This is a genomic window from Streptomyces sp. NPDC041970 (assembly GCF_055588985.1).
This window is the reverse complement of sequence record NZ_JBVJCD010000032.1, coordinates 1-55,467: the sequence shown is the minus strand read 5'-3', so window position 1 is coordinate 55,467 and position 55,467 is coordinate 1. Positions and strand designations below refer to the sequence as shown.

The window sequence follows — 55,467 nt, the reverse complement described above, 5'->3', positions numbered from 1 at the left end:
CGACCACGTGCTCGGGGGTGAAGCCGAACTCCCGGAAGAGCACCTTCGCGTCGGCCGAGGCCCCGAAGTGCTCCAGCGAGACGATCCGCCCGGCGTCGCCCACGTACCGGTACCAGGTCAGGCCGATGCCCGCCTCCACGGCGACCCGCGCCGTGACCGACGGCGGGAGCACACTCTCCTTGTACGCCGGGTCCTGCTCTTCAAACCACTCGACCGAGGGCATCGAGACGACCCGCGTCGGCACGCCGGCCTCCTGGAGCCGCTCGCGCGCCTCGACGGCGAGGTGGACCTCGGAGCCGGTCGCGATGAGCAGCACCTGCGGCTCGCCGCCCTCGGCCTCGAACAGGACGTACCCGCCCTTGGCGGCGTCCTCGTTCGCCTCGTACGTCGGCACGCCCTGCCGGGTGAGCGCCAGGCCGTGCGGAGCGCCCTCGCCGAACACCTTGGTGTGGCGGCGCAGGATCTCGCGCCAGGCGATGGCGGTCTCGTTGGCGTCGGCCGGGCGCACGACGTTCAGGCCCGGAATGGCGCGCAGCGAGGCCAGGTGCTCGACCGGCTGGTGGGTCGGGCCGTCCTCGCCGAGGCCGATCGAGTCGTGCGTCCACACGTACGTCACCGGCAGGTGCATCAGCGCGGAGAGCCGCACCGCGTTGCGCATGTAGTCGGAGAACACCAGGAAGGTGCCGCCGTAGACGCGGGTGTTGCCGTGCAGCGCGATGCCGTTCATCGCGGCGGCCATGGCGTGCTCGCGGATGCCGAAGTGGATCGTCCGGCCGTACGGGTCGGCCTCCGGCAGCGGGTTGCCCGCCGGGAGGAACGACGACGTCTTGTCGATCGTCGTGTTGTTCGAGCCCGCGAGGTCGGCGGAGCCGCCCCACAGCTCGGGCACGACCTCGCCCAGCGCCTGGAGGACCTTGCCGGAGGCCGCGCGGGTGGCCAGGCTCGTGCCCGGCTCGAAGACCGGCAGCTTCTCCTCCCAGCCCTCGGGCAGCTCGCCCGCGGAGATCCGGTCGAAGGCGGCGGCGCGCTCCGGGTTGGCCGTGCGCCACGCGGCGAACGACTTGTCCCACGCGGCGCGGGCCTCGCGGCCCCGGTCCAGGGCCTGGCGGGTGTGGCCGATGACCTCGTCGGAGACCTCGAAGGACCGCTCCGGGTCGAAGCCGAGGACCCGCTTGGTCGCCGCGACCTCGTCGGCGCCGAGCGCCGAGCCGTGCGCCGCCTCGGTGTTCTGGGCGTTCGGGGCGGGCCAGGCGATGATGGAGCGGGCCGCGATGAAGGAGGGGCGCTCGGTCTCGGCCTTGGCCGCCTGGAGCGCCGCGTACAGACCGGCCGGGTCCAGGTCGCCGTTGGGGAGCTGGTCGACGCGCTGGACGTGCCAGCCGTACGCCTCGTACCGCTTGACGGTGTCCTCGGAGACCGCGGTCTCCGTGTCGCCCTCGATGGAGATGTGGTTGTCGTCCCAGAGCAGGACCAGGTTGCCCAGCTTCTGGTGGCCGGCCAGCGACGACGCCTCGGCCGAGATGCCCTCCTGGAGGCAGCCGTCACCCGCGACGACCCACACCATGTGGTCGAAGGGGGAGGCGCCGGGGGCCGCGTCCGGGTCGAAGAGGCCGCGCTCGTAGCGGGCGGCCATCGCCATGCCCACCGCGTTGGCGACGCCCTGGCCCAGCGGGCCGGTCGTCGTCTCGACACCGGTGGTGTGGCCGTACTCGGGGTGGCCCGGAGTCTTGGAACCCCAGCTCCGGAAGGCCTTGAGATCGTCGAGCTCCAGGCCGTAGCCGGCCAGGTAGAGCTGGATGTAGAGCGTCAGGCTGGAGTGGCCCGCGGACAGGACGAACCGGTCGCGGCCGGTCCACTCCGCGTCCGCCGGATCGTGCCGCATCACCTTCTGGAAGAGCGTGTACGCGGCAGGAGCCAGGCTCATCGCCGTGCCCGGATGGCCGTTCCCGACGTTCTGCACGGCGTCGGCGGCGAGGACGCGGGCGGTGTCCACGGCCCGCTGGTCCACCTCGGTCCACTGGAGGTCTGTGGTGGTCGGCTTGGTGCTCACCCTGAGTCAGGGCTCCTCTCCACTGTCGTAAACCGGTGACCGTCACGGCACCGGGCGCTGTCGAGCCTACCTCCGTCGCCAGGTGCGCTTTCCGCGTACTTTCCAGGGTGCGGGCGAGCCGGGAAGTTCGCCTCCCGACGGAAACCTCACGGCCGCACAGCCACCCCCAACACGACCCACCCCCGCGAAGGGCGGCGTATCCCCAACGTCTACAGTGGTCGGGTTCGCGCAAGTCTTCACCGGGCCTCCAGCCCGGAGCTTGCTGGGATTTCTCTGTCAGGGGTGTGCGTGACGGCCGTCGAGTCCCGACCCGCAGGGGTCGCCTTGACTCCCAGCCCAGGGGGCCAACGCCCGTTCGGGGCCCGTGTCAAGGCGTTCGTGGCGCTGACCAAGCCGCGGATCATCGAGCTGTTGCTCATCACCACGGTCCCGGTGATGTTCCTCGCCGCCCAGGGCGTGCCCGACCTGTGGCTCGTCCTGACCACCACCATCGGGGGATACCTCTCCGCCGGCGGCGCCAACGCGCTCAACATGTACATCGACCGGGACATCGACGCGCTGATGGACCGCACGTCGCAGCGCCCGCTCGTCACCGGCATGGTCAGCCCCCGCGAGTGCCTCGTCTTCGGCATCGCCCTCGGGGTCGTCTCGACCGTCTGGTTCGGACTGCTCGTCAACTGGCTCTCCGCGGCCCTCGCGCTGGGCGCGCTCCTCTTCTACGTCGTCGTCTACACGATGCTGCTGAAGCGGCGCACCTCGCAGAACATCGTCTGGGGCGGCATCGCGGGCTGTATGCCGGTGCTCATCGGCTGGTCCGCCGTGACGAACTCGCTCTCCTGGGCCGCCGTCATCCTCTTCGCGGTCATCTTCTTCTGGACGCCGCCGCACTACTGGCCGCTGTCGATGAAGGTCAAGGACGACTACGCCAGGGTCGGCGTCCCGATGCTCCCGGTCATCGCGTCCAACCGGGTGGTCGCCCGCCAGATCGTCCTCTACAGCTGGGTGATGGTCGCGGTCTCGCTGCTGCTCACCCCGCTCGGCTACACCGGCTGGTTCTACACCGCCGTGGCGCTGCTGGCCGGCGGCTTCTGGCTCTGGGAGGCCCACGGGCTGCAGAGCCGGGCCAAGGCCGGGGTGACGGGCGGCAAGCTCAAGGAGATGCGGCTGTTCCACTGGTCGATCAGTTACGTCTCCCTCCTCTTCGTCGCCGTCGCGGTGGATCCCTTCCTCCACTAGCGACGCGGGTGCGCACGCCGACGGGCGGGGCGCGTGGTCCAGGCCACGCTCCCCGCCCGTCGCCCGTTGGTCTACCCGTCGGTAGCATCCTGTCCATGGCAGAGACGGCAGCAGACGCAGCGCAGACGGAACAGACCCCGCGGACGGACGCCAGGAAGACCGCGCGAGCGGAGCGCAGGGCGGCGAGGCTCGCCCGCGAGATCCGCGCCTTCGCCAAGGAGCACGGCGGGGCGGAGGGGCAGGTCGCCTACCTCGGGCAGGCGGGCGCCCGGATCGTCCTGGTCGGCGAGGACGGCGCCTGGGGGGACCTCGTCGCCCCGACGTACGCGGTCGCCGAGAGCGCGGCGCGCACCTCCGGCATCACGGTGCACGAGTCGTTCGACGGGGACTTCGCGGCCAAGGTCCGCACCGGCCCGTACGAGTGGTCCCGGATGGCCGGAATCCAGGTCGGCGGCCCCTCCAACGACCGCTGAACCGGGGAGCGGCGGGCGTACGGAACAGGCCGAGGGGGGGGGGGGGGGGGGCCCCCGCCCCCCCCCCCCCTCCTCTCCTTCCCCTTCCTCTTGGGCCGGCTCCCCCCGCCCCCCCCCCGTCTCTCTTGCCGGTTCCGGGGTGGGGGGACTCCGGGTGGGCCCCCCCCCCAACGACCGCGACCAGGGGGGAGGGCGGGCGGAGGAACCACCCGGAGGGGCGGCGGCCCCCCCCCCCCCCCCCCTCGGCGTGTTCCGCGCGTCCTCGCGCCGGTCAGGCGGCCGCCACCGGCGCCGCCCGCGTCTCGGCGGCGGGGCCGGGCGGCGGGGCGCTCGGGTCGCCGGTGCGCTCGCGCGTACTGAGGACCAGGCGGATGACGGCGATCCACAGCACGGCCGAGCCGAGCATGTGGACGCCGACCAGGATCTCGGGGACGTCGCTGAAGTACTGCACGTACCCGATCGCGCCCTGGGCGAGCAGCACGACCAGCAGGTCGCGGGCGCGGGCACGGGTGTCGCCGGGGGCGTCCACCGCCCGCAGGGCCAGCCACATGGCGATGGCCAGGGCGCAGACCAGCCAGGCGGCGACGGCGTGCACGTGCGCGGCCGCCGACCAGTCCCACGGCATCCGCGGCACGTCGCTGCTGTCCCCGGCGTGCTTGCCGGAGCCGGTCACCGAGGTGCCGAGCACGATCAGCACCACCGAGGCCGCCACGATCGCCCAGGCCAGCCGGCGCACCGGCAGCGGGACCCGCGGCCGGGGCGGTCCGTCGCCCTCGCCGACCCGCACCCAGGTCACCACGGTGAGCGCGAGGAGCGCGTTGGCGAGCAGGAAGTGCCCGGCCACCGTCCACGGGTTCAGGCCCGCCCAGACCGTGATCCCGCCGAGGACCGCGTTCCCCAGCACGACCCAGAACTGGGCCCAGGCCAGCCGGGCCACCTGGCGGCGGCGCGGCTTGAGGCAGCTCACGGCGACGATCGTCCAGCCGACCGCGGCCGACAGCACGTAGGTCAACATGCGGTTGCCGAACTCGATCGCGCCGTGCAGGCCCTGCTCGGGCGTGGCGAACAGGCTGTCGTCGGTGCACTTGGGCCAGGTGTCGCACCCGAGCCCCGAACCGGTGAGCCGGACGGCCCCGCCCGTGACGATGATGAAGACGCTCATCAGGACGGCGGAGAGTGCGGCGCGCTTGACCACCTTGGTGGAGGGCGTCCAGCGCTTGGCGATGGAGGAGATGGGGGTTTCCACGCGGACCATCGTAGGACGGGGCTTGTGCATGATTTCACGAGGGGTGGGTTTCGTACGGGTCGCGGCGAACGTCCCGGCGTGTCCGCCCCGCCGCCTCACTCCCAGCGGAAGAGGCGGGCCGCGGCCCCCAGGCCCAGGACCGCCCAGGCCGCCAGGACCGCGGCGTCTCCCCACGGCAGCGACGCGCCGTGCTGGAGCACGTCGCGCAGGCCCTCGGAGAGCGCGCTGATGGGCAGCAGCCCGAGCACCGACCGCACGGCGTCCGGGAACTTCTCCAGCGGCACGACGACCCCGCCGCCGACCAGCAGCAGCAGGAAGACCAGGTTGGCGGCGGCCAGCGTCGCCTCCGCCTTCAGCGTCCCGGCCATCAGCAGCCCGAGCCCGGAGAAGGCCGCGGTGCCCAGCACCAGCAGCACCAGCACGCTCAGCGGTCCGCCCTGCGGCGACCAGCCCAGCGCGAAGGCGATCGCCGTCAGCAGCGCGATCTGGAGCACCTCGGTGACCAGCACCGACAGCGTCTTCGCCGCCATCAGGGCCCAGCGCGGCAGCGGGGAGGCCCACAGCCGCTTGAGGACCCCGTAGCGGCGCTCGAAACCGGTGGCGATCGCCTGGCCCGTGAAGGCCGTCGACATCACGGCGAGCGCCAGGACGCCGGGCGCGAGGAAGTCCACCGACGCGCCCGCGCCGGTGTCCACGATGTCGACCGCGCTGAACAGCACCAGCAGCAGCGCCGGGATGACCACCGTCAGCAGCAGTTGCTCGCCGTTGCGCAGGAGCATCCGCGTCTCCAGCGACGTCTGCGCGGCGATCATCCGCAGGAGGGGGGCGGCGCCGGGGCGCGGGGCGTACGTACCGGCGCTCATGCGCGCAGCTCCTTGCCGGTCAGTTCGAGGAAGACGTCCTCCAAAGTGCGCCGCTCCACGGAGATGCCCTCGGGCATCACGCCGTGCTGGGCGCACCAGGAGGTCACGGTGGCCAGCAGGTGCGGGTCGATCCGCCCGGTGACGCGGTACGTGCCGGGGAGCGGCTCGGCGGCCTGGGAGCCGTCCGGCAGCGCCCTGGCCAGCGAGTCGAGGTCGAGCCCCGTGGGGCCGGTGAAGCGCAGGGTGTTCTCGGCGCCGCCCCGGCACAGCTCCTCCGGGGCGCCCCGGGCGACGAGCCGGCCCGCGTCGATGATGGCGACGTCGTCGGCGAGGGCTTCGGCCTCGTCCATGAAGTGGGTGGTGAGGACGGTGGAGACCCCGTCGGCGCGCAGCTCGCGCACCAGGTCCCAGGTGGAGCGGCGGGCCTGCGGGTCCAGGCCGGCGGTCGGCTCGTCGAGGAAGACCAGCTCGGGGCGGCCCACCACCGCCAGGGCGAGGGCGAGCCGCTGCTGCTGGCCGCCGGAGAGCCGCCGGTAGGGGGTGCGGCCGCAGCCGCCGAGTCCGAGGCGTTCGATCAGGGCGTCCACGTCCAAGGGGTGGGCGTGCAGCTTCGCCATGTGGCGGAGCATCTCCTCGGCCCGCGCGCCGGAGTAGATCCCACCCGACTGGAGCATCACGCCGACGCGCGGCCGCAGCCGCTCCGCGTCGGCGACCGGGTCGAGCCCGAGGACCCGTACGGCGCCCGCGTCGGGGCGGCGGTAGCCCTCGCACATCTCGACGGTGGTGGTCTTCCCGGCGCCGTTGGGGCCGAGGACGGCGCTGACCGTGCCGGCCCGGACCTCCAGGTCGAGGCCGTCCACCGCGGTCTTGGCGCCGTACCGCTTGACCAGGCCCATGACCTGGACGACGGGCTCGTTCTCCATGGCCGGTAAGTCTAGGCAGCGGCCGCGGAGCGGCGGGGGCCGGGGCCAGATTAGGTGACCCTAAGTGATGAACCGCACCGTAGATCGTTCCGGACCGTGGTTGTCAGAGGCGAACGAATTACGCAACAATGGTGTTGTGAAATACGGCGGACAGGCTCCTCAGGAGGACCTCGCGACCGGTGAGCGCTCGACGCGCAACCGGGTCGCGCGCTCCATCCTGGACCACGGCCCCTCCACCGCCGCCGACCTCGCGGCCCGTGTGGGCCTCACCCAGGCGGCCGTCCGGCGCCACCTGGACGCCCTCCTCGCGGACGACGTCGTGGAGGCCCGCGAGCAGCGGGTCTACGGGACGCGGACGCGCGGCAGGCCCGCCAAGGTGTTCGCCCTGACGGACTGCGGCCGGGACGCCTTCGACCAGTCCTACGACAAGCTCGCCGCCGACGCGCTGCGCTTCATCGCCGACTCCGGCGGGGACGAGGCGGTCGCCGCCTTCGCCCGCGCCCGGATGGCGGCGATGGGCGAGGCGTACCGCTCGGCGGTGGAGGCGGCGGAGCCCGAGGGCCGCACCGAGGCGCTGGCGAGGGCCCTGACCGCCGACGGGTACGCTGCTACGGCCCGCAGCGCGCCGGGCCCGCAGCGGGGCGAGCAGCTCTGCCAGCACCACTGCCCGGTGGCGCATGTCGCCGAGCAGTTCCCACAGCTCTGCGAGGCGGAGACGGAGTTCTTCTCCAGCCTCCTCGGGACCCATGTGCAGCGTCTGGCCACCCTCGCCCACGGCGACGGCGTGTGCACGACGTACGTACCGCGCAGCGGCCCCGCGGCACCCCCCAAGACCACCCATTCAGCATCTGCAAGCACGGCCGGGAGGAACCCCGAATGACGCTCCCCACGGAGACTGCCCACCCTGAGCTCGAGGGTCTGGGTACGTACGAATTCGGCTGGGCCGACTCCGACGCGGCAGGCGCGGCGGCGAAGCGCGGCCTGTCCGAGGCTGTCGTCCGCGACATCTCGGAGAAGAAGAACGAGCCCGAGTGGATGCTGAAGCTGCGGCTCAAGGGCCTCAAGCTCTTCGCCAAGAAGCCCATGCCGAGCTGGGGCTCGGACCTCTCCGGCATCGACTTCGACAACATCAAGTACTTCGTGCGCTCCACGGAGAAGCAGGCGGAGTCCTGGGAGGACCTGCCCGAGGACATCAAGAACACGTACGACAAGCTCGGCATCCCCGAGGCGGAGAAGCAGCGCCTGGTCGCCGGCGTCGCCGCGCAGTACGAGTCCGAGGTCGTGTACCACCAGATCAACGAGGAGCTGGAGGCGCAGGGTGTCATCTTCATGGACACCGACACCGCGCTGAAGGAGCACCCGGAGCTCTTCAAGGAGTACTTCGGCACCGTCATCCCGGTCGGCGACAACAAGTTCGCGTCGCTGAACTCGGCCGTGTGGTCCGGCGGCTCGTTCATCTACGTGCCCAAGGGCGTCCACGTGGAGATCCCGCTCCAGGCCTACTTCCGTATCAACACGGAGAACATGGGCCAGTTCGAGCGGACGCTGATCATCGTCGACGAGGACGCCTACGTCCACTACGTCGAGGGCTGCACCGCCCCGATCTACTCCTCGGACTCGCTGCACAGCGCCGTGGTCGAGATCATCGTGAAGAAGGGCGGCCGCTGCCGCTACACGACGATCCAGAACTGGTCGAACAACGTCTACAACCTGGTCACCAAGCGGGCCGTGGCCTACGAGGGCGCGACCATGGAGTGGGTCGACGGCAACATCGGCTCCAAGGTGACCATGAAGTACCCGGCCGTCTACCTGATGGGCGAGCACGCCAAGGGCGAGACCCTCTCCATCGCCTTCGCGGGCGAGGGCCAGCACCAGGACGCCGGCGCCAAGATGGTCCACATGGCCCCGAACACCTCCTCCAACATCGTCTCCAAGTCGGTGGCGCGAGGCGGCGGCCGCACCTCCTACCGCGGCCTGATCGAGATCGGCGAGGGCGCGCCGGGCGCGAAGTCCAACGTGCTCTGCGACGCGCTGCTCGTCGACACGATCTCGCGCTCGGACACCTACCCGTACGTCGACGTCCGCGAGGACGACGTGTCGATGGGCCACGAGGCGACCGTCTCCAAGGTCTCCGAGGACCAGCTCTTCTACCTCATGAGCCGCGGCCTCACCGAGTTCGAGGCCATGGCGATGATCGTGCGCGGCTTCGTCGAGCCGATCGCGAAGGAGCTGCCCATGGAGTACGCCCTGGAGCTGAACCGGCTGATCGAGCTGCAGATGGAGGGCTCGGTGGGCTGAGGGGCGTCCGGCGGATCCTCACCGGGTCCGCGGCCCGGCACGGCGCCTCGCGGCGTTGCCGGAACGCCCGGATCGCTCCGCGACGAGGGCATTCCAGCGCCCTGCGACGCACCGCACCCGACACCGCGGCCTGTCCGGCCCTGATCCGCCGGACACCCCCAGGGCCCACCCACAGGCCCTCGGGGACGGCCGTCCGCGGCCGTCCCCGCCCCCCGTCCCCGACCTCTCGACCTAAGAAAGCGAGCACTACGACAGCCATGGCTGAGGCTCAGAACACTCCGGCGGGCTCCACCACCGCCGGCTCCATCGCGGTGGCCGCCGAGTCGACCGTCGCCACCCGCATGAGCGCACCCCCCTCCTTCGACGTCGCGGACTTCCCCGTCCCGCACGGCCGCGAGGAGGAGTGGCGCTTCACGCCGCTGGAGCGGCTGCGCGGGCTGCACGACGGCACCGCCGTCGCCACGGGGACCGGCGTCAAGGTCGCGGTCGAGGCGCCCGAGGGCGTCACCGTCGAGACCGTCGGTCGCGACGACGCCCGGCTCGGCCGGGCCGGCGTCCCGGTGGACCGGGTCGCCGCCCAGGCGTACTCCTCCTTCGACCGGGCCTCGGTCGTCACCGTCGCCAAGGAGGCCGTGCTCGCCGAGCCGATCCGGATCGCCGTGCACGGCGAGGGCGGCGTCGCCTACGGCCACCAGGTCATCGAGCTGGGCGCCTTCGCCGAGGCCGTCGTCGTCATCGACCACACCGGTGACGCGGTGCTCGCCGCCAACGTCGACTACGTCCTGGGCGACGGCGCGAAGCTGACCGTCGTCTCCGTGCAGGACTGGGACGACACCGCCGTCCACGTCGCCCAGCACAACGCGCTGGTCGGCCGGGACGCCTCCTTCAAGTCGGTCGTCGTCACCTTCGGCGGCGACCTGGTCCGCCTGCACCCGCGGGTCGCCTACGCGGCCCCCGGCGGCGAGGCGGAGCTGTTCGGCCTGTACTTCACCGACAAGGGCCAGCACCAGGAGCACCGCCTCCTGGTCGACCACAACACCCCGCACTGCACGTCCAACGCGGTGTACAAGGGCGCCCTCCAGGGCGACGGCGCCCACGCCGTCTGGATCGGCGACGTCCTCATCCAGGCCGCGGCCGAGGGCACCGACACCTACGAGATGAACCGGAACCTCGTCCTCACCGACGGCGCGCGGGTCGACTCCGTGCCGAACCTGGAGATCGAGACCGGCGAGATCGTCGGCGCCGGCCACGCCTCGGCGACCGGCCGCTTCGACGACGAGCAGCTCTTCTACCTCCAGTCCCGCGGCATCCCCGCCGAGGAGGCCCGCCGCCTCGTCGTGCGCGGCTTCTTCGCCGAGCTGGTCCAGCAGATCGGCCTGCCGGACGTGGAGGAGCGCCTCATCGAGAAGATCGAGGCCGAGCTGAAGGCGTCGGTCTGATGGCCTTCGTCCGCGCCTGTGCGCTGAGTGAGCTGGAGGACGACACCCCCAAGCGGGTGGAGCTCGACGGCACACCCGTCTCCGTCGTCCGCACCGAGGGCGAGGTGTTCGCGATCAACGACATCTGCTCGCACGCGAACGTCTCCCTCGCCGAGGGCGAGGTGGAGGACTGCGCGATCGAGTGCTGGCTGCACGGATCGTCGTTCGACCTCCGCACCGGCAAGCCGTCCGGACTGCCCGCGACGCGCCCCGTCCCCGTATACCCCGTAAAGATCCAAGGGGACGATGTGCTCGTCTCCGTCACCCAGGAGTCCTGAGTCACCCATGGCAACGCTTGAAATCCGCGACCTGCACGTCACCGTCGAGGCGGACAACGCCACGAAGGAGATCCTCAAGGGCGTCGACCTGACCGTGAAGCAGGGCGAGACCCACGCCATCATGGGCCCCAACGGGTCCGGCAAGTCCACCCTCGCGTACTCGCTCGCGGGCCACCCCAAGTACACGATCACCGGTGGCTCGGTCACCCTGGACGGCGAGGACGTCCTGGAGATGTCCGTCGACGAGCGGGCCCGCGCCGGCCTGTTCCTCGCCATGCAGTACCCGGTCGAGATCCCCGGCGTCTCGGTCTCCAACTTCCTGCGCACCTCCGCCACCGCCGTCCGCGGCGAGGCCCCCAAGCTGCGCACGTGGGTCAAGGAGGTCAAGGAGACGATGGCCGGGCTCCAGATGGACCCCTCCTTCGCCGAGCGCAACGTCAACGAGGGCTTCTCCGGCGGTGAGAAGAAGCGCCACGAGATCCTCCAGCTGGAGCTGCTCAAGCCGAAGATCGCCGTCCTGGACGAGACCGACTCCGGCCTGGACGTCGACGCGCTGAAGACCGTCTCCGAGGGCGTCAACCGCGTCCGCGCGACCGGCGAGGTCGGCACCCTGCTGATCACGCACTACACGCGCATCCTGAAGTACATCAAGCCCGACTTCGTGCACGTCTTCGCGGCCGGCCGCATCGCCGCCTCCGGCGGTGCCGAGCTGGCCGACCAGCTCGAGAACGAGGGCTACGAGGCCTACACGAAGGGCGGCGCTTCCGCGTGACTGACGCCCGACAGGGGCTCACCGGCCTCCTCGACACCGAGGCGATCCGCAAGGACTTCCCCATCCTGGACCGCACGGTCCACGACGGGAAGAAGATCGTTTACCTGGACTCCGCGGCGACCTCGCAGAAGCCGCGTCAGGTCCTCGACGCGCTCAACGAGTACTACGAGCGGCACAACGCGAACGTTCACCGCGGCGTCTACACCATCGCCGAGGAGGCCACCGCGCTGTACGAGGGCGCCCGCGACAAGGTCGCCGCCTTCATCAACGCACCCAGCCGCGACGAGGTGATCTTCACCAAGAACGCCTCCGAGTCGCTGAACCTCGTGGCCAACATGCTCGGCTGGGCGGACGAGCCCTACCGGGTGGACCGCGAGACCGAGATCGTCACCACGGAGATGGAGCACCACTCCAACATCGTGCCGTGGCAGCTCCTCTCCCAGCGCACGGGCGCGAAGCTGAAGTGGTTCGGCATCACCGACGACGGCCGGCTCGACCTGTCGAACATCGACGAGATCATCACGGAGAAGACGAAGATCGTCTCCTTCACGCTGGTCTCCAACATCCTGGGCACCGTCAACCCGGTCGAGCAGATCATCCGGCGCGCCCAGCAGGTCGGCGCGCTGGTCTGCATCGACGCCTCCCAGGCGGCCCCGCACATGGTGCTCGACGTGCAGGCGCTCCAGGCCGACTTCGTGGCCTTCACCGGCCACAAGATGGTCGGCCCGACGGGCATCGGCGTGCTGTGGGGGCGGCAGGAACTCCTGGAGGACCTGCCCCCCTTCCTCGGCGGCGGCGAGATGATCGAGACGGTGTCGATGCACTCCTCGACGTACGCCCCCGCGCCGCACAAGTTCGAGGCCGGCACGCCCCCGATCGCCCAGGCCGTCGGCCTCGGCGCGGCCGTGGACTACCTCTCGGCGATCGGCATGGAGAAGATCCACCTCCACGAGAAGGCGATCACCGAGTACGCGGTGCGGCGCCTGCTGGACGTCCCCGACCTGCGGATCATCGGTCCGGCGACGGCCGAGGACCGGGGGGCGGCGATCTCCTTCACGCTCGGCGACATCCACCCTCACGACGTGGGACAGGTCCTCGACGAGCAGGGCATCGCCGTCCGGGTCGGCCACCACTGCGCGCGGCCGGTCTGCCTGCGGTACGGAATTCCCGCGACGACGCGAGCGTCGTTCTATCTGTACTCCACGCCCGCCGAGGTCGACGCCTTGGTGGACGGTCTGGAGCACGTCCGGAACTTCTTCGGCTGAGGGCTGACTGGTGAAGCTTGATTCGATGTACCAGGAAGTGATCCTGGACCACTACAAGCACCCCCACGGGCGCGGCCTGCGGGACGGCGACGCCGAGGTGCACCACACCAATCCGACGTGCGGCGACGAGATCACGCTCCGCGTGCGGTACGACGGCGAGACCGTCGCCGACGTGAGCTACGAGGGCCAGGGCTGCTCCATCAGCCAGGCCAGCGCCTCCGTGCTCAACGACCTCCTCGTCGGCAAGGAGCTGTCCCAGGCGCAGCGGATCCAGGGCGCGTTCCTGGAGCTGATGCAGTCCAAGGGCCAGGTGGAGCCCGACGAGACGATGGAGGAGCTGCTGGAGGACGCCGTCGCGTTCGCCGGCGTCTCCAAGTACCCCGCGCGGGTCAAGTGCGCGCTGCTGAGTTGGATGGCGTGGAAGGACGCGACGGCCAAGGCGCTGTCCGAAGGGAAGACCGCATGAGCGAGAACGAGACCGCGACCATGAAGCCGGCCTCCGAGGAGGAGGTCCGCGAGGCGCTGTACGACGTCGTCGACCCCGAGCTGGGCATCGACGTCGTCAACCTGGGCCTGATCTACGGCATCCACGTCGACGACGCCAACATCGCCACCCTCGACATGACCCTCACGTCCGCGGCCTGCCCGCTGACCGACGTCATCGAGGACCAGGCGAAGTCCGCCACGGACGGCATCGTCAACGAGCTGCGCATCAACTGGGTCTGGATGCCGCCGTGGGGCCCGGACAAGATCACCGACGACGGCCGCGAGCAACTGCGGGCGCTCGGGTTCAACGTCTGACCCCGCTGTCCCCGGCACGACGCCGAAGGCCGTGCCCGCCAGGATGCCTGGCGGGCACGGCCTTCGGCGCTGTACGGGGCGCTCCTAGACGTGCGCGGGCGGCGGGCCGTACTGCTCGGGCAGCGTCAGCGCCGCCGCCTCGGCGAGGACCGGGCCCAGGTTCTCCGTGCGCATCCGCAGGTCCACGTAGAGCAGGCCGACCACCAGCGGCGGGAAGACCGCCGAGAACAACTGGGCGATCATCTGGCTGATCAGCGACAGGACCATCAAGCCGCCGAACGCCGCGACCACCTCGCCGCCGGTCGGCTCCGCGCCCAGCTCCGCGGGGTCGAACACGCCGGGAAGCATCCCGATCATCTGGAACGGCATCTGGACCGTGTAGCCGATCACCGACGCCAGCAGGTAGGCGAGCATCGTGACGCCGAGGACCCGCCACCAGCTTCCGCGCACCAGGCGGGCGGAGCGGCGCAGCGCCGCGACCGGCCGCTGCCCCTCGAAGACCACCACGGTCGGGGCCAGGGAGAACTTCACCCAGAGCCAGACGGCCACCGGCCCCAGGACCAGCGCGCCGGCGAAGCCGACCCAGATCAGCGGCAGTGCGCCCTCCGCCTCCCCCGTCGAGGCGAAGTAGAACGCCGTGCCGGCGACGGCGGCCATGAAGAGGGCCACCGGCACGACCGCGATCAGCGCCACCAGCAACACCGTGCCGAGCATGGCCCACACCCGTGCCCAGGAGCGCTTCCAGACCGCGCCGAAGCCGATCGGGCGGCCCAGGACGGCCTCCTGGAGGACCACCGGGGCCGCCGCCTGTACGACCGCCGAGGCCAGCAGGTAGAGCAGGATGCCGACGATCAGCAGCACGCCGAACGCCACGCCCAGGGACACGACCTCGGTGGCGTCCGGGGTGCCGGGACCCGTCAGCCGGTCCCATTGGGAGGCCACCGCGGCGATGGCGACGGCCACCGCGGCGCCCATCACCAGCGTCGCCGCGCCGAACAGCGTGACCGCCATGCCGATCAGCGGCTTCCAGTAGCGCCCGATCGCCGAGAAGGCGCCGCTGAGCATGTCCGAGACCCTCAGCGGCGCCAGGGGTATCACCCCCGGCCTGGGCGGTGCGGCCCATCCGCCGCTCCATCCGCCGCCCGGCTCCTGCGCTCCCCCGTGGAAGGGGCCCCCGCCCCGGGGCGCGCCCCCGTACGGGCCGCCGCCCCACCCTGCGTCCTGCGCCACTGCGTCTCCGTCGTCTCGTCGGCCCGCGGTCACGGGCCGTGCCATCGGTCGGGCCACCGTAACGCCCCCCGTCCGAACGATGATATGTACGGTTGTCCGCACCGTTGTGTACGGTCGTCCGCATGGGATACGCATACGGGCTGCTCGCCGCCGCCATCGCCGCGGAGGTGGCCGGGACGACGGCCATGAAGTACAGCGAGGGCTTCACCCGGCTCTGGCCCTCGCTCGGCACCGCGGCGGGGTACCTCATCGCCTTCACCCTGCTCGCGCAGACCCTGAAGACCCTCTCGGTGGGCACCGCGTACGCCATCTGGGCCGGCGTCGGCACCGCGGCCGTCGCCCTGATCGGCGTCCTCTTCCTCGGCGAGTCCGGCAGCCCGGTCAAGGTCGCGGGCGTCGCCCTGATCGTCGCCGGGGTCGTCGTGCTCAACCTGGGAGGGGCCCACTGATGGCCCGGCGGTACGACCCCGAGCGGCGGACGCGGATCATCGACGCGGCGCTGCGCGTGGTCGCGGACCACGGCATCGACGGGCTCAGCCACCGCGCCGTCGCGGCCGAGGCGGACGTGCCGCTGGGCTCGACCACGTACCACTTCCGCTCGCTCGACGAACTGCTGGTCGCCGCCCTGCGCCGGTCCGACCGGAACCTCGCCGAGACCCTGCGCGCCGGGATAGGGCCGGGCCCCGGCCCCCGGGGGCTCCCCGACGAGCTGACCCGCGTGCTGGGCCGGTGGTTCGCGGGCGAGCGCGGCGCGGTCGAGCTGGAGTGCGAGCTGTACCTGGCGGCCCTGCGCCGCCCCGCCCTGCGCCCGGTCGCCGCCGAGTGGACCGAGGACGCCGTCGAGCTGCTGTCCCGGCGCACCGACCCGGCGACCGCGCGGGCGCTCGTCGCGCTGCTGGACGGCGTCTGCCTGCGCACCCTGCTGACCGGCGGCGCGTTCGACGCCGCCCACACCCGCGAGATGCTGGCCCGGATCACCGGGGCCGCGCCCGACCGGCCGCCGGGAGCGGAGGCGGTCCGCGGGACGGGACCGGTTCGCCCGAGCGGGTTCCGGCCGGTTAGGTTGCTGTGCATGACCGACACGACTTCCCAGGGCCCTGCCCGCACCACCGGCGCCGTCGCCGCCGGCCTCGCCACCGTCGCCGGTGACGGCACCGTCCTCGACACCTGGTTCCCCGCCCCCGAGCTGACCTCGGAACCCGGCCCCGCCGGCACGCAGCGCCTCGGACCCGACGAGGCCGTGAACCGGCTCGGCCAGGGAGCCGCCAAGGCCCTCGGCGTGGACGCTCGGCGCGGCGTCGAGGTCGTCGCCGTGTCCACGGTCATCTCCTCGCTCGACGACAAGCCGCTCGACGCCCACGACGCCTACCTGCGCCTGCACCTGCTCTCGCACCGGCTCGTCCAGCCGCACGGCCAGAACCTCGACGGCCTCTTCGGGCTGCTGGCCAACGTCGCCTGGACCTCGCTCGGCCCGGTCGCCGTCGACGACCTGGAGCGGGTCCGGCTCAACGCCCGCGCGGAGGGCCTGCACCTCCAGGTGACCTCGGTCGACAAGTTCCCGCGGATGACGGACTACGTCGCCCCCAAGGGCGTGCGCATCGCGGACGCCGACCGGGTCCGCCTCGGCGCGCACCTCGCCGCCGGGACCACCGTCATGCACGAGGGCTTCGTCAACTTCAACGCGGGCACGCTCGGCACCTCCATGGTCGAGGGCCGGATCTCCGCGGGCGTCGTCGTCGGCGACGGCTCCGACATCGGCGGCGGCGCCTCCACCATGGGCACCCTCTCCGGCGGCGGCAAGGAGCGCATCATCATCGGCGAGCGCTGCCTGATCGGCGCCGAGGCGGGCATCGGCATCGCGCTCGGCGACGAGTGCGTCGTCGAGGCCGGCCTCTACGTCACCGCCGGCACGCGCGTCACGCTGCCGGACGGCCAGACGGTCAAGGCGCGCGAACTCTCCGGCGCCTCCAACATCCTCTTCCGCCGCAACTCGGTCACCGGCGCCGTCGAGGCCCGCCCGAACAACGCGTCGTGGGGCGGCCTGAACGACGTCCTCCACGCCCACAACTGACGCACCGGCTTCAGGAGGCCGCGAGGAGTTCCTCGTACGCCTCGCGCAGCCCGTCGGCCGCATCGCGCCCGGCGGGCTGCAGCGGTTCGCGGACCGGTCCGGCGTCCAGGAGGGCCTTGACCGCCACCGTGCCGGGCAGCCCGCCCGCCATCACCCGCTCGACCAGGCGGACGGTGAGCCGGTTGAGCCGGGCCGCCTCGTCCGTGCGGCCGGCGTCGAACGCGTCCAGCGGGGCCCGCATGTGGCGCGGGACCACGTTGGCGACCGTGCTGACGAAGCCCGTGCCCCCGAGCGCGTACAGCGGCAGGTTCAGCTCCTCGCAGCCCGAGTAGTACGCCAGCGAGGTCCGGGCCATCACCTTCGTCGAGCCGAGCAGGTCGTACGCGCAGTCCTTCACGGCGACGACGCGCGGGTGCCCCGCCAGCCGCACCAGGGTCTCCGGCTCGATCCGCGTGCCGGTGCGGCCGGGGATGTCGTACAGCATCACCGGCAGGCCCGTGGCGTCCGCCACCCGCAGGAAGTGCGCCTCGACCGCGGCCTGCGGCGGACGGCTGTAGTACGGGGTGACCACCAGCAGCCCGTCCGCCCCCGCCTCCTCGGCCTCCCGCGCGAGCCGCACGGTGTGCGCGGTGTCCGCGCTGCCGACGCCCGTGAGCAGCCGCACGCCCCCGCCCACTTCCGCGCGGACGGCCCGCACCAGCGCGGCCTTCTCGGCGTCCGTGGTGGTGGGGGACTCGCCGGTGGTGCCGTTGAGGACGAGCCCGTCGCACCCCTCGGCCGCCAGGCGGGCGGCGTGCGCGCGGGCGGCCGGCAGGTCCAGCGCGCCGGTGGCGGTGAAGGGAGTGATCATGGCGCAGAGCGTGCGGCCGAAAGGGGGCCGTGCGGAAGGGGTCATGCCCGCAGTCTCGGCGCGGCCGACCGTGAAGGTCCACTTAGATCTGCTTGCGCTCACCGGCAAGAGGAGCTGAAACGTCCCCGGCGCGAGGCGTCGGCGGCCCTGGCGCGATCGGCCGCACGGACGGCGGACGCGGCGCAAGGGGCGGACGGGATGGGGACACGCGTGCGGGCGCCGGGGCGGAGCCCGGCCCCTCCTGCCGGCGGCGGCCCTGGCCGCGTCGACCGGCTGCTCCTCCACCCCGGAGGGCGGCGGCCTCGTCGAGGGCGACGCCCTGGCGGTCTCCGCCGCCCCGGCCTCGCCGCGCGGACCTTCCCGCCGGAGGGCCACGACATCCGGCTGACGGACGAACTCGACATGACCGCCCGGCGCGCCGGACGGGCGACCTGGCGCGGGCTCGCACCCCGCGACGGCGTACCCGCGGCGGGGTTTGACCTCAAGCGCGCCTGAGGTGTGACGGTGGGGGAGTGCCGCACCGGACGGGGCGGCGAGAGAGGGGAACACCACCGTGACCGCACACCTCACCGACCGCCCGGACCCGGCCCGCGCCGACGCCCGGACCATCAAGGTCAGCACCTGGAACGTCGGCACCCCCCAGCGGCAGCGGCAGACCGTCGCCGCCGTCCGCGCGGCCTGGACGAGCCGCCCGTGGCCGCACCCCGGACTGCTCTCCTACAGCGTGTACGCGGGGGAGGACGGCGCGACCCTGCTCCACTACTCCCAGTGGACCGGCGAACAGCCCTACCGCGCCTTCGTACGGGAGGGCCGCGACGTCCGCAACGGCGAGATCGACGCCGCCGTCCCCGGCATCGAACGCCTCGGACTGCACACCTACGAGCTGTACCGCTCCGGGCTCCGGACCGAGGGCGACACCCAGGCGCCGGGGACCGTCGTCATCGTGGACGCCCTCTTCGACGGCCCCGACCCGGCCCGCCAACGCGCCTGGGTGGACGCGGTGTTCGAGGCGCTCGGGGACGAGCCCCGCGTCCCGGAGGGCGGCATCGCCGCGCACTTCCACGTCAGCACCGACGGGACCCGCGTCCTCAACTACGCCGAGTGGGTAAGCGCCGACCACCACATCGCCGCCCTCGCCGCCCCGGGCGACGGCATCGGCTCCCCGACGCCGCTGTGGGAACGCGTCCAGAACTATCCGGGCATGACCGGCGGCGCCGTCAACCGCTACACGCCCGCGCTCAGCCTGGAACCGGCCGCGCGCGCGTAGCGGCGTCCGGCGGTCCCCGAGGCGTGCGGGGCGGTCGTCGACAAGCCCCGCGCCCCCGGCCCCGCCCCGCCCGCCGGAGCCGGACGGCGCGGGACCGATTGCGTCTAGGCTTGGGCGGCTGAACCGCGTACACACGCCGTACGCCCCCGAGCACGCACCGAGGAGAATCCCCGATGTCCGCAGAGCGCCCCTCCCTGCCGCCGGTGCGGCTGCCCTCCGAGGCCGAACTGGCGCGGGACGCGCTCGCCGCTCCGCTGTTCGTCCGCGCCGTCCGGCTCGCCCGCTGGGCCGGGCCGGACGTCCGCGTCGGGGCCGGCGGCGAGCTGGCCGAGCAGCACCTCCCCGCCGCGGCCGAACATCTGGGGCTCCCGGCCGACGAGGAGGGCGCCGCGTACGCGGGGGAGGCCTGGCGGCTCGCCGTGGACACCGGCCTCGTCGACGTCACGGACCCGGAGGAGGAGGACGGGGAGGGCGCCGCCGCGGCCGGCGAGAACCTGGCGCTGCTCACCTCGGGTTCCCCGCAGGACGTCCTGGCCATCTGGCTCGACGGCCTGGACGCCGTGCACGCCGACGCCACCGCGCCCGTCCTGGACGACTTCGCGGACCTGGTCGGCGAGGACGGCTCGATCGACTTCGACGCCCTGGACTGGGACCCGGAGGCCGAGACGGAGTTCCTCGACGGCGTCCTCGGCAACCTCTACCTGCTCACCCTCGCGGACAACGGCGCGGGCGACGGACCGGTGCCGCTGCCCGCCCTCGCCGCCTCGGTGATCGTCCCCGACGACATGGGCGAGCCCACCGACGACGTCCTGGAGCAGGTCTCGGAGGCGATGATGCGCCTCGACGACCAGTTCCGGCTCCTGGAACCCATCGGCATCGTCGAGTACCGGCCGGTGGACGAGGCGCTGATGGTCGAGGAGGGCGACGCGATGGTGGACGCCTCCGTCGCCGACGCCGAGGAGGACATCACCCGGTACGGCATGGTCAGGCTCACCCCCCTCGGCCTCTACGGCGTCCGGGCCCGGATGGTGGAGGCCGGGGTGGACGCCCCCGTCGTCGGCGACCTCGCGGGCAAGGGCGCCGACGCGCTGCTCGACGGCGTCGCCCACTACCCGGAGTCCGCAGCCCGCGCCGAGATCACGCTCTGGCTCGCGGGGCACGGCGCCGACGGAGCGGTGGCGGCCGCGGCCGAGCTGCTCGCCGCGGCGCGCGGCACGGACGAGGGCGCCCCGCTGCGCCGCCTCCACTGCCAGCAGGCCCTCGCCCTGGCCGGCCCCGAGGCGGAGCCCGCCGTACGCGCGGTGCTCGACGACCCCGAACTGGGCGGCCTGGCCCGCGTCTGGCTCGCCGAGCACGGCGCGGCCGACGTCCCCGCCCCGCCGCAGGACATGATCTTCTGGCTGGCCATCGACACCATCGCCGCCCAACTGGAGGCGGAAGGCGAGCTGGAGGAGCTCCAGGGGCTGGTGGAGGGGCTCTCCGCGCAGCACAGCGGCTTCTTCGACGAGGTCTGGCGCGTGGACCACCCGGCCACCGCCGACGTGCTGGAGGCCATGGGCCGGCTGCACAGCGACAAGAAGGCCGCCAAGGAGGCCCGCAAGGCGGCCTACAAGGCCCGCTCCCGCACGAGCGACTGACCCGGCCGCCGCGCGCGGCGCGGGCGGGGTTCCCCCGGTGGCGGGACACGCCCCGTGCCGGGGGAGGGCCACACGTTCGGGGGGCTTTCCGCCGCCGCCTCCGGCCGCCGGGGGCGGCCGGAGCCCCAGGCGGGCCCCGGTCGGCGCTCATTACGAATGCGGCACTTCTGGGGCCCCGGAGCGGGCGGGCATGGCGTCGGGCCTTAACAGGGCGCATACTCGACGTAATGAAACAGTCAGCCGGTTCCCGGCGTCACCTGCCTTCCAGTCCCTTCAACCGCCCGGCTCAGGAGGCCCCACCGGTCGAATGCTTCGATGTGGGCGACAGGGTGTCGCACGACCAGTTCGGGCTCGGCAGGATTCTCGCTGTCGAGGGTGACAACGACGCGGTCCTCATCGACTTCTCGGGGCGACAGGGGCGAATCCTGAGCCCCTACTCCAAACTGACCAAGCTCTGAGGAGCACGGCGAGCACGAGCAGCGTCCGCCTCCTCCGGACGATCCGGGGCGCCTGAACCACTTCAGGCGCCCCGGACTCCGTTGCGCCCCCGGCCGGGGCGCCCGGCGTCTACAGGGACTTCGCGGCGGGCTTCACCATGCCGCGCACGGTGCGCGACTTCACGAACTCGCCCATCGCGGTCATCTCCCACTCGCCGCTGAACTGCTTGATGAGCTTGGCCATCATGACGCCGGTCTGCGGCTCGGCCCCGGTCAGGTCGAAGCGGACCAGCTCCTCGCCGGTCGCGTCGTCGATCAGCCGGCAGTAGGCCTTGGCCACCTCGTTGAACTTTTGGCCGGTGAAGGAGTTCACCGTGAAGACCAGGCCCGTCGCCTCCGCCGGGACCCGGCCGAGGTCGACCGTGATCACCTCGTCGTCGCCCGAGCCGTCCCCGGTGAGGTTGTCCCCGGAGTGGGTGATCGCCCCGTGCAGGATGGACAGCTTGCCGAAGTAGCAGCTGTCCAGGTGGTTGCGGTCGGGGCCGTAGGCGATGACCGACGCGTCCAGGTCGATGTCCTTGCCGCGGAAGGCGGGCTCCCAGCCCAGGCCCATCCGGACCCGCGAGAGCAGCGGAGCACCGCCCTTGACCAGGGACACGGTCTGGTTCTTCTGGAGGCTGACCCGGCCCTTGTCCAGGTTGACCTTGCCCGACGGGCCCGCGGGCGCGGGGGGAGCCGGGGCGGCCGAGGGGGCGGGCGGCGCGAGCCGCGGATCGACGGGGGCGGCCGGAGCGGGGGACGCGGCGGCCGGGGCCGGGGCGGACGGGGCGGGGGCGGACGGGGCGGCGGGCTCCTCGACCGAGACGCCGAAGTCCGTAGCGATCCCGGCCAGCCCGTCGGCGTACCCCTGGCCGACCGCGCGGGCCTTCCAGACCCCGTTGCGCAGGTAGACCTCGATGACCAGGAGCGCCGTCTCGGAGCCCAGCCGGGGCGGGGTGAAGGTGGCCAGCGCGGTGCCGTCGTCCGCGTTGCGCACGGTGGCGGTCGGCTCGACGCCCTGGAACGTCCGGCCCGCGGCGTCCGGGCTCGCGGTGATGACGATCTTCTCGATGCCGGGCGGGACCGCGGCGGTGTCCACCACGATGGCGTCGGGCGCGGAACCCCCGCCGGAGCGGTAGGTCACACCGGGGCCCGAGGGCTGGTTGTAGAAGATGAAGTCGTCGTCGGAGCGCACCTTGCCGTCGGCGGTGAGCAGCAGGCCCGAGACGTCGAGCCGCACCGGTGCGGCGACGTCCACCGCCACACGGGCGGCGGAGAGAGGGATGTTCGAGCCGGGGGTCATTACGGTCATGCACCGGGTAACGAACGACCCCGCTTTGCCGTTCCCTTACCTTCGCGCGGCCCGCGGCCACCCGCTCGCGCGGCCGTCCCGCCGGCGGCTCCGCCCGCCCCGCGCCCCCGTTCGCGTCACCGGCGGTTGCGCGGGTGGTCGCGGGCCGCGCGCTCGTTGCCGTGCTTGTACGCGCCGGTCCAGCGGGCCATCACCATCTGGGCGTCGCCCGCCGCCACCTCGGCGAGGAACCGCACGGCCCGGTCGCCGCGCAGGACGCCCGCGCGGCGGCCGTGGTGGGTGATGGCGACCTCGGCGTCGCCGTGCTGCTCGTAGTGGAATCCTGTAGGTCTCGGCATGGCCCGTATCCTGCTCGGCCGCCCGCCCCCTGTCACCTGTGTTTCGCGCGGGCGCGCGCCGGGCGACCGGCGCGTGGGCCGCGCCTCCTCGGGCGTCTTCTCGACCCGGCGGGCCCGCCCGCCTACGCTGGTGCCCGACAGCGCCCCGCGGAACCGGGGCGCGCGCCATGGAACGCGCGGGAGGAGAGGGATGTGCGCCGCTTGACCCGTCGCCGCCACATCGACCTCGGCCGCGCCTCCAGCGCCTTCTGTCGCCGCGAAGTCTGAGGAGAGCCGCCCTCCTTCGCGCCCGCGCGGGACGCCCCGTGCGCCGGCCGCCCGACGAGCGCCCCCGCCGCCGCGCCCTCCTGGCACGGCCGCTCATGCCACCGCCTGCCCCGCACCGCCCCTCGCCCCCTTGTGCGCCCGCCCGATCGGAGAGACGCGACGATGCCCCTGACCTTCCACTGGTTCCTCCCCACCAACGGCGACAGCCGCCACGTCGTGGGCGGCGGCCACGGCACACCGGTCACGGCGGCCGGCGGCGACCGCCCGCCCACGGTCCGCTACCTCGCCCAGATCGCCCGCGCGGCGGAGGACCTGGGCTTCGGCGGCGTGCTCACGCCCACCGGGGCCTGGTGCGAGGACGCCTGGCTCACCACCGCGATGGTCAGCCAGCACACCGAGCGGCTGGCGTTCCTCGTCGCCTTCCGCCCCGGCTTCCTCTCCCCGACCCTCGCCGCCCAGATGGCCGCGACCTACCAGCGGCAGACCGGCGGGCGGCTCCTGCTGAACGTCGTCACCGGCGGCGAGAGCAAGGAGCAGCGCGCCTACGGGGACTTCCTCGACAAGGACGCCCGCTACGCCCGTACCGGGGAGTTCCTGGACATCGTCCGGCGGCTGTGGGGCGGTGAGGCCGTCGACGCGGCCGGCGAGCACCTGCGGGTCGAGCAGGCCCGGCTCGCCCGGCTCCCCGACCCCGTGCCGCCGATCTACTTCGGCGGGTCGTCCCCGGCCGCCGGCCCGGTCGCCGCCCGCCACGCGGACGTCTACCTCACCTGGGGCGAGCCGCCCGCCCAGGTGGCCGACAAGATCGCCTGGATACGGGGGCTCGCCGCCGAGCGGGGGCGCACCGTACGGTTCGGCGTCCGGCTGCACGTGATCAGCCGCGACACCGCCCAGGCGGCCTGGGCCGAGGCGGACCGGCTGCTGGCGGGCTTCGACCCGGCCACCGTGCGCTCGGTCCAGGAGGGGCTGGCCCGCAGCGAGTCCGAGGGGCAGCGGCGGATGCTGGAGCTGCACGGCGGACGCCGGGACGGCCTGGAGATCCACCCCAACCTGTGGGCGGGCATCGGGCTGGTCCGGGGCGGGGCGGGCACGGCGCTGGTCGGCGGCCACGCCGAGGTCGCCGAGCGGATCGTCGAATACCACGCGGCGGGCGTCGACGAGTTCATCCTCTCCGGGTACCCGCATCTGGAGGAGGCGTACTGGTTCGGCGAGAACGTCCTGCCCCGGCTGGCCGCGGCCGGCCTCTGGACGCACCCGGCGCGGTCGGGCGCCCCGTCGCCGGGCCGACCCGCCGCGACCGGGCGGGTCACCGTCCCAGCGCCGCCTTCATGACCTTCTGGGCGACCGGCGCGGCCAGGCCGTTGCCGCTGACCTCGGAGCGGGCCGAGCCGGAGTCCTCGATGACCACCGCGACGGCGACCTCCCGGTCGCTGCCGCGGTCCTTCGCGTACGAGGTGAACCAGGCGTACGGCGTGTTGCCGTTGTCCACGCCGTTCTGCGCGGTCCCGGTCTTCCCGCCGACCTCGGCCCCGGCGATCCGGGCGTTGGTCCCGGTGCCCTCCTCGACGACCGTCACCATGGCGCTGCGGAGCTGCTCGGCGGTCGACTCCTTCACCACCCGCTCCGTCTCGCCGTCGCCGGTCTCCTCCAGCGTGGAGCCGTCCCCGTCCGTCACCCGCGACACCATGTGCGGCGCGGCCAGCTCCCCGCCGTTGGCGAGGGCGGAGGAGACCATCGCCATCTGGAGCGGGGTCGCGGTGACCTCGAACTGGCCGATGCCGGTCAGCGCCGTCTGCGCCCGGTCCATGCCGGTGGGGTAGACGCTCTCGGAGGCCCGCACCGGGACGTCCTGCTTCTCGGTGTCGAAGCCGAAGGCGTCCGCCATCGCCTTGACCCGGTCCTGGCCGAGGTCGGCGGCCGCCTTCGCGAAGACGTTGTTGCAGGAGTACTGGAGCGCGGTGCGCAGGGTCGCGTTCGCGCAGGGGGCGGAGGGGTTCTCGTTGCGGAGCACGGTGCTGGTGCCGGGCAGGGTGTACGGGTCGGGGCTGTCGGTGGCCTCGTCGACCGAGCCGTACAGCCCGTTCTCCAGCGCCGCCGACGCCACCACCAGCTTGAACGTGGAGCCGGGCGCCAGCGGCTGTCGCAGCGCCCGGTTGAGCAGCGGCTTGTCCTCGTCCTCCAGCAGCGCGCGCCACGCCTCGCCGTCCGACCTGCCGCTGATCCGCGAGGGGTCGTAGGAGGGGGTGGAGACCATGCCGAGGACGCGCCCGGTCCGCGGGTCCAGGGCCACCGCCGCGCCCTTGTCGTCGCCGAGCGCCTCGTACGCAGCCTTCTGGACGCCCGGATCGATGGTGGTCAGCACGTCGCCCGGAGCGGCCTGCCGACCGGTGATCACGTCCGCGGGGTTCTTCAGCCGGTCGTCCGTGCCGTCCAGGACGTCGCCGTGGATGCCTTCGAGCTGGGTCGCCCCGTACGCCTGCGAGCTGTAGCCGGTGACGGCCGCGTACAGCTCGCCCTGGGTGTAGGTGCGCTGGTAGCGCAGGTCGCCGCCGTCGACCTCCTTCGATCCGGTGACCGGCGAACCGGCCACGATGATGTCCCCGAGCGGCTGCGCGTACCGCGCGATGGTGTTCCGCCGGTTGTGCTCGTCGTCTGCGAGCGCCTTGGCCTCGTACGCCTGCACCCAGGTCGCCCGCACGAGCAGTGCGAGCACCATCAGCAGGCAGAAGGCCGAAGCGCGCCTGATTGTCCTGTTCATCCCCCTGTGGGACGAACGGGGCCTCGCGGGCCGTTCCCGGCGCCGCCCCTTCTCACCGATTTCTCAGACGGTACGGGCGGCTCGGCCCGCGGTGCTCGGCGGGCGGGGACCACGGGCCCCCGGCTCAGAGCCTGCGGGTGGCGAGGGCGAGCCGGTCCCGCGTGTCGAGCAGGGCGTCCTCGACCGCCTGTTCGAGTCCGGGGGTGAGCCGGGCGGCGGGCACCGAGCAACTGACCGCGTCGCGCGCGGGCGTCCGGTAGGGGATCGCGACGCCGAGGCAGTGCAGGCCGAGGGTGTTCTCCTCGCGGTCCGTCGCGTACCCCCGCTCGCGGACCAGGCGCAGCTCCTCGATCAGCCTCTCGCGGTCGGTGATGGTGTGCTCGGTCAGCGCGGGCAGCGTCTCGGGCAGCATCTTGCGGACCCACTCGTCGTCGTGGGTCGCCAGCAGCGCCTTGCCGAGCGAGGTGGAGTGGGCGGGCAGCCGGCGGCCGACGCGGGTGAAGGGGCGCAGGTGGTGCGGGGACTGCCGGGTGGCCAGGCAGACCACGTCCGTGCCGTCCAGGCGGGCCAGGTGGACGGTCTCCGCCGTGTCGTCGGCGAGCCGGTCCAGGGCCGGCCGGGCCGCGGCCACGACCTCGTCGCCGTCGACGTACGCCGTGCCCACCAGCAGGGCGCGCACCCCGATCCCGTACCGGGTGCCCGTCGCGTCGGTGTCCACCCAGCCCAGCTCGACCAGGGTGCGCAGCAGCATGTAGAGGCTGGACTTCGGATATCCGACGGCCTCCTGCACGGCGGCGAGGGAGTGCATACCGGGCCGCCCCGCGAAGTACTCCAGCAGCTCCACCGTCCGCACCGCGGACTTGACCTGCGCCCCACCGGACTCGCTGACCGACATGGCCCACGCCTCCCTCTCCAGCCCTTCGGCCCCGCGCCTTCGCCGGGGCCACCGGGTTCATGATCGGGAACCCTGTTCAGAATACCGAACGCCCCTGCTGCGCGGCCCCGTGAGGACGGCGGGGATCCGGGCGGCCCGGCCGCGGCCGACGGTGCGTCCGGTGGTGATTGACGGCGGGGCGGGGGCGGTCGAGGGTGGGCGCATGACGCTCTCCCTGATCAGTCAAGCGGCGGCCGCCGAGTTCGCGCCGGAGGTCACCTATCTCAACACCGCCACGTGGGGCCTGCTGCCGCGCCGGGCGATCGCGGCGGTCAAGGCCCTCGCCGACGAGAACGCCGCCGGCCGCCGGGTGGGGGCGGGGTCCCTCGACGCCGTGGAGGCCGCCCGCGTCGGCTTCGCACGGGTGGTCGGGGTCCACGCGGACCGGGTCGCCACCGGAAGCTCGGTCTCCGTGCACGTCGGGCTGATCGCGGCCTCGCTCCCGCCGGGCGCCGAAGTGCTCTGCCCCGAGGGCGAGTTCGCCTCCGTGGTCCGGCCGTTCGCCCTTCGGGGCGACCTGCGCACGCGGTACGCCCCGCTCGACGGCCTCGCCGAGGCCGTGCGCCCGGACACCGCGCTCGTCGCCTTCTCCGCGGTGCAGTCGGCCGACGGCAGGGTGGCCGACCTCGCCGCCGTCCGCGCGGCGGCCGCCGCCCACGGGGCCCGGACCCTGGTGGACGCCACCCAGGCGGCCGGCTGGTTCCCGGTGGACGCCGGGGCGTACGACTACACCGTCACCGGCGGCTTCAAGTTCCTGCTCTGCCCGCGGGGCACGTCCTTCCTGACCGTGACCGAGGAGGCGCAGACCACCCTGCCGCACCTCTTCGCGGGCTGGGTCGCCGGAGGACCGCCCTGGACCGCCAACTACGGCCCGCTGGAGCGGATCGACCCCACCGCCCGCGGTTTCGACGAACCGCCCGCCTTCCTCTCGTACCACGGGGCCGAGCACTCCCTGGCCCTGCTCGCCGAGATCGGGCCGGACGCGCTGTACGCCCACGCCACCGGGCTCGCGGCCCGGCTGCGCGCGGGACTCGTGGAGCTCGGGCACCCCGTCGTCCCCGGCGATTCGGCGGTCGTCTCCGTGCCGGGGCTCGACGGCCGCGCCCCCGACCTCGGGAAGGCGGGGATCGCGGTCTCGGCCCCGGCCGGCAACCTGCGGATCTCCTGCCACCTCTACAACACCGAGGCGGACGTGGACCGGGTGCTGGAGGCCCTGGCCTGACCGGCGGGGAAAGGGCCCGGCCGGCTACCCGGCGTCGGGCGCCCCGCCACCGCTCTCCAGCGGCGCCCCGTGCCACCGCCAGTCGGTGCGGCGCGGGCGGTCCGGCAGCTCGGCGCGGCCGGTGGCCCACAGCAGGACGGCCCACCGGTCGCCGCCCGCCGGGGCGTCGGGGAAGAGGCGGGCCAGCGCCCGGTCGCACAGCGCCGGGGGCGGCGACCACTCCACGCCCAGGCCCACGGCGAGGTCGTGGGCGTGCACCAGGGTCTCCACCACGCCCATCGCGGCGAACCCCTCCGGGTCCGAGACCCCGGAGGGGTGGTAGGAGCGGACCGAGGGCGCTGTCGTGCGCACCATCGAGGCCAGCAGCGCACCGCTCGCCTCCACCGTGGCCAGCAGCCCGGCCGGACCGGCGGCGCGGTCGGCGAACACGGCGTTGGACGGCCCGCCCGGCCGGTCGGCGGTCCACCGGAAGGGGAGGTAGCCCTCCAGCGGGGGCGTGCGCGGGCCGAGCTGCGCGGCGTAGGAGACGAGGTCGTCGCCCAGGTGCTCCGCCGTCTCCCAGCAACTCCACGTCAGGTCCCCGGCGGGCGCGTCCCAGCGCTCCGCCGGTGCTCCGGCCAGCGCGTCCACCGCGAGCCGCACGGCGGCGGCCACGTCGTCGGCGGTCACCGGCGGCCGGGTCCCGGTCAGGGCCGCCAGCTCGGCCGCGCCGCACTCCACGCAGAACTCGTTGCCCTCCGGGTCGGCGAGGGTCACCCAGCCCCGCCCGTTCGGCCTGCGGTGGTCGGCGACGGGCGTCGCGCCGAGCGCCAGCAGCCGCTCGACCTCCTCGTCCCGCGTACGGTCCTGCGGTTGGACGTCGAGGTGGACCCGGTTCTTGACGGTCTTCGCGTCGGGCCCCTGGACGAAGAGGATCGCCGCGCCGGGCGTCTCCAGCAGGGCCTCCGGATCGCCGGGGAGGTCGTCGTCGGCGAGCGGGGCGCCGAGCACCTGGGACCAGAAGGAGCCGAGCGCGTAGGCGTCGGCGCAGTCGACGGTGACATGGCGTACGTGGGAAGTCATGGCCGCCACCCTCGCCGCCGGGGCGAGCGGGGTCCAGCGAATTACGCGCGGGCGCTACCTCACCGGGGTGAAGTCGCGCGCGCCGATGAACTCCGGGCGGCGGACCGGGGCCGCGAAGGGCTCCTGGGCCTCGTTCTCCACGCTGTTGAAGACGATGAAGACGTTGCTGCGCGCGTACGGGGTGATGTTGTCGCCCGAGCCGTGCATACAGTTGCAGTCGAACCAGGTCGCCGAACCGGGCCTGCCCGTGAAGAGCCTGATGCCGTGGAGGTCGGCCATCCGGGTCAGCGCCTCGTCGGAGGGGGTTCCGGCGTCCTGCATCTGGAGCGACTTCTTGTAGTTGTCCTTCGGCGTCTCGCCCGCGCAGCCGAGGAACGTCTTGTGCGAGCCGGGCATGATCATCAGCCCGCCGTTGGTGTCGAAGTTCTCGGTCAGCGCGATCGACACGGACACGGTCCGCATGTTCGGCAGGCCGTCCTCGGCGTGCCAGGTCTCGAAGTCCGAGTGCCAGTAGAAGCCGGAGGCCCCGAAGCCCGGCTTCACGTTGATCCGGGACTGGTGGACGTACACGTCGGAGCCGAGGATCTGGCGGGCCCGGCCCACCACCCGCTCGTCGCGCACCAGGCCGGCGAAGACCTCGCTGATCCGGTGCACCTCGAAGACCGAGCGCACGCTCTGCGACTTCGGCTCGACGATCGAGCGTTCGTCGGCCCGCACCGCGGGGTCGGCGACCAGCCGGTCCAGCTCCGCCCGGTAGACGGCCACCTCGTCCGGCGTGATGAGCTGGTCGACGGCGAGGAAGCCGTCCTGCTCGTACCCCTGGAGGTCCTTGGCGGTGATCGGGCCCGGCGCGCCCGGCGCGGACCAGATGACGGGGTCCTGGCGGGGCGTGGTCATCTCGGCGGCGCCGCGCGAGGGGTACAGGTCGGCGCGTACTTCGGTGGTCATGGTTCAGCCCTCCTCGGTCAGCAGTGGGTAGACACCGTTCTCATCATGGTCCTCCCGCCCGGTCACGGGGGGATTGAAGACGCACACGCAGCGGAAGTCGGTCCGGGGCCGCAGGGTGTGGCGCTCGTGCCCGTCCAGCAGGTACATCGTGCCGGGCGTGATCCAGTGCTTCTCGCCGGTCTCGTCGTTGGTCAGCTCGGCCTCGCCCTCGGTGCACAGCACCGCCTCGATGTGGTTCGCGTACCACATGGAGGTCTCCGTGCCCGCGTACAGCACGGTCTCGTGGAGCGAGAAGCCCACCTTCTCCTTGGCGAGCACGATGCGCTTGCTCTCCCAGGTGCCCGAAGCGGACTTCACATGCCGGTCGGTGTTCTCGATGTCCTTGAACGATCGGACGATCACGGTGGGCGCTCGCCTTTCTCTCTCTGCGTCGCCTCCGGGCCTCGCGGCCCGGAGGCGTCCTTCTTCTCCGGCTTCCCCGGCCGGTCCGGGTCAGGCCGTCTCGCGGACGCAGCGGGCCAGCGTGCGCAGGCCCTCGTCCAGCTCGTCGGGGGTGATGGTCAGCGGGGGCAGCAGCTTGACGACCTCGCTCTGCGGGCCGGAGGTCTCCAGCAGGAGCCCCAGCTCGAAGGCGCGGGCGCAGACCGCGGAGGCGCGGGAGGGGTCCTCGAACTCCATGCCCCAGACCAGGCCGCGGCCCCGGAAGTGCGCGGTCGCCTCCTCGGCGCAGATGCCCAGCAGCGCCTGCTCGACCTGCGCGCCGCGGGCCAGGGTCTGCTGCTCCATCTGGCCGTCGGCCCAGTAGGCGTCCAGCGCGGCGGCGGCCGTGACGAAGGCCGGGTTGTTGCCGCGGAAGGTGCCGTTGTGCTCGCCCGGCTCCCAGATGTCCAGCTCCGGCGCGAACAGGCAGAGGGACATCGGCAGCCCGTAGCCGCTGATGGACTTCGACAGGGTGACGATGTCGGGGACGATGCCGGCCTCCTCGAAGGAGAAGAAGCCGCCGGTCCGTCCGCAGCCCATCTGGATGTCGTCGACGATCAGCAGCATGTCCTGGCGGTGGCACAGCTCCTGGAGCGCGCGCAGCCACTCGGCGCGGGCGACGTTGATGCCGCCCTCGCCCTGGACGGTCTCCACGATCACGGCGGCGGGCTTGTTCAGCCCGGAGCCCTGGTCCTCCAGCAGCCGCTCGAACCAGAGGAAGTCCGGGACCGTGCCGTCGAAGTAGTTGTCGAACGGCATCGGGGTGCCGTGCACCAGCGGGATGCCGGCCCCCGCCCGCTTGAAGGCGTTGCCGGTGACGGCCAGCGAGCCGAGCGACATGCCGTGGAAGGCGTTGGTGAACGAGACGACGGACTCGCGGCCCTTGACCTTGCGGGCCAGCTTCAGCGCCGCTTCGACGGCGTTGGTGCCGGTCGGGCCGGGGAACATCACCTTGTACGGCAGGTCGCGCGGGCGCAGCACCACGTTCTGGAACGTCTCCAGGAACGCGCGCTTGGCGGTGGTCGCCATGTCCAGGCCGTGGGTGATGCCGTCGCGCTCGATGTAGTCGATCAGCGCGCGTTTGAGGACCGGGTTGTTGTGGCCGTAGTTGAGGGAGCCGGCCCCGGCGAAGAAGTCGAGGTAGGAGTGGCCGTCCTCGTCGGTCAGCCGGGCGCCCTGCGCGCGGTCGAACACGGCGGGCCAGCCGCGGCAGTAGCTGCGCACCTCCGACTCCAGGGTCTCGAAGACGCTCAGTGCGGGCGGGGTGATGGTCACAGCGGGTCTCCTGCGTGAGAGGTGTGACGGGCAGTGGTCGGTGCTCCCGGCCGCCGGCGGACGGCCGGGACCGCGCCGGACGATGGGCCGGTGCGGAGAAGTCGTGGCCCCGGCGCGTGCGGACCGGGCGTGCCGGGTGGACGCACCCGGCCTGGGCGGCGCGGGCGCGCCGACGGGCCTGGGCCCGGAGCGTCGGGGGCTCGGGTTCACCGTTCGTAGGCGGTGTGGACCTGGGCGGCCTCAGTGGTGCGGGACCGAGGCGGCTCGACGGTGCGGGACCGGGGCGGTCCCGGACGGTCTCAGGTGGTGAAGGGGCCTATCCGGTAGAGCACCTCCGGCAGGTGCGTCCCCTCGGGGAACAGCTCCCCGTCGAAGAGCACCTCCCGCTCCAGCGGGACGTCGTGCCGCTGGGCGTAGGAGGTGAACAGCCGGTCGGAGGCGGTGTTGTCCGGGGTGATCGTCGTCTCGACGCACGCCAGGCCCTGGTCGGCGGCGACGCGGGCGGTCAGCGCGTCCAGCAGCGCGGCGGCCAGTCCCCTGCCGCGGTGGGCCTGGTCGACGGCCACCTGCCAGACGACGAGGGCGCCGGGGCGGTCGGGCCGGAGGTACCCCGTCACGAAGGCGATGGGTGCGCCGTCCTCGCCCCGTGCGACGGCGGACGTCGCGGCGAAGTCACGGCACCACAGCAGGTAGCTGTACGAGGAGTTCAGGTCCAGGACCTGGGAGTCGCGGGCGATGCGCCAGATCGCGGCTCCGTCCTCCACTCGCGGGGCGTCGATGGTGAGGAATTCGTTGCGGGCACGGGCAAAATCTGCTGGTGCGGCGGTCATGCGAAAAGAATTTACCCAGCAAATTTCGAAATTGCATCGCCGCGAGGGGTTGGGCCATGGGCCCGCATGTGTTATCGGGCGTACGCGTACCGACGCGCGAGCCGGTGGCGTTTCGTCAGCTTTCCGCCCGTATTTTTCCGGCAAAACGGCGCTGATGTGGAGTCGGTCACAGCGGGGCGGCGCACGGGAGCACAAGGCGGAAGAGGGGGGCGGAATACCCGGAAAACTTCTGCGTTTAAGGAAGGGGAAATCGGGAAGAAGAATGCGGGAAGCTGCTTTCTGTAAAGCAGCTTCCCGCATTATGTATATCAGCCCATCGGCCAGGTTTCCGCTACCGCGCCGCGGGCAGCATCGATATCGACCCGCCGGCCCGCGTCGGCCAGCGCCGCCCCCAGAGCCGCGAGCGAGGACAGCACCGCGTCCCGCGTCGCCTCTGCCCCGTAATGGTTGACCCGGATCATCTCCTTGGACAGCGCCCCACCCCCCGCGACGAGCGGCACGCCGGGGTCGGCCGCCAGCGCCCGGGCGACCAGCGCCGCGGCGTCGATCCCCGCCGGGGCGCGCAGCGTCGTGGCCACCGGGGCCGCGTCCCGCGCCTCGTGGACGTACGGCGCCAGGCCGCCGCCCAGCGCCTCCGCCCCCGCGCGGGTCGCCGCGGCGGCCGAGGCGTGCCGGGCCATCACGGTGTCCAGCCCCTCCGCCTCGATCCGCTCCAGGCAGGCTTCCAGGCCCAGCATCTCCAACTGGGCCGGCGCGTGCGGCAGCGCGGCGCGGCCCCCGTCGATCCAGCGCTCCTTCCAGTCCAGCAGGGAGAGGTAGGAGCGCCGCGGCGCGGCCGGGTTGGCGGCGATCCGCTCCCAGGCGCGCTCGCTCACCGAGACCGCCGAGACCCCGGCGGGGCCGCCCATGGCCTTCTGCGCCCCGATCACGCACAGGTCCACGCCCCACGCGTCCGGCAGCAGCGGCTCCGCGCCCACCGAGGCGACCGCGTCCAGCATGAACAGCGCGCCGTGGGCCCGCACCACCTCGCCGATCTCGGCGACCGGGTTGGTGTTGCCGGTCGCCGCCTCCGCGTGCACCAGCGAGACGAACGCGATCTCCGGGTGCTCGGCCAGCGCCCGGTCGACCTGGTCCGCGGTCACCGCGGCGTGGAAGGGCGCCGCGAGGTCCACGACGTGCGCGCCGCAGTCCCGCAGCCAGTTCCCGAAGGTCTGCCCGTAGGGGCCCGTCACCACGTTCAGCGCGGTCGAGCCGGGCCGCGCGCCGCTGCGGACGCAGCCCTCCAGGGGCAGCAGCGCCTCGCCCTGGGCGATGACGACGTCCTGCTCCGTGGCGAGGAGCCGGGCCACGCGCCGCTCGATCTCCGCGAAGTGCGCGGCGGTGAGCGGGGGGAGGTCGAGGAAGGGGTGCGTCACGGTGGTGCTCTCTTCGGGTCGGGTCGGTCGGCGATCGGTCGCGGGGCGGCCGCCTGCCGACCCGGCCGCGGACGGCCCCGGCGGGGCGGCGGTCCCGGCGGCGCGGACGGCGCCCCGTCGCAGCCTACGACGGCCTCGTACAGTGCCGCGTATGAGTGATCGGGAGGGGCAGCGGGTGCTGCGGGTCAAGGGCCGGGTCCTCGTCGGCCCGGACGAGGTGCGGGACGAACTGTGGGCCGTCGACGGCCGGATCGCCTACGAGCGGCCGCCCGGCGCGGACGACGCGGTGACGGTCACCGGCTGGGCGCTCCCCGGCCTGGTGGACGCGCACTGCCATGTGGGCCTCGACCGGCACGGCCCGGTCGACGCCGCGACCGCCGAGGAGCAGGCGCTCACCGACCGGGACGCCGGGGCCCTGCTCCTGCGGGACGCCGGATCGCCCTCCGACACCCGGTGGATCGACGACCGCGAGGACCTGCCGAAGATCATCCGGGCGGGCCGCCACATCGCCCGGACCCGCCGTTACATCCGCAACTACGCCCATGAGATCGAGCCCGGCGATCTCGTCGCCCACGTCGCGCGCGAGGCCCGGCGCGGGGACGGCTGGGTCAAGCTGGTGGGGGACTGGATCGACCGGGACGCCGGGGACCTGACCGCCTGCTGGCCGCGCGGCGAGGTCGAGGCGGCCATCGCCGAGGCGCACCGTCTGGGCGCGCGCGTCACCGCGCACTGCTTCGCCGAGGAGTCGCTGCGCGACCTGGTGGAGGCGGGCATCGACTGCGTCGAGCACGCCACCGGCCTCACCGACGAGACCATCCCGCTGTTCGCCGAGCGCGGGGTCGCGATCGTCCCGACGCTGGTGAACATCGCCACCTTCCCCGACCTCGCGGCGGGCGGCGAGGCCAAGTTCCCCCGCTGGTCGGCCCACATGCGGCGGCTGCACGAGCGCCGTTACGACACCGTGCGCGCCGCGTACGACGCGGGCATCCCCGTCTACGTCGGCACCGACGCGGGGGGCTCGCTGGCGCACGGCCTGGTCGCGGGCGAGGTCGCGGAACTGGTGAAGGCGGGCATCCCGCCCCTGGAGGCCCTCTCCGCCACGACGTGGGGGGCCAGGCGCTGGCTGGGCAGGCCCGTGCTGGAGGAGGGCGCTCCCGCGGACCTCGTGGTGTACGACCAGGACCCGCGCGCCGACGTCCGCGTGCTGGCGGCCCCGAGGCGCGTCGTGCTGAACGGGCGGGTCGTCGGCTGAGGCGGCGCGGAGTGCGGGCGCGAGGCGTCGGGGCGCGGGCGGCGTGAGCGGCGGGGCCCCGGCTCGTCGGCGTGCCCCCGCCCGTGGCGGGTCGCGCCGGAGGGCGGCGGCCGCGTGGTGGGCGCTCGGTCGAACGGGTGGGTGGACGGGGTCAGGAGGAACGCGTGGGCCGAAAGATTCGAATATGCGCGCGGAAATCCCCCTTTGGGGTGAACTCACGTCGGGTGCCCGTCACTTCACCCTCAGTACGTAAAGATGCGTGGAGTCGATGCCTCCGGCGCAGGCGATGTCCCCCATTGGACTGACGCCGGCGGCTCCATGTCTCTTGTGGGGGTTCCACCACCTTGAACAGCAACACCTTCCGTCTCATCGCCCTGGCGGCCGCCGCCGCCCCGGTCGTCCTGCTCGCCGGCGGCCCCGCCCACGCGGCCCCGGCGACCCCCGTCGGCGGCGGGGAGGGCGGGGCGAGCGCGGTCGTGCTCCGCACCGGGCTCGACGTCTCCCTCCTGGGAAAGTCCGTCCAGGTGCCCCTCAGGGCCACGCTCAACGAGGTGCACGCGCCGGCCGACGCCGAGAGGACCGCGCTCACCGTGAAGCTGGACGGCGTCGAGGGCGGACGCCCCGTCGAGGTCCTGCGCGCCGACGTGGCCACCGCCGAGGCCACCGCCGACGCCCGCCGGGCCGAGGGCCGCGCCAACCTGGCGAAGGCGCGGGTCCACGTGCCCGGACTGCCGCTGCTCTCGCTCATCGAGGTCGAGAAGGTCACCTCCACGGCCCGCTGCGTGGTCGGCGAGCGGCCCGTGGCCGAGGCGAACGTGCTCGGCCGCGTCTCCGTGCTCGGCAGGAGGACGACGCTCAGCGCGGGCGGCCCGACGCGCGTCGCGGTGCCGGGCGTCGGCGAGGTGGTCCTCGCCCTCTCCGAGACGTCCACCACCACCCGCACGGCCGCCGCGACCGCCCTCCGGCTCACCGTCTCGGTCAACCCCCTCGACCTCGACGTCGCCCGGGTGAAGGGGGAGATCACCCTCGCGGAAGCCACCTGCCGAACGCCCCGCGCACCGCGGACGCCCGAGCAGCCGGGCGCCGCGGACGGCGGGGCCACCGGCGGCGACCAGGGCGGCGTGAAGCCGCAGACCGGCGCCGCGCCCGCCGGGCCGAACCTCGCCGAGACCGGCGGCAGCTCCACCACCCCGTACCTCGCGGGCGGGGCGGCCCTGCTGCTGGCCGCCGGCGCGGGCGCGACGGTCGTGGCGCGCAGGCGCGGCGCCCGGAGCTGACCCGGACCCGGTCCGAAGGGCCGGGGGAGCGGGGCAGAGCGCGGGGCGGCGTCCGTACGACAGGGCGCCGCCCTGCGCCTCCTCTGGATGCCGTGCCTGTGCGACCGGGCGCCGCCCCGCGCCGCCCCTCGAAGCCGCGCCCGATCAGCGCCCGGATCTCGCGGGCAGCGCCTGCACCGCCTGGTCCAGGGCCTGGAGGAAACGGTTCGTCGTGGCCCGGTCGCGCACCGCCAGCCGCAGCCACTGCGGCCCCAGGCCGGGGAAGGTGTCCCCGCGCCGGGCCGCGAAGCCCAGCAGCCGCAACCGCTCCCGGACCTCCGCCGCCCGCTCCAACCGCACCAGGACGAACGGCCCCCGCGCCGTCTCCACCGCCCGTACCTCGCTGAACTCCGCCAGCCCGGCCAGCAGATGGGCCCGGTCCACCGCGATCCGGTCCGCCGCCTCGGCCGCCTCCACCAGCGCCCGCGGCTCCATGCACGCCGCCGCGGCCGCCAGCGCCGGGGACGACACCGGCCACAACGGCTGCGCCCCGGCGAGCAGGGCGACGGTCTCCGGCGCGGCCAGGACGTAGCCGATCCGAAGCCCGGCCAGCCCCCACGTCTTGGTGAGGCTGCGCAGCACCACGAGTCCGGGGACGTCCGTCCGCCCGCACAGCGCCTCCCGCTCGCCCGGCACGGCGTCCATGAACGCCTCGTCCACCACCAGCGTCCGACCCGGCCGCGCCAACCGCTCCAGCAGCGCCGCCGGATGCAGCACGGACGTCGGGTTCGTCGGGTTGCCGACCACCACGAGGTCCGCGTCCTCGGGCACCGCCGCCGGATCGAGCCGGAAGCCGTCCTCGGCGCGCAGCAGCACCCGCCCCACCGCGTGCCCGGCGGCCCGCAGCGCCGCCTCCGGCTCGGTGAACTGCGGATGCACCACGACCGGCCGCCGGGCCGGCAGCGACCGGGCGATCAGGACGAACGCCTCGGCGGCGCCCGCCGTCAACAGCACCCGCTCCACCGGCACCCCGTGCCGCTCGGCGACCGCGGCGCGGGCCGGGGCCCCGTCCGGGTAGGCGGCCAGGGTGGTGAGCGAATCGGCTATCCGCGACCGCAGCCACTCCGGAGGGGTGTGGGTGCGGACGTTCACGGCGAGATCGGTCAGATTCTCGCCGCGCACCTCCGCGTCGCCGTGGTGGCGCAGATCGGGCCCGGCGCTCTCGGTGTTCCACGTGGGGGGATTCATGGCTGCCATGGTGAACGGGCGGAAGCCTCCCGTCACCGGTGGGAGGGAACTTTTCCCTCCGGAAGCCTCGGGAGCCCGGCGGCCGGGCAGGCGGCGGGCCACCGCACAGGTCGCCCTCCCCTTCACTCCCGCGCCCCCGCCCGCCGCGCCGGTCTTCGGCACCACCAGCACGTCCGCGTCGATCAGCGCCGCCGCCTCCGCCACCGACGGCGTGCCCGTGGCCGAGCCCACCGCCTCGGAGGGATGCGGGACGCGCACCGCGGCCAGCGCCGCCGCCGGGTGCGCGCGCACCGGCACCCCGAGCCGGGCCGCCGCCGCCAGGATCGCCGGCTCGTCCGCCTTCGCCTCGACGGTCGCCACCTCCACCACGTCCGCGACGCGCAGCCCCGCCCCGCCCAACACCGCCTCGATCAGGGCGAACAACTCGTCCTCGGGGACGCCGCGGCGCGCGCCGAGCCCCACCACCAGATCGCCGGTGCGCCGCTGCGGTGCGGGGTCGACGGATGCTCCGGCCATGGGCGGGCCCTGCCTTTCGGGTCGAACTCTCAGGTGCTGGAAGGGAGAGCCGGGCCCGATCCGCGTACGGTCACGGGCCCGGTGGCACGGGTCGGCGGACGACCCGGTGGCGGCCGGGTAAGGGCGCCCTGGGATGCGCGTGAGGGGGGCGATCGGCTAGCAAGGCCCCATGGCGGTGTTCGTCGCGCTCGGCGCGTTCCTGATGACTCTGGCCGGCGGCTGGGTCGCGCAACGCGTCACCGACCGCCGCCACCTGGTGCTCGGCTTCGCGGGCGGCCTGATGCTCGGCGTGGTCGGCCTCGACCTCCTGCCGGAGGCGATCGAGGCCGCGGGCCGCCCCGTGTTCGGCGTGCCCGCCGCCCTGCTGCTGTTCGTCGGCGGCTTCCTGGCGGCCCATCTGGTCGAGCGGCTGCTCGCCGTACGCCAGGCGGCGCACGGGGCGAGCGGGCAGCGCGTGCCGCAGGTGGGGCTGGCGGCGGCCGCCGCGATGGTCGGCCACAGCCTGATGGACGGCATCGCGCTCGGGGCCGCGTTCCAGGTCGGCGGCGGAATGGGCGCGGCCGTCGCGCTGGCCGTGATCAGTCATGACTTCGCCGACGGATTCAACACGTACACCCTCACGAGTCTTTACGGGAACGCCCGCCGCAAGGCGCTCCTCATGCTGTTCGCGGACGCCGCGGCACCGGTCGCAGGAGCCGCGACGACGCTGCTGTTCACCCTTCCGGAGGAACTGCTCGGCTGCTATCTCGGCTTCTTCGGCGGAGCCCTGCTCTACCTGGCCGCTGCGGAGATCCTGCCCGAGGCGCACCACGCCCATCCCGCCCGCTCCACTCTTCTCTGCACCATCGGGGGCGTGGGCTTCATCTGGCTGGTCGTCGGCGTCGCGGAGTGAGCCCGCGTACGCCCAGGGCCCGAAGCGCGCCCCCTGCCGCGCCCCGGACCACCCCGGCTCACCGCGCCCGGCAGTGCTCCACGAAGCGCCGGGCCACACCGGGCGACGCGGCCCAGTGGGTGTGCAGATAGCTGGCGTGCACGCCCCGCTGGACGTACCCCTCCACCCGCCGCTCCGGCTGGTGCATCCCCCAGGCGGGCGTGGTCCCCGCCCCCGGCTCCAGCACCGTCCGGTGGAACTCGTGACCGCGCATCCGGGTCCCGGCCACCGCCAGCGCGCTGTCCGACACCGCCACCGCCGCCCGGTAGCCGAGCGTCAGGCGCTCGGACATCCGGGCCCCGGCGTCCAGCACCCCGCACATCGGCCGCCCGTCCAGCTCCCGCGCCAGGTACAGCAGCCCCGCGCACTCGGCCGCCACCGGAGCGCCGCCGAGGGCCAGTTCCGTCACCGCCCGCCGCAGCGGCTCGTTCGCCGACAGCTCGGGGGCGTACACCTCCGGGAACCCGCCGCCGATCACCAGCCCCGCCGTGCCGGCCGGAAGCTTCTCGTCCCGCAACGGGTCGAAGACCACGACCTCCGCACCGGCCGCCGCCAGCAGCTCCGCGTGCTCCGCGTACGCGAAGGTGAACGCCGCCCCGCCCGCCACGGCGACGACGGGCCGGGCCGCCCCGGCGACCGCCCCGCCCGCCGGCTCCCACGGAGCGTCCGGCAACGCGGGGGCCGACCGGGCCAGCGCCGCCAGCGCGTCCAGGTCGCACCCGGCGCGCACCCGGTCGCCCATCGCCCGCACCGCCTCCACCGCGTCGCCCTGCCGCTCGGCCACCGGGACCAGCCCGAGGTGGCGCGAGGGCGTCGCCACCTGCGGGGCCCGGCGCAGCACGCCCAGCACCGGCAGCCCCGACTCCTCCAACGCGTCCCGCAGGAGGGCCTCGTGGCGGTCGGAGGCCACCTTGTTCAGGATCACCCCGCCGATCCGCACCTCCGGGTCCCAGGAGGCGAACCCGTGCACCAGGGCCGCCACCGAACGGGACTGCGAGGAGGCGTCCACCACCAGCACCACCGGCGCCCGCAGCAACTTCGCCACCTGCGCGGTGGACGCCAGCTCGCCCTGCCCGGAGGCGCCGTCGTACAGCCCCATCACCCCCTCGACCACGGCGAGGTCGCACCCCGCCGAGCCGTGCGCGAAGAGCGGGGCGATCAGCTCCGTACCGCACATGTACGCGTCGAGGTTGCGGCCGGGGCGGCCCGTCGCCAGCGCGTGGTAGCCCGGATCGATGTAGTCCGGGCCCACCTTGTGCGGGGAGACGGCCAGCCCGCGCGCGGCGAAGGCGGCCATCAGCCCGGTGGCGACGGTGGTCTTGCCGCTGCCGGAGGCCGGGGCGGCGATGACCAGGCGGGGCACACTCACCACTCGATGCCCCTCTGCCCCTTCTGACCCGCGTCCATCGGGTGCTTGACCTTGGTCATGTCGGTCACCAGGTCGGCGGCCTCGACGAGCTTGTCGGGCGCGTTGCGTCCGGTGATCACCACGTGCTGGACGCCGGGGCGGTTCCGCATCACCTCGATCACCTCGTCGGTGTCGATCCAGCCCCAGTGCATCGGGTAGGCGAACTCGTCGAGCACGTACAGCTTGTACGTCTCGGCCGCCAGGTCGCGCTTGACCTGCTCCCAGCCCTCACGGGCCTTCTCCTCGTTGTCCGTGTTGTCGCCGTGCAGACCGCGCTGGACCCAGGACCAGCCCTCGCCCATCTTGTGCCAGGCGACGGAGCCGCCCTCGCCGCTCGCGCCCAGCACCTTCAGCGCGTTCTCCTCGCCGACCTTCCACTTCGCCGACTTGACGAACTGGAACACCCCGATCGGCCAGCCCTGGTTCCAGGCCCGCAGCGCGAGCCCGAAGGCGGCGGTCGACTTGCCCTTCCCGGCGCCCGTGTGGACGAAGAGGAGCGGGCGGTTGCGGCGCTGACGGGTGGTGAGCCCGTCGTCCGGCACCGAAATCGGCTGTCCCTGCGGCATTAAGCGGCCCTCCCGGCTGCGGTGACGTTCTTGACGAGCCCGGCGATCGAGTCGGCCCGCAGCTCGTCGAGCGTGACGGCGGCGCCTCCCAGTTCGCGGGCGAGTTCCCCGGCGAGACCGAGGCGTACGTACCCCGACTCGCAGTCCACGACGACCGAGGCCGTCCCTTCGGCGCGGTGCAGCCGTCCGGCCCGCCCCGCGAGCGCGACCGGCTCCGGGCCGCCGGTCGCCCGGCCGTCCGTCACCACGACCAGCAGCGGCCGCCGCGACGGATCGCGCAGCCGCTCCACCCGCAGCACGTCGTGGGCCTTCAGCAGCCCGGCGGCCAGCGGGGTGCGGCCCCCGGTCGGCAGCGACTCCAGACGGGCGGCCGCCGCGTCCACGGACGAGGTCGGCGGCAGCGCCACCTCGGCGTCCTTCCCCCGGAAGGTGACCAGGCCGACCTTGTCCCGCCGCTGGTAGGCGTCGAGCAGCAGCGACAGCACGGCCCCCTTGACCGCGCTCATCCGCTGCCGGGCGGCCATCGACCCGGAGGCGTCGACGACGAACAGGACGAGGTTGCCCTCGCGGCCCTCGCGGGTCGCCTGGCGCAGGTCGTCCCGGCGCACCACGAGCCCGCGCCCGGACCGCCCGCGCGCACGCTGGTGCGGGGCGGCGGCCTGCACGGTCGCGGCCAGGTGCAGCTTGGTCAGCGACCCCTGCGGGCGGCGCGACCCGGTCGTGCGGCCGTGCTCGGTGCGGGCGCGCGAGCGCCGGCCCGCCGCGCCCTCGCCGAGCCCCGGCACGCTGAGCGCCTTCGTGCGGAACGGCTCGGCGGAGGCCACCGGGCGCTGTTCGGCCCCGGCGGCCGGGCCGGGCGCGTCGGAGCCGCCCTCGGGGGCCTGCGACGGCGTGTCGCCCGCGCCGCCCTGGGGCGGCACACCACCGCCCCCACCGCCGCCGTCGTCCCCGCCGCCGTCCGGGCCGGGACCGTCGGGTTCCGGATCGGGGTCCGGATCGGGACCGGGCTCGCCGCCGTCCCCACCGCTCTCCTCGGCCGCCTCGTCCAGCGCCCGGTCGAGCCGGTCCTCGTCGAGGCCCGGCGCGTCGAAGGGGTTGCGGCGCCGCCGGTGGGGGAGGGCCAGCAGGGCCGCCCGCCGCACGTCGTCGGCGACCACCTCGTCGCGCCCCGCCCAGGCCGCCAGCGCGGTCGCCGTGCGGGCCATCACGATGTCGGCGCGCATCCCGTCCACCTCGAACGCGGCGCAGGTCGCGGCGATCTGCCGCAGCGCGCCGTCGCCCAGCACGACGCGGGGCAGCAGGGCGCGCGCGGCGGCGATCCGCTCCCGCAGCGCCCCCTCCTCGGCGGCCCAGCGCGCCGCGAAGCCCGCGGGGTCGTCGTCGTACGCCAGCCTGCGCCGCACGACCTCGACCCGCTCGTCGGTCTCACGGGACGCGGCCACCTCGACGGTCAGCCCGAAGCGGTCCAGCAACTGCGGCCGCAGCTCGCCCTCCTCCGGGTTCATCGTGCCGACGAGCAGGAACCGCGCCGCGTGGCGTACGGAGACGCCCTCGCGCTCGACGTACGAGGCGCCCATGGCCGCCGCGTCCAGCAGCAGGTCCACCAGGTGGTCGTGGAGGAGGTTGACCTCGTCCACGTAGAGGATGCCGCGATGCGCGTCGGCCAGCAGCCCCGGCTCGAACGCCTTCACGCCCTCCGCGAGCGCCCGTTCGATGTCGAGCGCCCCCACGAGGCGGTCCTCGGAGGCCCCGACCGGCAGCTCCACGGTCCGCGCGGCCCGCGACACCCCGGCGGCGCCGGCGTGCGGCCCGTCCGGGCACGCCGGGTCGGGGGCCGCCGGGTCGCACGAGAACCGGCACCCCGGCACGACGGACACCGGGGGCATGAGCGCGGCGAGGGCCCGTACGGCGGTGGACTTGGCGGTGCCCTTCTCACCCCGTACGAGCACCCCGCCGACGGCCGGGCTGACCGCGTTCAGCAGCAGCCCGAGCCGCAGGTCGTCCTGCCCGACGATCGCGGTGAAGGGATACGGCGTGCTCACATGGCCTCCTCGTTGACAAGAACTTCGGCTTCACTTCTCGGCGTCTGGGGCCGGGCGCGTCCGGGCTCCTCGGGCGGTTCCGGGACGGCGTCCCGGCCCGCCGCCCCCTCCGCGCCGCCGGGCGCCGCGGAGCTCCGCGGCGCCCCCGGAGGCACGAACGGCAGCCCCGCCGGCGCCCCGCCCTCGATCAGCCGCCACAGCGCGTCGGTGTCCGCGTGCTCCTCCACCAGGTCCCCGAGCCGGTCCAACTGCTCCTCCCGCAGGGCGGCGAAGCTGGTGTCGGGCGCGGGCACGAACCGCCGGCCCGCGGCCCGCGCCACCTCCGCCAGGAACCGCCGCCGGAACGCGTCGCTCTCCAGCGAGCCGTGCCAGTGCGTCCCCCACACCGCGCCCACCCGGCACCCGTCCAGGAACGGCTCGCCGCCCCGCACGTCGGCGACGCCGTGGTGGATCTCGTACCCCTCCACCGGCTCCCCGAGCGCCGAACCGACCGGCCGCGCCAGCGTCTTGGCCCGGTCGAAGCGGATGCGCACGGGCAGCAGCCCGAGCCCGTCCACGACGCCCGCCCGCGACTCCACCTCGTCCTCGATCCGCTCGCCGAGCACCTGGAACCCGCCGCAGATCCCCAGCACCGGGCGGCCCTGCGCCGCCCGGCGCGCCAGCGCGTCCGCGAGCCCCCGCTCCCGCAGCCAGGCCAGCGCCCGCACCGTGCCGCGCGTGCCCGGCACGACGACCAGGTCCGCGTCGGCCAGCTCCTCCGCCCGGTCGACGAACCGCACGACGACGCCCGGTTCGGCGGCCAGCGCGTCCACGTCCGTGAAGTTCGACATCAGCGGCACCGCGCAGACCGCGACCCGCAGCACGTCCTCGCCGTGCGGGGGCGCGACGACCGACTCGCGCACCGCGCCGCGCAGCGAGACCCGCAGGCCGTCCTCCTCGTCGATGCCGAGCCCGTGGGCGAACGGCAGCACCCCGTACGTCCGCCGCCCGGTCAGCTCGTACAGCATGTCCAGCCCCGGCTCCAGCAGCGAGACGTCGCCCCGGAACTTGTTCACGAGGTACCCCGCGACGAGCGCCTGGTCCTCGGCGTCCAGCAGCGCGGTCGTCCCGAAGAACGAGGCGAAGACCCCGCCCCGGTCGATGTCCCCGACCACCAGCACGGGGAAGCGGGCGGCTCGGGCGACGCCCATGTTGACGATGTCGGTGCGCCGCAGGTTGATCTCGGCCGGGCTGCCCGCACCCTCGCAGATCACCGCGTCGTACGTGGACCGCAACTGCTCCAGGCAGTCCGTGACGGTGGCGAAGAGGGCCTCCTGGCGGCCGCCGTGGTAGCCGCGGGCGCTCATCTCCCCGACCGGACGGCCCATCAGGACCACCTGGCTGGAGCGGTCGCCGCCCGGCTTGAGCAGCACCGGATTCATCAGCGCGGTCGGCTCCACACGGGCGGCCTGGGCCTGCATCGCCTGGGCCCGCCCGATCTCCGCGCCCTCGCGGGTCACGAAGGAGTTCAGGGACATGTTCTGCGCCTTGAACGGCGCGACGTTCACGCCCCGGCGCACCAGCCACCGGCAGATGCCCGCCGTGACGACGCTCTTGCCCGCGTCCGACGTCGTACCCGCGACCAGCAGTCCGCCGCTCATCCCCGCCCCCGCTTCCGTCCCGCGATCAGCCGGCCCGCCACGCACACGCCGAGGGCCAGCGCACTCACCCGGCGCGACAGCCGCACCGCGCGTTCGATGTCCGTACTCCGCACGGCCCGTCCGGCCGCCCCGTTCAGCACCGGACGGTGCTCGACGCGCCCGGCGTACGCCAGCGTCCCGCCCAGCCGTACGCCGAGCGCCCCGGCGAAGGCGGCCTCCACCGGTCCGGCGTTCGGGCTCGGATGGCGTCCCGCGTCCGCCCGCCAGGCCCGTAGCGCCTCCGTGGGCCGCCCGCCCGCCACCACGGCCAGCGCGGCCGTCAACCGGGCGCCGGGCCACCCCGCGACGTCGTCCAGGCGGGCCGAGGCCCAGCCGTAGCGGAGGTGGCGGGGCGAGCGGTGGCCGACCATCGCGTCGAGCGTGTTCACCGCCCGGAACGCCACGAACCCCGGCACACCGCCGACCGCCCCCCACACCAGCGCGCCGACGACGGCGTCCGAGGTGTTCTCGGCGACGGACTCCACGACGGCGCGGGCGATCTGCGGAGCGTCCAGCGCGTGCGGGTCGCGCCCGCACAGGTGCGGCAGCCGCTCGCGGGCCGCCGCCAGGTCCCCGGCGGCCAGCGCGTCGCCGACGGCACGGGCCTCCCGGCCCAGCGAGGCGCCGCCGACGACCGACCAGGCGGTGACGGCGGTCAGCCCCAGAGCGAGCGCGGGGCGGTCGCGGACCGCACGGGCGGCCAGCGCGGCGGCCCCCGCGGCGCCGCCGGCGCAGACGAGGGCGTGCAGGGCGCCCCGGCCCCGGTCGTCGGCCCAGAGCAGGGATTCGGCCCGCGCGGCGGCCCGGCCGAAACCGGCGACGGGGTGGCCCCGGCGGGGGTCGCCGAACAGGGCGTCGGCGATCAGCCCGGCCGTGGCGCCGTACGCGAAGAGGCGATCGGCACGCACGGCTCAGCCCGTCGTGGATCGGGGCGTTCCGGCGGGAGGGGACACGGGGGGCGGTGCGCTGCGGCCGGGCATGGCGTAGGTCCTTAACTCAGGGTCCGCGCCCTGGTTCGACGTGACGGCGACCAGAGTCTCCTGGCTCCCGAATCCGCAGTTCCCCCGGCCTTCCAACCCGTGCTCGACGGGCCGTGGCGTCCGGATGGGGGAGTGCTCCTCGGTGACAGTGGCGGGACCGCGCCGGATTCGCACCGGCTTCCTCTGTTGTCGCCGTGAATGGCTCCGGCAGTCCACCACGCTGCGAGAACACCCGTCAACTTGCTGTTGACCTACGGGCGGGCACTGTGCGCGGACGCACATCGGGTCGGACGCGCCGAGGCGCGCCCGACCCGAGGAGGCGGGGGGGGGGGGCGTCAGGCGACGATCAGCGAGATCCCGTACACGACCGCCGCCGCGCACAGCGCGAAGCAGGCGTACGCGCCGACGCGCGCCGGCGTGGCCGACCGGCCGGCGCCGGTGCTTCCGGCCGGGGCGGACCGCTGGGAGAGCCCGACGATGCCGAGGGTGAAGAGGCCGACCAGCGCGACGGTGACCACGAGGCTGACGCCGAAGACGGAGGCGAGTGCTGCCCAGTCGATTTTCATGCGGATCTGTCCTTACACCGTGGCCGGCGGACGCGCCGGGCCGTCCGGCGTCGTGCTCGGGGCCGGGAGGGCGGTCATCATGGGTTCGGAGACGGGAGCGCCCGCGGGCGGCGGCGCGACCGCGGCCATGGCGGTGGTGACGACGCCCTGCGGCTCGGCGTCCCCGGCCGCGTCGTTGACGTTGGTGTGGTCGACCGGCTTGCGGCGCGAGGCCAGCCAGATGGCGCCGGAGCCCGCGACGAGGAGGGCCGCCGTGACGGTGATGCCCCAGGGGCCCTGCTTGGTCAGGAACTCGGCGCCCGCGCCGACCAGGCCCGCCGCCGGCAGCGTCAGCCCCCAGGCGACGAACATCCGGGTGGCGGTGGACCAGCGGACCACGCCCCCCTTGCGGCCCAGGCCCGCGCCCATCACGGCGCCGGAGCAGGACTGGGTGGTGGAGAGCGAGAAGCCCAGGTGCGAGGAGGCCAGGATGACGGTCGCCGCGCTGGTCTGGGCGGCGAAGCCCTGCGGCGGCTTCAGGTCGGTCAGGCCGCTGCCCATGGTGCGGATGATGCGCCAGCCGCCCAGGTAGGTGCCCAGCGCGATGGCGACGCCGGCGGAGACGATGACCCACATCGGCGGGTTGGAGCCGGGGGCGAGGACGCCGCCGGTGACCAGGGCCAGGGTGATGATGCCCATCGTCTTCTGGGCGTCGTTGGTGCCGTGGGCGAGCGAGACGAGGCCGGCGGAGGCGATCTGCCCGGCCCGGTAGCCCTTGGCCGTGGACGCGAGCTGGTTCTCGTCGGTGACGTTCCGGTTGATGCGGTACGTCAGCTTCGTGGCCAGCATCGCGGCGAGACCGGCCACCAGCGGGGCGGCGATCGCCGGGAGGAGCACCTTGGTGACGACGGTGCCGCCGTTGATCGAGGACCAGCCGGCCGACATGACCGCCGCGCCGATCAGACCGCCGAACAGGGCGTGGGACGAACTGGAGGGGAGCCCGACCAGCCAGGTCAGCAGGTTCCACAGGATCGCGCCGACGAGCGCCGCGAAGATGACCTCGGTTCTGAGGCCGTCCTCGTCGACGATCCCGCCGGAGATCGTCCTGGCGACCTCCACCGACAGGAACGCGCCGATCAGGTTGAGGACGGCGGACATGGCCACCGCCGTCTTGGGCTTCAGGGCGCCGGTCGAGATGGTGGTGGCCATCGCGTTGGCGGTGTCGTGGAAACCGTTCGTGAAATCGAACACGAGAGCTGTCGCGATCACGATCGCGAGCAGCAGCGTGATGTGTTCCATTTACCCAGGCAATCGTTCGACGTCAGTGGCTCGTGGACCGTAGGCAACCTGAATGAACGGAAGATGAACTGGGCGGGGCTTCATGGTGATCCGAAACGGGGCCCGGATATTCCGCTTCGGGGCGGGAAGGGGAAGGAGGGCCGGTGGGGCGGGGGGCGAGGCGCTCGCCGGTCCCCGGTGGACCACTGTTTTCGGGCGGGTGTTCTTCACTCGAAAGAGACCCTTGTCATGCCGGAACCGGCGTTCCGGTTACCGTCCGCCGCCGCCCCGGCCCGCCCCCGACGCACACCCGCCGCGCCGCTCCCGCCCCCTCCGCCGCCGGCCCCGCCCCGACCCCTTCCGGGGCCGCGCCTACGCTCTCCGCATGAGCGCGAGCGAACACCCACGGGACGCGATCGAACAGACCTGGCGGGACGTCGTCGGGACGGCCCGCCGGAGCGCCGCCGACGGCCTGGTCGTCGGCGCCTCGGGCAACGTGTCGGCCCGCGTCGGCGACCTCGTCCTCGTCACGCCCAGCGGGGTGCCCTACGACCGGCTCGGCCCCCGCGACGCGGTCGGCGTCGACCTGGAGGGCCGCCGGGTCCTCGGAGACCTCGCGCCGACCAGCGAACTCCCCCTCCATCTGGCGATCTACCGCCACACCGGCGCCGCGGCCGTCGTCCACACCCACGCGGTGCACGCCACCGCCGTCTCCACGCTCCTGCCCGAGGTGCCGCTCGTCCACTACGCGGCGGCCCTGCTCGGCGGCCCCGTCCGGACCGCCGCCTACGCCCGCTACGGCAGCCAGGAGCTGGCGGACGCCATGCTCGCCGCCCTGCGCGACCGCACCGGCTGCCTGCTGGCCAACCACGGCACCGTCACCTACGGCGACACCCTCGACCAGGCGTACGAGCGCACCGCCCAACTGGAGTGGCTGTGCCGGCTCTGGCTCGTCGCCGCCTCCGTGCCCGGCCGCACCCCGGCCCTCCTCACCGCCGCCCAGCTCGACGAGGTGGCCGAAGCGCTCAAGGGGTACGGCCAACCCGGCTGACGCGGCGGCGCCCGACCGCCGCCCGAGCCGTTCCCCGCGCCCGCGCCCCCCCGGACGGCCCCGCCCGCTGGCACCGCGCCGCGCGCCCCACGACACTGGAGCCGTGCGCCCGGCAACCGCGACGGCAACGGCCGTCACCACGATCCTCGGCGCCGGTGCGGCAGCGGTCGCGGCCGGCCGGTACGCCGGCGACGCCGCCCTCAAGGCCGCGTCCACCCGGCCCCTCCCGGCCGACCGCCGACTCACCGTGCACGCCGCGGCGGCCGGGCAGGTCGCGCTGACCCGCTCCTTCTCCGCGCTCCGGCCCGGCACGTACGGGCTGACCGGGCCGGGGGTCCACGCGGTGGTCGGACCGGTCCTCGCGGGAGCCGGCGCCGCCGACACCGTCGTACGCCGGCTGGAACGGGTCGGCCGCGGCGTCCTCGAACCGGGCGCGCGGGTCAGGCTCACGCCCGAGCTGTACAGCGAGGACCCGCTCGGCGACCTCGGGCTGGAGTACCGCGAGGTGGAGATTCCCGGCGAGCTGGGGACCCTGCCCGCCTGGTTCGTGCCCGGCGCCCGCGACATCTGGGTCATCACCCTGCACGGCCTGGGCACCACGCGGGCGCACCCCATGAACCTGATGGGCTTCCTGCGCGGACAGGGCTTCCCGGTGCTCGACCTCGCCTACCGGGGCGACGCCGGCGCCCCCCGCCCCGCCGAGGGCCTCGGCCACTTCGGGGCCTCCGAGTGGCGCGACCTGGACGCCGCCGTCCGCCACGCCCTGCGCCACGGGGCCGCGAGCGTGATCGTGCACGGCTGGTCCACCGGCGCGACGATGGCGCTGCACGCGGCGGTCGAATCCCCGCTCCGCGACCGGATCAGCGGCCTCGTCCTCGACTCCCCGGTGCTGGACTGGCCCGTCACCCTGCGCGCCCTGGCCGTCGCCCGCGGCGTCCCGGCCGCCCTGCTGCCGCTGGCCGTCCGCGCCGCCCAGGGCAGGACCGGCCTGAGCCCCCGGCCGTTCCTCCAGACGCCCGCGCCCGCCGCCCTGCGCACCCCGACCCTGATCCTGCACGGACCGGACGACGCCGTCGCCCCCTGGGGCCCCTCCCGCGCACTCGCCGCCCGCCGCCCCGGCCTGGTCACCCTCCACCCCGTGGCCCACGCCCCCCACGCGGCGATGTGGAACGCCGACCCGGCCTGCTACGAGGAGACGGTGCGGCGGTTCCTCACGCCCCTGATGTGAGCCGGGCCGGGAGGGTTCCGGCCGAGGCCGCCGGGGCCCTCCCGCGTACCGGTGAAACGGCTTCCGTTTGGGCTTTCGGGCCGTCAGGGGCAAGACTGCTCCTCGTGACGTCCCGTACCCCGCGCGACTCCAGACTGCGACTTGTCCGCCCGCGACCCCTCGCCACCGCCCGCAAGGCGGTGACCACCCGGCGCACCAGGCCCGCCCCGCGGCCGCCCGAGGGCACCCCGCCCCGGACGGAACTGGCCCGCCAGGCCAGGGCGGTCCTCGCCGACGCCGTACGCATCGCCCACTGGGCCGCCGGCGTCGCGGGACCAGGCGGCGGGGACCCGGCCGCCGTCCACGACACCGAGCGCGCGGCGGCCGCCCTGGAGCTCTCCCCGGCGCAGGTGCGCGCGGGCTGGGACCGGGCCCGGCTGGCCGGGCTCATCGAACTGCACGGCGGCACCGCCCGCCCCGGCTGGCGGCTGCGGGCCTGGGACCGGGACGACTCCGCCGTGCTCCGCGGCTGGGTGGCGCTGTTCGACGCCTGGTCGCTCGTCCACCGCGCCCCCGAGGGCATCGAGGCGGGGGCGGTCGCCGAGGCCGTGGAGGCCGTGCCCCAGGTGCTCTCCCTCCTCCAGCTCTCCGCGGGCCCCGTGACCGTCCCCGCCCTCCTGGACCTCCTCGGCCAGCGCATCGCCGAACTCCAGGAGGAGCGCTGCGAAGTGCCCCTCGAACCCGGCCGCACGGCCGCCCCGGCCCAGGCCCCCGACCCGGCCCGCGCCGCCGGCCTCAACGCCCTGCTGCTCGACTGGGCCCTGGAGGGGCTCGCCTCCGTCGGCGCGCTGACCCTCGGCGACGGCCACGCCACCCTCACCCCCCTCGGCAACTGGGCGGTCTGGGTCAAGCTGGAGCAGATCTGCGTCGCCGCCCAGAGCCCCGCCGGGAACATCGAGCGGTCCGCCGGCGACATGCTCCTCGGCTGCGCCCGGCTCACCCCCGGCCCGGCCCGCGACGAGTACCGGGCCTGGCTCGCCGCCCGCACGGTCGGCAGCGCCGTCGCCGAGTTGCTGGCCGTCGCCCGCGGCGAGGACGCCCTGCTGCGCGGACTGGCCTTCGAGGCGCTCCGGGTCGTCGGCGCCCCCGCCGAGCCCGAGGTCCGCGCCGTGCTCGCCGAACCCTCGCTCCGCCCGTACGCGCTGCTCTGGCTCGCCGAGTACGAGGGCAAGGACCCCGACGACGCGCAGGACGTCCTCAGCCGGGAGGAGGCCACCTGGCTCTGGGTCGACACCGCCGCCGCCGTCGCCGACCACGGCGAGACCGGGCTGCTGGTGCGCCACCTCGACTCCGCCGTCCAGGGCACCGTCCCGGCCCTCCTCGACGAGGTCCGGGCCGTCGGCCACCCGCGCACCGTCCAGGTCCTGGTCGCCCTGGCCGCCGCCCACCCTGACCCGGCCCTGGCGAAAGCGGTCAGACGGGCCGCCTTCCAGGTCCACACCGGCGGCTCCTGAGCCGCCCGCGGCCGGGGTCCGCTCAGCCGGACCCCGGCGCGTACGTCCCGAAGCTCCACACGTTGCCCTCCGGGTCGCGCGCCGTGTAGTCGCGGGAGCCGTAGTCCTGGTCGGTGGGCGGCATCAGGATCTCCACGCCGAACTCCACCGCGCGGGCGTAGTGCTCGTCCACCTCGTCCACCACCACGTAGACCCCGGCCGGACCCGCGCCCGCCATCGCCCGCGCGAACACGCCGCCGCGCCCCGCGGAGCCCAGCATCACCCTGCCGTTGCCGCAGGACAGCTCGGCGTGGAGCACCTGGCCGTCCTCCCCCTCGTAGACGGCTTCCTCGGTGAAGCCCAGCCCCCGCGTCAGCGTCCTGATCGCCGCCCGCGCGTCCTCGTACAGGATCGCCGGGTAGACCGTGGGGACCCCGCTCGCCGTGCCCGACATCGCACTCACCTCGTCCGACCTCCCGTCCGCCGGTCGCCGGCGGACGGTCCGATGTGACCTGTCTCTCAGTCTGGCACCGGTCACGGACAACGCCCTCCCGCGACGGGTGTGCGCGGCTCAGGGGCCCTGTGACCCCGCGCGGAGCTCGGACGGCGCAGCGCCGCCGCGCCCCGGACGGCGGGCGTCCGCCGCCGCGGGCGCGCGGAAAAGCAGTTGCGCACCGCCAGTAGAATGGGCCGTATGGCCATTCTCCTTGCGCATTAGCGGCGTCGAGAGACCCCTCCGCCCTCGTCCCTCCGCCGTCCACCCTGCCCTGGAGCCCCACCCGTGATCACCGCCTCCGGCATCGAGCTGCGCGCCGGCGCCCGCATCCTCATCGAGTCCGCCTCCTTCCGCATCGCCAAGGGCGACCGCATCGGCCTGGTCGGCCGCAACGGAGCGGGCAAGACCACCCTCACCAAGTGCCTCGCGGGCGAGGGCGCCCCCGCGGGCGGCACCATCACCCGCTCCGGCGAGGTCGGCTACCTCCCGCAGGACCCCCGCACCGGCGACCTCGACGTCCTCGCCCGCGACCGCGTCCTCTCCGCCCGCGGCCTCGACGAGATCCTGCGCAAGATGCACGAGAACGAGGAGCGGATGGCGAACGGCAAGGGCGCCACCCGCGAGAAGGCGATGAAGAAGTACGAGCGCCTGGAGACGGAGTTCCTCACCAGGGGCGGATACGCCGCCGAGGCCGAGGCCGCCACCATCGCCGCCGCGCTCAACCTGCCCGACCGGGTCCTCGGCCAGCCCCTGCACACCCTCTCCGGCGGGCAGCGCCGCCGCGTGGAGCTGGCCCGGATCCTCTTCTCCGACGCCGACACCCTCCTCCTGGACGAGCCGACCAACCACCTCGACGCCGACTCCATCGTCTGGCTGCGCGACTACCTCAAGTCCTACCGGGGCGGCTTCGTCGTGATCTCCCACGACGTCGACCTGGTCGAGACGGTGGTCAACAAGGTCTTCTACCTCGACGCCAACCGCTCGCAGATCGACATCTACAACATGGGCTGGAAGCTCTACCAGCAGCAGCGCGAGGCCGACGAGAAGCGCCGCAAGCGCGAGCGCCAGAACGCCGAGAAGAAGGCCGCCGCCCTCAACTCGCAGGCCGACAAGATGCGCGCCAAGGCGACCAAGACCGTCGCCGCCCAGAACATGGCCAAGCGCGCCGACCGGCTGCTGTCCGGCCTGGAGGCCGTACGGGTCTCCGACAAGGTCGCCAAGCTCCGCTTCCCCGAGCCCGCGCCCTGCGGCAAGACCCCGCTGATGGCGGAGGGCCTGTCCAAGTCGTACGGGTCGCTGGAGATCTTCACCGACGTGGACCTCGCCATCGACAAGGGCTCCCGCGTCGTCATCCTCGGACTCAACGGCGCGGGCAAGACCACGCTGCTGCGCCTGCTCGGCGGCGCGGAGAAGCCCGACACCGGCCGGATCATCGAAGGCCACGGGCTCAAGCTCGGCTACTACGCCCAGGAGCACGAGACGCTCGACCCCGAGCGCACCGTCCTGGAGAACATGCGCTCCGCCGCCCCCGACCTCGACCTCGTCGAGGTCCGCAAGACGCTCGGCTCCTTCCTCTTCTCCGGCGACGACGTCGACAAGCCGGCCGGCGTGCTCTCCGGCGGCGAGAAGACCCGGCTCGCCCTCGCCACCCTGGTCGTCTCCTCGGCCAACGTGCTGCTGCTCGACGAGCCGACGAACAACCTCGACCCGGCCAGCCGCGAGGAGATCCTCGGCGCGCTGCGCACCTACAAGGGCGCGGTCGTCCTCGTCACCCACGACGAGGGTGCGGTCGAGGCCCTCCAGCCGGAGCGGATCATCCTGCTCCCGGACGGCGTCGAGGACCTCTGGGGAGCGGACTACCGCGACCTCGTCGCCCTGGCCTGACCCCCCTCGGATGGATCATTCGGCCTACGCGCGCTCCGTCATCTGTGTGAGGGCGTCTCGTACTCCGGTCGTGCGCCCGGCGCTCGCCGGTTTCGCGCCCCCTTCCGGGCCGCTCCGCGCCGTACGGCTCTGACCTGCTGGTTCTTCCGCCGGTCCGGACCGTCCGCCGCCGCGCTTCCCTCGGAACGGGCCGCTCCGAGGGTGTCCACGTGTTCCCCGGCCGCGAATCCGCCCGCGCCGACCTTGCCGAATGGGTGGCCAGGAGGCGTGCGAGGGGTGATCATGAGAGCTCCAGAGCGCACTTCCCATGAGGAGGCACGGGTGGCCGAGACTCTGAAGAAGGGCAGCCGGGTGACCGGCGCCGCGCGTGACAAGCTCGCGGCAGACCTGAAGAAGAAGTACGACTCCGGTGCGAGCATCCGGGCGCTGGCCGAGGAAACCGGCCGCTCCTACGGGTTCGTCCACCGGATGCTCAGTGAGTCCGGCGTGACGCTGCGGGGACGCGGCGGCGCGACACGGGGCAAGAAGGCCGCTTCCGCCTGAGGCGTCCGAGCCCTCCCGGCTCATCGGGATACGGGGTGACCACCCGGCCGACCGCAGGGCCGTCCGGGTGGTTACTGTTCAGTCACTCAGTTCCGTGTGCTGACCGCACCCCGATCCGGAGGGGCCCATGACCTCGCTCGACCCTGTGCTCGACCAGGACGGCGTACGGCTCACCGTCGACGACGCCGTCGCCACGGTGACGCTCTCCAACCCGGCCAAGCGCAACGCCCAGTCTCCCGCTCTGTGGCGGGCGTTGACGGAGGCCGGACGGGCGCTCCCCGGCAGCGTGCGGGTCGTGGTGCTCCGCGGTGAGGGCGTGTCCTTCTCCGCGGGCCTCGACCGGCAGGCGTTCACGCCCGAGGGGTTCGACGGCGAGCCGTCGTTCCTCGAGATGGCGCGCGGCCCCGAGGCGGAGCTGGACGCGACCATCGCCGCGTACCAGGAGGCGTTCACCTGGTGGCGGCGGAACGACATCGTGTCGATCGCGGCGGTCCAGGGCCACGCCATCGGCGCCGGATTCCAGCTCGCGCTCGCCTGCGACCTGCGGATCGCCGCCGAGGACGTGCGGTTCGCCATGCGCGAGACGAGCCTCGGCCTCGTCCCCGACCTCACGGGCACCCACCCGCTCGTGCACCTCGTGGGCTACGCCCGCGCGCTCGAGATCTGCGCCACCGGCCGCTTCGTGCACGCGGAGGAGGCCGAGCGCACCGGGCTCGTCAACCTCGTCGTCCCCGCCGACCAGCTCGACGCCGCGACCCGCGACCTGGCCGCCGCGCTGCTGGCCGCCCCGCGCGACGCCGTCGTCGAGACCAAGGCCCTCCTCGGCGGTGCGCTCACGCGTACGTACGAGGAGCAGCGCGTCGCCGAGCGCGCCGCCCAGGGCCGCAGGCTGCGCGACCTGGCGGGCCTCGCCGACTGACGCACCGGCTGAGGGGGGGGGGGGGGGGGGGGGGGGGGGGGAGGGGGGGGGGGGGGGGGGGGGGGGTAGAGCACCCAGCGAAACGCGACCACAAAAAATACCGGCAGAGGGTAGGAGC

General features: G+C 74.0%; 51 protein-coding genes, 1 pseudogene and 1 riboswitch (1 of these 53 only partly in view). Of the genes and pseudogenes, 27 read left to right on the top strand and 25 right to left on the bottom strand.

Annotation, left to right across the window (positions count from 1 at the left end):
• Positions 1-2,050, bottom strand: the 5' portion of a protein-coding gene (gene tkt / locus ACZ6EJ_RS17460; RefSeq protein WP_469267990.1) for a transketolase. The gene continues 38 nt to the left of window position 1, outside the view; the window shows 2,050 of its 2,088 coding nt (coding positions 1-2,050); the start codon lies at positions 2,048-2,050; its stop codon lies beyond the left edge, outside the window.
• A gap of 282 nt (positions 2,051-2,332) precedes the next feature.
• Between tkt and ACZ6EJ_RS17455 the strand changes: the two genes are divergently transcribed.
• The gene (locus ACZ6EJ_RS17455) at positions 2,333-3,286 is read left to right on the top strand and encodes a heme o synthase (protein WP_469267989.1); all 954 of its coding nucleotides are present in this window, start codon (positions 2,333-2,335) and stop codon (positions 3,284-3,286) included.
• A 95-nt stretch (positions 3,287-3,381) separates the two neighbouring features.
• Positions 3,382-3,759, top strand: a complete 378-nt coding sequence (locus tag ACZ6EJ_RS17450; protein WP_469267988.1) for a hypothetical protein — start codon at positions 3,382-3,384, stop codon at positions 3,757-3,759.
• 271 nt (positions 3,760-4,030) lie between these two features.
• Here the strand turns inward: ACZ6EJ_RS17450 and ACZ6EJ_RS17445 are convergent, their stop codons facing one another.
• The 3 genes from ACZ6EJ_RS17445 to ACZ6EJ_RS17435 form a co-directional block, all read right to left on the bottom strand.
• A complete protein-coding gene (locus ACZ6EJ_RS17445; RefSeq protein WP_469267987.1) occupies positions 4,031-5,014 on the bottom strand; it encodes a COX15/CtaA family protein in 984 nt (327 codons plus the stop codon).
• Between the two features lie 86 nt (positions 5,015-5,100).
• Positions 5,101-5,868, bottom strand: a complete 768-nt coding sequence (locus tag ACZ6EJ_RS17440; protein ID WP_469267986.1) for an ABC transporter permease — start codon at positions 5,866-5,868, stop codon at positions 5,101-5,103.
• Positions 5,865-6,791: an ABC transporter ATP-binding protein gene (locus tag ACZ6EJ_RS17435; protein WP_469267985.1), complete on the bottom strand. Its 927-nt coding sequence runs from the start codon at positions 6,789-6,791 to the stop codon at positions 5,865-5,867. Before ACZ6EJ_RS17435 ends, ACZ6EJ_RS17440 begins: the two co-directional genes overlap by 4 nt.
• Before the next feature lie 136 nt (positions 6,792-6,927).
• On the opposite strand from ACZ6EJ_RS17435, the gene ACZ6EJ_RS17430 reads away from it, so the two are divergent.
• The 8 genes from ACZ6EJ_RS17430 to ACZ6EJ_RS17395 all read left to right on the top strand — a co-directional run bounded on the left by ACZ6EJ_RS17430 (position 6,928) and on the right by ACZ6EJ_RS17395 (position 13,683).
• The gene (locus tag ACZ6EJ_RS17430) at positions 6,928-7,671 is read left to right on the top strand and encodes a helix-turn-helix transcriptional regulator (protein ID WP_469267984.1); all 744 of its coding nucleotides are present in this window, start codon (positions 6,928-6,930) and stop codon (positions 7,669-7,671) included.
• Positions 7,668-9,089: a Fe-S cluster assembly protein SufB gene (sufB, locus tag ACZ6EJ_RS17425; protein ID WP_469267983.1), complete on the top strand. Its 1,422-nt coding sequence runs from the start codon at positions 7,668-7,670 to the stop codon at positions 9,087-9,089. Before ACZ6EJ_RS17430 ends, sufB begins: the two co-directional genes overlap by 4 nt.
• A gap of 257 nt (positions 9,090-9,346) precedes the next feature.
• The gene (sufD, locus tag ACZ6EJ_RS17420; RefSeq protein ID WP_469267982.1) at positions 9,347-10,528 is read left to right on the top strand and encodes a Fe-S cluster assembly protein SufD; all 1,182 of its coding nucleotides are present in this window, start codon (positions 9,347-9,349) and stop codon (positions 10,526-10,528) included.
• A complete protein-coding gene (locus tag ACZ6EJ_RS17415; protein WP_469267981.1) occupies positions 10,528-10,845 on the top strand; it encodes a non-heme iron oxygenase ferredoxin subunit in 318 nt (105 codons plus the stop codon). The genes sufD and ACZ6EJ_RS17415 overlap by 1 nt, the downstream gene beginning before the upstream one ends.
• A 7-nt stretch (positions 10,846-10,852) precedes the next feature.
• A complete protein-coding gene (sufC, locus tag ACZ6EJ_RS17410) occupies positions 10,853-11,617 on the top strand; it encodes a Fe-S cluster assembly ATPase SufC (RefSeq protein ID WP_469267980.1) in 765 nt (254 codons plus the stop codon).
• Complete coding sequence (locus ACZ6EJ_RS17405) at positions 11,614-12,882, top strand: cysteine desulfurase (RefSeq protein WP_469267979.1); 1,269 nt, start codon at positions 11,614-11,616, stop codon at positions 12,880-12,882. The genes sufC and ACZ6EJ_RS17405 overlap by 4 nt, the downstream gene beginning before the upstream one ends.
• Positions 12,883-12,892: 10 nt before the next feature.
• Positions 12,893-13,348, top strand: coding sequence for a Fe-S cluster assembly sulfur transfer protein SufU (sufU, locus tag ACZ6EJ_RS17400; RefSeq protein WP_469267978.1), 456 nt, complete (start codon positions 12,893-12,895; stop codon positions 13,346-13,348).
• Positions 13,345-13,683 (top strand): metal-sulfur cluster assembly factor, encoded by a 339-nt coding sequence (locus ACZ6EJ_RS17395; protein WP_015607822.1) that lies wholly within the window; start codon positions 13,345-13,347, stop codon positions 13,681-13,683. Before sufU ends, ACZ6EJ_RS17395 begins: the two co-directional genes overlap by 4 nt.
• Positions 13,684-13,767: 84 nt before the next feature.
• Here the strand turns inward: ACZ6EJ_RS17395 and ACZ6EJ_RS17390 are convergent, their stop codons facing one another.
• Positions 13,768-14,748, bottom strand: a complete 981-nt coding sequence (locus ACZ6EJ_RS17390; protein WP_469267975.1) for a DUF7847 domain-containing protein — start codon at positions 14,746-14,748, stop codon at positions 13,768-13,770.
• 287 nt (positions 14,749-15,035) lie between these two features.
• Here ACZ6EJ_RS17390 and ACZ6EJ_RS17385 point away from each other — a divergent pair, with 287 nt between their 5' ends.
• From ACZ6EJ_RS17385 to dapD, 3 genes and pseudogenes are all read left to right on the top strand, one after another.
• The gene (locus ACZ6EJ_RS17385; RefSeq protein WP_469267974.1) at positions 15,036-15,362 is read left to right on the top strand and encodes a DMT family transporter; all 327 of its coding nucleotides are present in this window, start codon (positions 15,036-15,038) and stop codon (positions 15,360-15,362) included.
• A pseudogene (locus ACZ6EJ_RS17380) lies at positions 15,362-15,889 on the top strand (TetR/AcrR family transcriptional regulator); the annotation flags it as partial. The gene ACZ6EJ_RS17385 and the pseudogene ACZ6EJ_RS17380, both read left to right, overlap by 1 nt.
• Before the next feature lie 96 nt (positions 15,890-15,985).
• The gene (dapD, locus tag ACZ6EJ_RS17375; protein WP_469268011.1) at positions 15,986-16,984 is read left to right on the top strand and encodes a 2,3,4,5-tetrahydropyridine-2,6-dicarboxylate N-succinyltransferase; all 999 of its coding nucleotides are present in this window, start codon (positions 15,986-15,988) and stop codon (positions 16,982-16,984) included.
• A 10-nt stretch (positions 16,985-16,994) separates the two neighbouring features.
• On the opposite strand, the gene dapA is transcribed toward dapD, so the two are convergent.
• The gene (gene dapA, locus ACZ6EJ_RS17370) at positions 16,995-17,879 is read right to left on the bottom strand and encodes a 4-hydroxy-tetrahydrodipicolinate synthase (RefSeq protein ID WP_469267972.1); all 885 of its coding nucleotides are present in this window, start codon (positions 17,877-17,879) and stop codon (positions 16,995-16,997) included.
• Between the two features lie 508 nt (positions 17,880-18,387).
• Here dapA and ACZ6EJ_RS17365 point away from each other — a divergent pair.
• From ACZ6EJ_RS17365 to ACZ6EJ_RS17355, 3 genes are all read left to right on the top strand, one after another.
• On the top strand, positions 18,388-19,101 hold the full coding sequence (locus ACZ6EJ_RS17365) for an antibiotic biosynthesis monooxygenase (protein ID WP_469267970.1): 714 nt from the start codon (positions 18,388-18,390) through the stop codon (positions 19,099-19,101).
• Between the two features lie 173 nt (positions 19,102-19,274).
• Positions 19,275-20,738 carry a hypothetical protein gene (locus ACZ6EJ_RS17360; protein ID WP_469267968.1) on the top strand — a complete coding sequence of 488 codons (1,464 nt, stop codon included), beginning with the start codon at positions 19,275-19,277 and terminating at the stop codon, positions 20,736-20,738.
• 227 nt (positions 20,739-20,965) lie between these two features.
• On the top strand, positions 20,966-21,196 hold the full coding sequence (locus tag ACZ6EJ_RS17355) for a hypothetical protein (RefSeq protein WP_003969918.1): 231 nt from the start codon (positions 20,966-20,968) through the stop codon (positions 21,194-21,196).
• Between the two features lie 109 nt (positions 21,197-21,305).
• Here ACZ6EJ_RS17355 and ACZ6EJ_RS17350 read toward each other — a convergent pair whose 3' ends face one another.
• A complete protein-coding gene (locus ACZ6EJ_RS17350; protein ID WP_469267966.1) occupies positions 21,306-22,526 on the bottom strand; it encodes a TerD family protein in 1,221 nt (406 codons plus the stop codon).
• A 116-nt stretch (positions 22,527-22,642) separates the two neighbouring features.
• The gene (locus tag ACZ6EJ_RS17345; RefSeq protein ID WP_469267964.1) at positions 22,643-22,864 is read right to left on the bottom strand and encodes a hypothetical protein; all 222 of its coding nucleotides are present in this window, start codon (positions 22,862-22,864) and stop codon (positions 22,643-22,645) included.
• Positions 22,865-23,293: 429 nt separating this feature from the next.
• Between ACZ6EJ_RS17345 and ACZ6EJ_RS17340 the strand changes: the two genes are divergently transcribed.
• Entirely contained in the window at positions 23,294-24,463 is a 1,170-nt protein-coding gene (locus ACZ6EJ_RS17340) for an LLM class flavin-dependent oxidoreductase (RefSeq protein WP_469267963.1), read from the top strand.
• Here ACZ6EJ_RS17340 and ACZ6EJ_RS17335 read toward each other — a convergent pair.
• Positions 24,438-25,889, bottom strand: a complete 1,452-nt coding sequence (locus tag ACZ6EJ_RS17335) for a peptidoglycan D,D-transpeptidase FtsI family protein (protein ID WP_469267962.1) — start codon at positions 25,887-25,889, stop codon at positions 24,438-24,440. The genes ACZ6EJ_RS17340 and ACZ6EJ_RS17335 overlap by 26 nt on opposite strands.
• 124 nt (positions 25,890-26,013) lie before the next feature.
• Entirely contained in the window at positions 26,014-26,784 is a 771-nt protein-coding gene (locus tag ACZ6EJ_RS17330; protein ID WP_469267961.1) for an IclR family transcriptional regulator, read from the bottom strand.
• 202 nt (positions 26,785-26,986) lie between these two features.
• Between ACZ6EJ_RS17330 and ACZ6EJ_RS17325 the strand changes: the two genes are divergently transcribed.
• Positions 26,987-28,045: an aminotransferase class V-fold PLP-dependent enzyme gene (locus tag ACZ6EJ_RS17325; protein WP_469267959.1), complete on the top strand. Its 1,059-nt coding sequence runs from the start codon at positions 26,987-26,989 to the stop codon at positions 28,043-28,045.
• A gap of 24 nt (positions 28,046-28,069) precedes the next feature.
• On the opposite strand, the gene ACZ6EJ_RS17320 is transcribed toward ACZ6EJ_RS17325, so the two are convergent.
• From ACZ6EJ_RS17320 to ACZ6EJ_RS17295, 6 genes are all read right to left on the bottom strand, one after another.
• Positions 28,070-29,107 (bottom strand): VOC family protein, encoded by a 1,038-nt coding sequence (locus ACZ6EJ_RS17320; protein WP_469267957.1) that lies wholly within the window; start codon positions 29,105-29,107, stop codon positions 28,070-28,072.
• 54 nt (positions 29,108-29,161) lie between these two features.
• Entirely contained in the window at positions 29,162-30,055 is an 894-nt protein-coding gene (gene thpD, locus ACZ6EJ_RS17315) for an ectoine hydroxylase (protein ID WP_469267955.1), read from the bottom strand.
• Between the two features lie 3 nt (positions 30,056-30,058).
• Positions 30,059-30,457, bottom strand: a complete 399-nt coding sequence (locus tag ACZ6EJ_RS17310) for an ectoine synthase (protein WP_469267954.1) — start codon at positions 30,455-30,457, stop codon at positions 30,059-30,061.
• A 90-nt stretch (positions 30,458-30,547) separates the two neighbouring features.
• The gene (gene ectB, locus ACZ6EJ_RS17305; RefSeq protein ID WP_469267952.1) at positions 30,548-31,810 is read right to left on the bottom strand and encodes a diaminobutyrate--2-oxoglutarate transaminase; all 1,263 of its coding nucleotides are present in this window, start codon (positions 31,808-31,810) and stop codon (positions 30,548-30,550) included.
• Positions 31,811-32,109: 299 nt separating this feature from the next.
• Positions 32,110-32,640, bottom strand: a complete 531-nt coding sequence (gene ectA, locus ACZ6EJ_RS17300) for a diaminobutyrate acetyltransferase (RefSeq protein WP_469267950.1) — start codon at positions 32,638-32,640, stop codon at positions 32,110-32,112.
• Between the two features lie 308 nt (positions 32,641-32,948).
• On the bottom strand, positions 32,949-34,055 hold the full coding sequence (locus ACZ6EJ_RS17295) for a pyridoxal-phosphate-dependent aminotransferase family protein (RefSeq protein ID WP_469267948.1): 1,107 nt from the start codon (positions 34,053-34,055) through the stop codon (positions 32,949-32,951).
• 151 nt (positions 34,056-34,206) lie between these two features.
• Between ACZ6EJ_RS17295 and ACZ6EJ_RS17290 the strand changes: the two genes are divergently transcribed.
• Positions 34,207-35,307 (top strand): amidohydrolase family protein, encoded by a 1,101-nt coding sequence (locus tag ACZ6EJ_RS17290; RefSeq protein WP_469267947.1) that lies wholly within the window; start codon positions 34,207-34,209, stop codon positions 35,305-35,307.
• A gap of 344 nt (positions 35,308-35,651) precedes the next feature.
• Positions 35,652-36,584 carry an SCO1860 family LAETG-anchored protein gene (locus ACZ6EJ_RS17285; protein ID WP_469267945.1) on the top strand — a complete coding sequence of 311 codons (933 nt, stop codon included), beginning with the start codon at positions 35,652-35,654 and terminating at the stop codon, positions 36,582-36,584.
• Between the two features lie 144 nt (positions 36,585-36,728).
• Here the strand turns inward: ACZ6EJ_RS17285 and cobC are convergent, their stop codons facing one another.
• On the bottom strand, positions 36,729-38,327 hold the full coding sequence (gene cobC / locus ACZ6EJ_RS17280; RefSeq protein ID WP_469267944.1) for an Rv2231c family pyridoxal phosphate-dependent protein CobC: 1,599 nt from the start codon (positions 38,325-38,327) through the stop codon (positions 36,729-36,731).
• A 169-nt stretch (positions 38,328-38,496) separates the two neighbouring features.
• Between cobC and ACZ6EJ_RS17275 the strand changes: the two genes are divergently transcribed.
• Entirely contained in the window at positions 38,497-39,219 is a 723-nt protein-coding gene (locus tag ACZ6EJ_RS17275; RefSeq protein ID WP_469267942.1) for a ZIP family metal transporter, read from the top strand.
• A gap of 58 nt (positions 39,220-39,277) precedes the next feature.
• On the opposite strand, the gene ACZ6EJ_RS17270 is transcribed toward ACZ6EJ_RS17275, so the two are convergent.
• From ACZ6EJ_RS17270 to ACZ6EJ_RS17240, 7 genes are all read right to left on the bottom strand, one after another.
• Positions 39,278-40,630 (bottom strand): cobyrinate a,c-diamide synthase, encoded by a 1,353-nt coding sequence (locus ACZ6EJ_RS17270; RefSeq protein WP_469267941.1) that lies wholly within the window; start codon positions 40,628-40,630, stop codon positions 39,278-39,280.
• A complete protein-coding gene (cobO, locus tag ACZ6EJ_RS17265; RefSeq protein ID WP_469267940.1) occupies positions 40,624-41,232 on the bottom strand; it encodes a cob(I)yrinic acid a,c-diamide adenosyltransferase in 609 nt (202 codons plus the stop codon). The genes ACZ6EJ_RS17270 and cobO overlap by 7 nt, the downstream gene beginning before the upstream one ends.
• Positions 41,232-43,274 carry a putative cobaltochelatase gene (locus ACZ6EJ_RS17260; protein ID WP_469267938.1) on the bottom strand — a complete coding sequence of 681 codons (2,043 nt, stop codon included), beginning with the start codon at positions 43,272-43,274 and terminating at the stop codon, positions 41,232-41,234. The genes cobO and ACZ6EJ_RS17260 overlap by 1 nt, the downstream gene beginning before the upstream one ends.
• Entirely contained in the window at positions 43,271-44,914 is a 1,644-nt protein-coding gene (locus ACZ6EJ_RS17255; protein ID WP_469267937.1) for a cobyric acid synthase, read from the bottom strand. Before ACZ6EJ_RS17255 ends, ACZ6EJ_RS17260 begins: the two co-directional genes overlap by 4 nt.
• Positions 44,911-45,861 (bottom strand): cobalamin biosynthesis protein, encoded by a 951-nt coding sequence (locus ACZ6EJ_RS17250; RefSeq protein ID WP_469267936.1) that lies wholly within the window; start codon positions 45,859-45,861, stop codon positions 44,911-44,913. The genes ACZ6EJ_RS17255 and ACZ6EJ_RS17250 overlap by 4 nt, the downstream gene beginning before the upstream one ends.
• Positions 45,862-45,965: 104 nt before the next feature.
• Positions 45,966-46,164, bottom strand: a riboswitch (cobalamin riboswitch).
• 104 nt (positions 46,165-46,268) lie between these two features.
• On the bottom strand, positions 46,269-46,499 hold the full coding sequence (locus tag ACZ6EJ_RS17245) for a hypothetical protein (RefSeq protein ID WP_469267935.1): 231 nt from the start codon (positions 46,497-46,499) through the stop codon (positions 46,269-46,271).
• Positions 46,500-46,511: 12 nt separating this feature from the next.
• On the bottom strand, positions 46,512-47,777 hold the full coding sequence (locus tag ACZ6EJ_RS17240; RefSeq protein ID WP_469267934.1) for an inorganic phosphate transporter: 1,266 nt from the start codon (positions 47,775-47,777) through the stop codon (positions 46,512-46,514).
• 364 nt (positions 47,778-48,141) lie between these two features.
• On the opposite strand from ACZ6EJ_RS17240, the gene ACZ6EJ_RS17235 reads away from it, so the two are divergent.
• The 3 genes from ACZ6EJ_RS17235 to ACZ6EJ_RS17225 all read left to right on the top strand — a co-directional run bounded on the left by ACZ6EJ_RS17235 (position 48,142) and on the right by ACZ6EJ_RS17225 (position 51,528).
• Positions 48,142-48,807, top strand: a complete 666-nt coding sequence (locus tag ACZ6EJ_RS17235) for a class II aldolase/adducin family protein (RefSeq protein WP_469267933.1) — start codon at positions 48,142-48,144, stop codon at positions 48,805-48,807.
• Positions 48,808-48,910: 103 nt separating this feature from the next.
• Positions 48,911-50,035, top strand: coding sequence for an alpha/beta hydrolase family protein (locus tag ACZ6EJ_RS17230; RefSeq protein ID WP_469267932.1), 1,125 nt, complete (start codon positions 48,911-48,913; stop codon positions 50,033-50,035).
• Between the two features lie 179 nt (positions 50,036-50,214).
• Positions 50,215-51,528 (top strand): hypothetical protein, encoded by a 1,314-nt coding sequence (locus ACZ6EJ_RS17225; RefSeq protein WP_469268009.1) that lies wholly within the window; start codon positions 50,215-50,217, stop codon positions 51,526-51,528.
• Between the two features lie 22 nt (positions 51,529-51,550).
• Here the strand turns inward: ACZ6EJ_RS17225 and ACZ6EJ_RS17220 are convergent, their stop codons facing one another.
• On the bottom strand, positions 51,551-51,961 hold the full coding sequence (locus ACZ6EJ_RS17220) for a VOC family protein (protein WP_469267931.1): 411 nt from the start codon (positions 51,959-51,961) through the stop codon (positions 51,551-51,553).
• A 327-nt stretch (positions 51,962-52,288) separates the two neighbouring features.
• Here ACZ6EJ_RS17220 and ACZ6EJ_RS17215 point away from each other — a divergent pair, with 327 nt between their 5' ends.
• The 3 genes from ACZ6EJ_RS17215 (at position 52,289) to ACZ6EJ_RS17205 (ending at position 55,349) form a co-directional block, all read left to right on the top strand.
• Positions 52,289-53,887 carry an ABC-F family ATP-binding cassette domain-containing protein gene (locus ACZ6EJ_RS17215; protein WP_469267930.1) on the top strand — a complete coding sequence of 533 codons (1,599 nt, stop codon included), beginning with the start codon at positions 52,289-52,291 and terminating at the stop codon, positions 53,885-53,887.
• Between the two features lie 321 nt (positions 53,888-54,208).
• Complete coding sequence (locus ACZ6EJ_RS17210) at positions 54,209-54,430, top strand: helix-turn-helix domain-containing protein (RefSeq protein ID WP_006123601.1); 222 nt, start codon at positions 54,209-54,211, stop codon at positions 54,428-54,430.
• A 127-nt stretch (positions 54,431-54,557) separates the two neighbouring features.
• Positions 54,558-55,349 (top strand): enoyl-CoA hydratase/isomerase family protein, encoded by a 792-nt coding sequence (locus ACZ6EJ_RS17205; protein WP_469267929.1) that lies wholly within the window; start codon positions 54,558-54,560, stop codon positions 55,347-55,349.
• The last annotated feature ends 118 nt before the right edge of the window (positions 55,350-55,467 follow it).

Coding starts and splice junctions, on each gene's coding strand:
- ACZ6EJ_RS17450 (WP_469267988.1), top strand. CDS start 3,382: ATGGCAGAGACGGCAGCAGACGCAGCGCAGACGGAACAGACCCCGCGG.
- ACZ6EJ_RS17445 (WP_469267987.1), bottom strand. CDS start 5,014: ATGGTCCGCGTGGAAACCCCCATCTCCTCCATCGCCAAGCGCTGGACG.
- ACZ6EJ_RS17440 (WP_469267986.1), bottom strand. CDS start 5,868: ATGAGCGCCGGTACGTACGCCCCGCGCCCCGGCGCCGCCCCCCTCCTG.
- ACZ6EJ_RS17435 (WP_469267985.1), bottom strand. CDS start 6,791: ATGGAGAACGAGCCCGTCGTCCAGGTCATGGGCCTGGTCAAGCGGTAC.
- sufB (WP_469267983.1), top strand. CDS start 7,668: ATGACGCTCCCCACGGAGACTGCCCACCCTGAGCTCGAGGGTCTGGGT.
- sufD (WP_469267982.1), top strand. CDS start 9,347: ATGGCTGAGGCTCAGAACACTCCGGCGGGCTCCACCACCGCCGGCTCC.
- ACZ6EJ_RS17415 (WP_469267981.1), top strand. CDS start 10,528: ATGGCCTTCGTCCGCGCCTGTGCGCTGAGTGAGCTGGAGGACGACACC.
- sufC (WP_469267980.1), top strand. CDS start 10,853: ATGGCAACGCTTGAAATCCGCGACCTGCACGTCACCGTCGAGGCGGAC.
- ACZ6EJ_RS17395 (WP_015607822.1), top strand. CDS start 13,345: ATGAGCGAGAACGAGACCGCGACCATGAAGCCGGCCTCCGAGGAGGAG.
- ACZ6EJ_RS17390 (WP_469267975.1), bottom strand. CDS start 14,748: ATGCTCAGCGGCGCCTTCTCGGCGATCGGGCGCTACTGGAAGCCGCTG.
- ACZ6EJ_RS17385 (WP_469267974.1), top strand. CDS start 15,036: ATGGGATACGCATACGGGCTGCTCGCCGCCGCCATCGCCGCGGAGGTG.
- dapD (WP_469268011.1), top strand. CDS start 15,986: ATGACCGACACGACTTCCCAGGGCCCTGCCCGCACCACCGGCGCCGTC.
- dapA (WP_469267972.1), bottom strand. CDS start 17,879: ATGACCCCTTCCGCACGGCCCCCTTTCGGCCGCACGCTCTGCGCCATG.
- ACZ6EJ_RS17360 (WP_469267968.1), top strand. CDS start 19,275: ATGTCCGCAGAGCGCCCCTCCCTGCCGCCGGTGCGGCTGCCCTCCGAG.
- ACZ6EJ_RS17355 (WP_003969918.1), top strand. CDS start 20,966: ATGAAACAGTCAGCCGGTTCCCGGCGTCACCTGCCTTCCAGTCCCTTC.
- ACZ6EJ_RS17350 (WP_469267966.1), bottom strand. CDS start 22,526: ATGACCGTAATGACCCCCGGCTCGAACATCCCTCTCTCCGCCGCCCGT.
- ACZ6EJ_RS17345 (WP_469267964.1), bottom strand. CDS start 22,864: ATGCCGAGACCTACAGGATTCCACTACGAGCAGCACGGCGACGCCGAG.
- ACZ6EJ_RS17340 (WP_469267963.1), top strand. CDS start 23,294: ATGCCCCTGACCTTCCACTGGTTCCTCCCCACCAACGGCGACAGCCGC.
- ACZ6EJ_RS17335 (WP_469267962.1), bottom strand. CDS start 25,889: ATGAACAGGACAATCAGGCGCGCTTCGGCCTTCTGCCTGCTGATGGTG.
- ACZ6EJ_RS17330 (WP_469267961.1), bottom strand. CDS start 26,784: ATGTCGGTCAGCGAGTCCGGTGGGGCGCAGGTCAAGTCCGCGGTGCGG.
- ACZ6EJ_RS17325 (WP_469267959.1), top strand. CDS start 26,987: ATGACGCTCTCCCTGATCAGTCAAGCGGCGGCCGCCGAGTTCGCGCCG.
- ACZ6EJ_RS17320 (WP_469267957.1), bottom strand. CDS start 29,107: ATGACTTCCCACGTACGCCATGTCACCGTCGACTGCGCCGACGCCTAC.
- thpD (WP_469267955.1), bottom strand. CDS start 30,055: ATGACCACCGAAGTACGCGCCGACCTGTACCCCTCGCGCGGCGCCGCC.
- ectA (WP_469267950.1), bottom strand. CDS start 32,640: ATGACCGCCGCACCAGCAGATTTTGCCCGTGCCCGCAACGAATTCCTC.
- ACZ6EJ_RS17290 (WP_469267947.1), top strand. CDS start 34,207: ATGAGTGATCGGGAGGGGCAGCGGGTGCTGCGGGTCAAGGGCCGGGTC.
- cobC (WP_469267944.1), bottom strand. CDS start 38,327: ATGGCCGGAGCATCCGTCGACCCCGCACCGCAGCGGCGCACCGGCGAT.
- ACZ6EJ_RS17275 (WP_469267942.1), top strand. CDS start 38,497: ATGGCGGTGTTCGTCGCGCTCGGCGCGTTCCTGATGACTCTGGCCGGC.
- cobO (WP_469267940.1), bottom strand. CDS start 41,232: ATGCCGCAGGGACAGCCGATTTCGGTGCCGGACGACGGGCTCACCACC.
- ACZ6EJ_RS17255 (WP_469267937.1), bottom strand. CDS start 44,914: ATGAGCGGCGGACTGCTGGTCGCGGGTACGACGTCGGACGCGGGCAAG.
- ACZ6EJ_RS17245 (WP_469267935.1), bottom strand. CDS start 46,499: ATGAAAATCGACTGGGCAGCACTCGCCTCCGTCTTCGGCGTCAGCCTC.
- ACZ6EJ_RS17240 (WP_469267934.1), bottom strand. CDS start 47,777: ATGGAACACATCACGCTGCTGCTCGCGATCGTGATCGCGACAGCTCTC.
- ACZ6EJ_RS17235 (WP_469267933.1), top strand. CDS start 48,142: ATGAGCGCGAGCGAACACCCACGGGACGCGATCGAACAGACCTGGCGG.
- ACZ6EJ_RS17220 (WP_469267931.1), bottom strand. CDS start 51,961: ATGTCGGGCACGGCGAGCGGGGTCCCCACGGTCTACCCGGCGATCCTG.
- ACZ6EJ_RS17205 (WP_469267929.1), top strand. CDS start 54,558: ATGACCTCGCTCGACCCTGTGCTCGACCAGGACGGCGTACGGCTCACC.